The following is a 57671-nucleotide window of genomic DNA, read 5'->3' as shown; positions in this document are numbered from 1 at the left end:
TACACGCCGTAATCAAGGCAGTAGTGTTGTCGCACAAGCAAAGATTAATCTAAAAGATTTGACTTATCATATCACAGAAAACGGTCAAGAAATTACCTTTCTATAAAGCTAAAAGCAAGGGATTATCCTTGCTTTTCTCTGCATCTAGGTTTGAGTAATGCAAACGATTGCGTGAAACAAAAGAAAAAGCTAAAATAGAGACAAAGAATTCTAAAATGAGGTGCGTTATGGAAAAACATTGGTGGCACAAAGCAACGATTTATCAAATTTATCCAAAATCTTTTAAGGACTCAAACGGTGATGGAGTTGGTGATTTAAAAGGAATTATCAGTAAGCTTGATTACCTGCAAAAGCTCGGAATTACAGCGATCTGGCTCTCTCCAGTTTACCAGTCTCCAATGGATGATAATGGCTATGACATTTCAAATTATGAGGCGATTGCTGATATTTTTGGCGATATGTCTGATATGGAAGAATTGCTAGAAGAGGCAAAAGCGCGTGGTATCCGCATCATTATGGACTTAGTGGTTAATCACACGTCGGATGAGCACGCTTGGTTTGTTGAAGCGCATGAAAATCCTGATAGTAAGTATCGTGATTTTTACATTTGGCGTGATAAACCTAATGAGCTCGATTCTATTTTTGGTGGCTCTGCTTGGGAATATGATCGCAAAACTGGGCAATATTATTTGCACTTTTTCAGCAAGAAACAACCTGATTTGAATTGGGAAAATCCGCTGTTACGCCAGTCTGTTTATGATATGATGAATCGCTGGATTGACAAAGGTATTTCTGGTTTTCGTATGGACGTGATTGACATGATTGGGAAGATTCCTGACCGCTTAATCTCAAATAATGGTCCAAAATTGCACGACTACCTTAAAGAAATGCACCAAAAAACTTTAGCCGGAAAAGATTTGTTAACGGTTGGTGAAACTTGGGGAGCAACTCCGGAAATTGCTAAGAAGTATTCATCGCCAGCTGAGAAAGAATTGTCCATGGTCTTTCAATTTGAGCATATCGGTCTTCAACACAAGCCAAACGCTTCAAAATGGGAATACGAAAAAGAGCTAAATGTTCCTGCTCTCAAAGCTATTTTCAACAAATGGCAGACAGAACTGGAACTTGGTCAAGGCTGGAATTCCCTTTTCTGGGACAATCATGATTTGCCGCGCGTGCTTTCTATCTGGGGTGACACTGACGATTATCGTGAAAAATCAGCCAAGGCGCTAGCCATTTCCTTACACTTGATGCGAGGAACGCCTTACATCTACCAAGGAGAAGAAATCGGCATGACTAACTATCCTTTCAAAGATTTGGGAGAAATTGATGATATCGAGTCACTAAATTTTGCCAAAGAAGCCCTTGAAAATGATAAGACACCAGAAGAAGTCATGGATAGCATTCGCATGATTGGACGTGACAATGCTAGAACACCGATGCAATGGGATAATGGCAAGAATGCAGGATTTTCAACAGCTGATAAAACTTGGTTACCAGTTAATCCCAATTACACAGAAATTAATGTACAAGCAGCTCTAGACAATCCAGATTCTATTTTCTACACTTACCAAAAACTCATCAAACTTCGCAAAGAAAACGATTGGTTGATTGATGCGGATTTTGAACTTTTGGATACAGAAGATAAGGTTTTTGCTTATCTTAGAAAAACAGCAGATGAAACTTATTTAGTAGTCGCAAACTTATCAAATCAAGTCCAAGCCTTTGAAACAACTCTTTCTTATCAAGAAACTATCATCAGTAACACCTCAGGGTTAATAGATTTTGAAAATCATGAACTCCAACCATGGGATGCTTTCTGCGTAAAAGTTGGGTAGTAAAAAACAGCTCCTAATTAGGAGCTGTTTTTTAGGTTTATTTTGTGCTATCACGTAAAGTCAAGTTGGTAGCTAGTCTTGTCATTGTTGGGACGGTGTGGCGTTTGATAAGTTGGCGATTTAAGATATCAACAGCTGTGCGTCCCATTTCTTCAGTATAGACTGTGATACTGGATAGAGCAGGAAAGACCTGCTTCGTTAGAGGTGTGTCATTGAAAGAAATGAGGCTGACGCGGTCAGGAACAGCAATATTAGCTTCTTGAAGCGCACGAAGGGCACCTATGGCTAGAGTGTCATTTGCAACAAAGAAAGCTTGTGGAAGGTCGTCGCCCAATTTTTCGATAGCTTCTTTCATCAAAGCGTATCCTGATGGGGCAGAAAAATCTCCTACAAAGACATAGTCAGGGTTATAGAGATTATTTTCGTAAGCATAGTTTTTAAAGGTACGGAAACGTTGGTCGACAATGAGTTCTTTTTGGTCAGTTGTACGTTCTTCCCCAGCAATCATCCCGATTTTAGTAAATCCTTTTTTCATGAAATAATCGAGAACCTTGACAACGGCGTTATCAAAATCCGTAGTGACGCAAGGGTGACCAGCATTTAAAGTATCACTATCAACGAAAACTAGGTTTTTTGAATGATTTTCTAGACTGTGAATTTGTTGGTCCGAAAATTTACCAATAGCGATAATCCCGCTAACACTTTCTGAAATCGTTAGAATGTCATTGTTAAAATAGCGTACAACGTCATAACCCAGTTCTTGAGCACGTTTTTCAAGACCAATACGAATGCTGTAATAGTAAAGGTCGTTTAACTCTTCTTGTTCACTATACCATTGGACAATGGCAATCTTTTGACGTTCTTGTGTGATGTTTGTGTTGCGTTTGTGTTTTTCGTAACCTAATTCTTCAGCAACTGTCAAAATACGGTGACGTGTCTCTTCACCAACTGAGAGGGTTTTATCTTTATTAAGGACACGTGAGACGGTCGCTGATGAAACATTTGCTAGCTTTGCGATATCTTTTAATGTAGCCATAGGTCATCCCTTCTTTCTTGATAGTATTATATCACATCATTAGGAAAAATAAAACTTTTAAGTAAAACTTTAGTAAATATCATTGACATGTTTTAACTAAGACAGTAAAATGAAACCGTAATCATAATAAAGCAATAAAAAAAGGAGACCCTCATGAATACGAAAGAACTTAATCAAGCTTTTATTAATGTTTTTGGAACAGAAGCCGATGCTACATTTTTCTCACCAGGTCGTATTAATCTAATTGGTGAACACACTGACTACAACGGTGGTCACGTATTCCCTGCAGCTATCACTCTTGGAACATACGGGGCAGCTCGTAAACGTGATGATAAAGTTTTACGTTTTTATTCAGCTAACTTTGATGATTTAGGTATTATTGAAGTGTCACTTGATAATCTTACTTTTGATAAGAAAGATAGCTGGACAAATTATCCAAAAGGTGTCATTAAATTCTTGCAAGAAGCTGGTCACAAAATTGATAGTGGTTTTGAACTTTACGTCAACGGTAATATTCCAAATGGTTCTGGCTTGTCATCATCAGCCTCACTAGAACTTTTGGTCGGTATCGTAGCCGAAGAATTATTTGACCTTGAAGTTGAACGTTTAGACTTAGTAAAAATTGGTAAACAAACAGAAAATAAATTTATCGGAGTAAATTCTGGTATCATGGACCAATTTGCCATCGGTATGGGTGCTGACAAACAAGCTATCTACCTTGATACAAATACATTAGAATATGAACTTGTTCCACTTGATCTTGGTGACAATGTCATTGTCATCATGAATACTAATAAACGTCGTGAGCTTGCTGATTCAAAATATAACGAACGTCGTGCAGAATGTGAAAAAGCAGTAGAAGAACTTAACCAAGTGCTTGATATCAAGACATTGGGTGAACTTGATTTGCAAAGTTTTGACGAATATAGCTATCTTATTAAAGATGAAAATCGTCTCAAACGTGCCCGCCATGCTGTCTGGGAAAATCAACGTACCCTTCAAGCCAAAGAAGCTTTGATGGCTGGTGAACTTGAAAAATTTGGTCGTTTGGTGAATGCCTCACATGTCTCACTTGAGCATGATTATGAGGTAACAGGTATCGAACTTGATACCCTTGCTCACACTGCTTGGCAACAAGAAGGAGTTCTCGGAGCTCGTATGACAGGAGCGGGATTCGGTGGCTGCGGTATTGCTATTGTTGCTAAAGATAAAGTTGATGAATTTACTAAAAACGTTGGGCAAGTTTACACTGAAACAGTTGGTTATGCGCCAGCTTTCTACATTGCTGAAATCGCTGGTGGTTCACGTGTCTTATCTAGAAAATAATTAAGATTAGAGAGATAAAATGAAACTTTTAGATACTTTTGTCGCTAAGGTAATTGAAGCAAGCGACTATACAGAAGATGATATGTTTTACTTGCGTAACCGTGTCCTAGCCCTTGTGGGTGAGGATGGAGCAGAGCAAGAAACGCAAGAAACAGATTTAATTGCTCTCAAAGAAGAGTTGGTTGACTTAGCTGTAAAAAATGGCAAAGTCGGCGAATTAATGGCAGAAAAAGATTGCTTGGGTGCTGAATTGATGAACTTCATCACACCAATCCCGAGTCAGGTGAATCGTCGTTTCTGGGACACTTATGCTAAATCTCCTCAACAAGCTGTCGCAGATTTTTATGACCTAAGCAAACGTAATGACTACATTAAAATCGCTGCAATTGCCAAAAATATTGCCTTTACGACGCCGTCACAATACGGTGATATTCAGATTACGATTAATTTATCAAAACCTGAAAAAGACCCTAAAGCAATTGCTGCTGCTAAGTTAACCAAGGCGTCTTCTTATCCAAAATGTCAGTTATGTATGGAAAATGAAGGCTATCAAGGTCGAATTAATCACCCAGCGCGTGCTAATCACCGCATCATTCGCTTGAATCTTGGCGATGAAAAATGGGGCTTCCAATACTCACCATATGCCTATTTTAATGAACATTGCATTATCCTAAATACTGAGCATGTGCCGATGGTTATCAGTAAAAATACTTTTGCGCAGTTACTTGATATTGTCGATATTTTCCCAGGTTACTTTGCTGGGTCAAATTCAGACTTGCCAATCGTCGGTGGGTCAATCTTGACACACAATCACTATCAAGGTGGTCGTCATGTCTTTCCAATGGAAATAGCCGAGCTGGACAATGAATTTCATTTTAAAGGTTATTCTGATGTGACAGCAGGTATTGTCAAATGGCCAATGTCAGTGCTTCGTTTACGTAGTCAAAACAAGGCACGCTTGGTTGAGTTGGCTGAAAAAATTCGTTTGGCATGGTACGATTATTCTGACGAAAGTGTTGATGTATTAGCTTATACAGGCGACACACCACATCACACAGTTACTCCAATTGCACGCAAACGTGATGGTCAATTTGAACTGGATATCGTTCTTCGAGACAATCACACGACAGCTGAATTTCCAGACGGTGTTTATCATCCACATGCTGATGTGCAACACATTAAAAAGGAAAATATTGGACTTATCGAAGTTATGGGGTTAGCTATTTTACCGCCACGTCTGAAAGATGAACTGCTAGAAGTTGAAAAATATCTTTTGAACCAGTATAATGAAATCGCTGACTATCATAAAGATTGGGCAGATGAGATTAAAAAACGTACGGATATTACGGCTGATACAGTGCATAATATTGTACAAGAAGAAGTTGGACACGTTTTTGTTCGTGTTCTAGAAGATGCCGGTGTTTACAAACGTGATGAAAAAGGTCAAAAAGCCTTTATGCGTTTTGTAAATAGCATTGGGTTAGAATAGGAGAAATAAATGTCAATTTTAGTGCTTGGTGGAGCTGGCTACATCGGCTCTCACATGGTTGATCGTTTAATTGAAAAAGGTGAAGAAAAAGTTGTTGTTGTCGATAGTTTGGTGACAGGACACCGTGCAGCGGTTCATCCTGACGCAAAATTCTATCAAGGAGATCTTGCTGATCAAGATTTCATGCGTAAGGTTTTCACAGAAAATCCTGATGTGGATGCTGTCATTCACTTTGCAGCTTATTCATTGGTTGCAGAATCAATGGAAAAACCATTGAAATACTTTGATAACAACACTGCTGGCATGATTAAATTGCTTGAAGTGATGAATGAATTTGGTGTTAAATACATTGTTTTCTCATCAACAGCAGCAACTTATGGTATTCCAGATGAGCTTCCAATCAAAGAAACAACACCACAACGCCCAATCAATCCATACGGTGAAAGTAAACTCATGATGGAAACTATTATGAGATGGGCTGACCAAGCTTATGGCATTAAGTTTGTCCCACTTCGTTATTTCAATGTTGCTGGTGCTAAACCAGATGGTTCTATCGGTGAAGACCATGGACCAGAAACACACTTGTTGCCAATTATTTTGCAAGTAGCACAAGGTGTTCGTGAAAAAATCATGATTTTTGGTAATGATTACAACACACCGGATGGTACAAATGTGCGTGACTACGTTCACCCATTTGACTTGGCAGATGCTCATTTACTTGCTGTAAAATATCTTCGCGAAGGTAACCCATCAACAGCCTTTAACCTAGGTTCTTCAACTGGTTTTTCAAACCTTCAAATCCTTGAAGCAGCTCGTAAAGTAACTGGTAAAGAAATTCCAGCTGAACTTGCAGACCGTCGCCTTGGTGACCCAGATACGCTTATCGCATTATCAGATAAAGCGCGTGAAATCCTTGGTTGGAAACCTCAATTTGACGATATTGAAAAAATCATTGCATCTGCTTGGGCATGGCACTCAAGCCATCCAAATGGCTATAACGACAGATAAAATGTTAAGGCATCAAGTCTAAACTTGGTGCTTTCTTATGACGCTAGAAAAAGGATGAAAAACGCCTTGATTTCGGGCATTTTTACGGTCAATTCTTGCGTTGGGTAGGTAATTTTGGTATAGTAAAATTTGACCTTATAATTTTGGAGGATAGATATGGGAACAATTATTATGTTGGTTGTGATGATTGGGTTGCTTTGGTTTATGCAACGTTCACAACGCAAACAAGCTCAAGAACGTCAAGATCAGCTTAATGCTTTAAATAAAGGCGATGAAATCGTTACAATCGGTGGTCTTTGCGGTATCATTGACGAAGTGGATACAGATAACAAAAAAATGGTCTTGGACGTTGATGGTGTTTATTTGACTTTTGAATTAAGCGCTTTGAAACGTGTTGTAAACAAAGCAGCTCAAGATACCATTGAAACAACTGTTATCGAAGAAGTGGAAACACCAGTTGAAGAAGATCAAGCTATTGAAGCAGATTCTGATTCTGATACAGCGGTTAAAAGCGAAGACTAAAAATCAAGTCAGGTGGAAAAACCATCTGATTTTTTCTTTTGGCCTGAGGATTGTGGGTAAAAACTATGTAAAACTGGGTAATAAGTAGAGAAAAAATACGCGTTTTATGATAAAATATAACGAGCATATACTTGGTAAGGAATTTTTATGTTTAATTTTAGAAGAAAAGAAAAAACGCCTCATCTAGATAAGATTCCCAACCATATCGGGATTATCATGGATGGTAATGGTCGTTGGGCAAAAAAACGCATGCAGCCTCGTGTGATGGGGCACAAAGCGGGAATGGATGCCCTTCAAGAAGTCACAATAAAAGCGTTACAGCTAGGTGTTAAGATTTTAACCGTTTATGCTTTTTCAACTGAAAATTGGTCACGTCCTGAAAGCGAAGTGTCCTTCATCATGAATTTACCTGTGGAATTCTTTGATAAATACGTCCCAGAATTGAATGCCAATAACGTTCGGGTGCAAGTGATTGGGGATACCAAGCGACTTCCAGAAGCTACTTTAGGTGCTTTGAATCGTGCTTGCGAAACAACCAAACACAACTCAGGCTTGATTTTAAATTTTGCCTTGAATTATGGTGGTCGTGCAGAAATCACAGAAGCGGTGAAAATGATTGCGCAAGAAGTATTGGAGGCTAATATCAGTCCTGATGATATCACAGAAGAAGTGATTGCCAATCACCTGATGACCAATCATTTACCATATTTGTATCGTGACCCAGACTTGATTATCAGAACAAGTGGCGAGTTGCGTCTGAGCAATTTCTTGCCTTGGCAATCGGCTTACAGTGAGTTTTACTTCACACCTGTTTTGTGGCCTGATTTTAAAGGGGACGAATTGGTGAAAGCTATTGAATCGTATAACGAGCGTCAGCGTCGTTTTGGTGGAATATAGAAAGGACTAACATGAAACAACGTGTCATTTGGGGGGCAATTGCCTTAGTTATTTTTCTGCCTTTTCTACTGTGGGGCGGCTTATCTTTTCAGGTTTTTGTAGGTCTGTTAGCGATGATTGGTGTCGCTGAGATGTTACGCATGAAGGAACTAGAATTCTTCTCACTTGAAGGGGCTTTAGCCATGCTGGGTGCTTTTGTTTTGACGGTGCCTTTGGACCACTATTTCCCATCATTGCCGATTGATTCGAGTTTCTCAGTTTATGGGATTTTGGTTTTCTTATTGTTAGCAGGAACGGTTATCGACAGCGATGACTATTCGTTTGAGGACGCGGCTTATCCGATTGCCTCAAGCCTTTACGTTGGTATTGGTTTCCAAAATCTTGTTGCTGCTCGAATGAGCGGTCTGGATAAAGTCTTGTTTGCCCTCTTTATTGTGTGGGCGACGGATATTGGCGCTTACATGATTGGTCGCCGTTTTGGTACGCGTAAGCTCTTGCCAAAAGTATCGCCTAATAAAACCATCGAAGGTAGTTTAGGCGGTGTGGTTTGTGCGATGGTGGTATCACTTGTCTTTATGCTGGTTGATAAAGCCGTTTATGCGCCGCATCATTTGTTGGCGATGCTGCTTTACGTTGCTTTATTTAGTGTTTTTGGGCAATTTGGTGACTTGGTGGAAAGTGCTATCAAACGTCATTTTGGGGTGAAAGACTCTGGAAGATTGATTCCTGGGCATGGTGGTATTTTGGACCGCTTTGATTCAATGATTTTTGTTTTCCCAATTATACACCTTTTTGGTCTATTTTAAACACGATTTAATAGGGTATTGATAATCCCTGTTCTGTTAGAAGAATAGGAATTCTATCATTTTTCCTGCCGTATGGAAAGGAGTCAAATGCTCGGAATTTTAACCTTTATTATTGTTTTTGGTATTTTAGTGGTGGTTCACGAATTTGGGCATCTCTATTTTGCCAAAAAATCTGGTATCTTGGTTAGAGAATTTTCAATCGGAATGGGTCCTAGGATTTTCTCGCATATTGACAAAGAAGGTACCGCTTATACCATTCGTATCCTGCCTTTAGGTGGTTATGTGCGAATGGCAGGCTGGGGTGAGGATACAACTGACATTAAAACAGGAACGCCTGCCAGCCTCACGCTAAACGCAGACGGTGTGGTGACGCGTATCAATTTATCGCAAAAACAATTGGACCGCACTGCTCTTCCAATGAATGTGACGTCGTATGATTTGGAAGACAAACTTGAAATCACTGGTTTGGTATTGGACGAAACCAAAACTTACGCCGTTGATCATGATGCGACCATCGTGGAAGAGGACGGCACGGAAATTCGTATCGCTCCCCTTGATGTTCAGTATCAAAATGCGACTGTTTGGGGACGTTTAATCACTAACTTTGCAGGGCCTCTAAACAACTTTATTTTAGGAACAATTGCTTTTATCGTCCTTGTCTTTATGCAAGGTGGGGTTCCAAATACAGCGTCTAACGTGATTCAAGTGACGCCAGATGGTGCCATGCAGGAAGCTGGTGTTAAAAGTGGTGACCGTATTTTAAAAATCGCCAATTACGAGGTTTCAAATTGGGATGACTTGTCTGATGCCGTTTCAAAAGCGACCGACCATTTGTCAGAGGGTGATACCATTGACGTGACGGTCAAGACCACATCAGGTTCGGTTGAAAATGTGGCTGTTCGTCCAAAAAAGAACAATGGCAGTTATTTCATCGGCGTTTCCCCTGGTCTAAAAACAGGTTTTTGGGACAAGGTGACAGGTGGCTTTAAACTCGCTGGCCAAAGTGTGACAATGATTTTAAGTGCCTTGAGAAGCCTGATTTCCCAATTTAGCTTAGACAAGCTAGGTGGCCCAGTTGCTATCTACGAAGCGTCTAGCCAAGCCGCATCAAACGGTTTAATCTCTGTTGTTTATTTGTTAGCGACCTTGTCAATGAATTTAGGTATTGCCAATTTGATCCCTATCCCAGCTTTGGATGGTGGTAAAATTTTGATGAATCTGATTGAAATGGTTCGAGGAAAACCGCTAAAACAAGAAACAGAAACGTATATTACCTTGGCAGGAGTTGCCATCTTGTTTGTTTTGATGATTGCGGTCACATGGAATGATATCATGCGTGTCTTTTTCTAAAGGCAGCTGACTACAATTCGTTACTATAATTATTTTGGAAAGGAATTTAGGCGATTTTGCCATAAGAGGATAAGTAAGCTAAGGTTAGATGAAAAGCTTGCTTATTTTCATGAAAATCGCCATTATCGTGTTATGAAACAATCACAAATGCTTATCCCTACACTTCGCGAAATGCCAAGTGATGCCCAAGTTATTAGCCATGCTTTGATGGTTCGTGCTGGATACGTTCGCCAAGTATCAGCTGGTATCTATGCCTACCTTCCTTTAGCGAACCGTACGATTGAGAAATTCAAAGCCATTATGCGCGAAGAATTTGAAAAAATCGGTGCCGTTGAAATGTTAGCACCAGCGCTTTTAACCGCTGATTTGTGGCGTGAATCAGGTCGTTACGAAACTTACGGTGAAGACCTTTATAAATTGAAAAACCGTGACAAATCTGACTTTATCCTTGGTCCAACACATGAAGAAACCTTCACTAGCTTGGTGCGTGATGCGGTTAAATCTTACAAGCAATTGCCACTAAATCTCTACCAAATCCAATCAAAATACCGTGATGAAAAACGCCCTCGTAATGGCTTGCTTCGTACGCGTGAATTTATCATGAAAGACGGTTATAGTTTCCATGCGGATTACGATGGTTTGGATGTGACTTACGAAGAATACCGCAAAGCTTATGAAGCTATTTTCACGCGCGCGGGTCTTAATTTCAAAGGTATTATCGGTGACGGTGGTGCCATGGGTGGTAAAGATTCTCAAGAATTTATGGCGATTACACCAGACCGTACAGACCTTGACCGTTGGGTAGTTCTTGACAAATCGATTGCCTCAATGGACGAAATTCCTGAAGATGTTTTAGAAGATATCAAGAAAGAATTGGCATCATGGTTGGTATCAGGTGAAGATACGATTGCTTACTCAACAGAGTCAACTTACGCTGCTAACTTGGAAATGGCAAGCAACGAATACAAACCAAAAACAAAAGTGGTTGCTCAAGAAGACGTTCAACGTGTGGAAACACCAAATTGCAAAACCATTGACGAAGTGGCTGCTTTCTTGAACGTGCCAGAAAGCCAAACCATTAAAACCCTTCTATTCATCGCTGATAATGAGCCTGTAGTGGCGCTTTTGGTTGGTAATGACCAAGTCAACGAAGTGAAATTGAAAAACTATCTTGGGGCTGATTTCCTTGACCCAGCTAGCGAAGAGGACGCTGTTAAAGTCTTTGGAGCAAACTTTGGTTCACTTGGACCTGTTCAATTGCCAGAAAATATGCGTATCGTGGCTGACCGCAATGTTCAAGATGTGGCAAATGCAGTTGTTGGGGCAAATGAAGATGGTTACCACTTAACAGGTGTCAACCCAGGTCGTGATTTTGAGGCAGAATACGTTGATATTCGCGAAGTCAAAGAAGGTGAAATCTCACCAGACGGTAAAGGAACGCTTAAATTTGCGCGTGGTATTGAAATTGGTCACATTTTCAAATTGGGAACGCGTTATTCTGAAAGCATGGGTGCAACGATTCTTGACCAAAATGGTCGTGCTGTGCCAATTATTATGGGCTGCTACGGTATCGGAGTTAGCCGTATCTTGTCAGCTGTGATTGAACAACACGCTCGCCTCTTTGTGACGAAAACACCAAAAGGTGCTTACCGCTTTGCGTGGGGTATTAACTTCCCTAAAGAATTGGCACCATTTGATGTGCACGTCATCACTGTCAATGTGAAAGACGAAGCTGCTCAAGCATTGACAGCTAAAGTTGAAGCAGATTTGGTTGCTAAAGGTTACGAAGTCTTAGTTGACGACCGTAATGAACGCGTTGGTTCTAAATTCTCAGATAGCGACCTTATTGGTTTGCCAATCCGTGTCACTGTTGGTAAAAAAGCTGAAGATGGTATCGTCGAAGTGAAAATCAAGGCAACTGGTGACACTATTGAAGTCAATGTAGAAAACCTCATTGAAACCCTTGATATTTTAACCAAAGAACAATAATCCTTAACAATCTGGACCTTGGGTTCAGATTGTTTTGTCTTTACCCAAAAGGGGCAGCTTAATATCGAAAAAAGTCCTATTTTATGGTAAAATGAAAAAAATACGCTTTTGACAAAGGGAAACATGACACGTGTTTCCTCTTTTATTCAGTCCTTGTGGCTAGTTAGTTTTTGGAATTGAGGTCGTTTACGCATGATGTCAGAATTGTTTAAGAAATTGATGGAGCAAATTGAGATGCCGCTTGAAATGCGACAATCGCCTGCTTTTTCATCTGCCGATATTCGTGAGGTCAAGGTGCATTCTGTTTCTCGCCTTTGGGAATTCCATTTTTCATTTGCAGAAATTTTGCCTATTGAAATCTACCGTGAACTGTCTTATCGTTTGGTTCAGACCTTCAAACAAGCCGATATTAAGGCGACCTTTGACATTCAAGCAGAAACGGTTGATTTTTCACAACCCTTATTGCAAGCTTATTATGAGGAGGCTTTTGAACACGCACCTTGTGACAGTGCGAGTTTTAAAGCGTCTTTTAGCAAATTAAAAGTGGCTTATGATGGGCAAAAAGTGGTGATTGAAGCGCCAGCTTTTGTCAACAATGGGCATTTTCGCAAAAATCATCTGCCCAATCTCACGCGTCAATTTGAAGCCTTTGGCTTTGGTCGGGTGGCTTTTGATATTCATTCGGATGAGGTAATGACGCAAGCCTTGACGGAGGATTTTACTTCTAATCGTGAGGCTATAGTGGAAAAAGCGGTGCAGGACAACCGTGAAGCCGTGAAATCATTAGAAGCAACCATACCGCCAGTTGAAGAAGCACCAAAACCAGCCCCTGACTTTAGAGAACGTGCTAAACAGCGTCAAGCAGGATTTGAAAAGGCTGAAATCACGCCAATGGTCGAAGTGACCACGGAAGAAAATCGTATCGTCTTTGAGGGAATGGTGTTTGATGTGGAGAAAAAGACCACACGAACAGGCCGCCACATCATCAATTTCAAAATGACAGACTACACCTCTAGCTTTGCCTTGCAAAAATGGGCTAAAGACGATGATGAATTGAAAAAATACGATATGATTGCCAAAGGTGCTTGGTTGCGTGTGCGTGGAAATGTGGAAAACAACCGATTCACCCATGCCTTGACCATGAATGTGCAAGATGTCAAAGAAATTGTGCACCATGAGCGCAAGGACCTCATGCCAGAAGGTCAAAAACGAGTGGAATTTCACGCTCATACCAATATGTCCACCATGGATGCCTTGCCAACCGTGGAAGAATTGATTGATACTGCTGCGAAATGGGGGCATAAGGCTGTTGCCATTACCGACCACGGCAATGTGCAAAGTTTCCCGCATGGTTATCATAGGGCTAGGAAAAATGGAATTAAGGCGATTTTTGGCTTGGAAGCCAATATCGTTGAGGACAAGGTGCCAATTGCTTACAATCCTGCTGATTTGGACCTAAACGAAGCGACTTATGTCGTGTTTGACGTGGAAACCACAGGACTTTCTGCGGTCAATAACGATTTGATTCAGATTGCGGCGTCTAAGATGTACAAGGGCAATATCGTCGAGCAATTTGATGAATTTATCAATCCAGGGCACCATTTATCTGCCTTTACAACTGAGTTGACAGGGATTACGGATAATCATGTCCGCAATGCTAAACCAATTGAACAAGTCTTGCAGATGTTCCAAGATTTCTGCAAGGATACCATTCTCGTTGCTCACAATGCCACCTTTGACGTTGGTTTTATGAATGCGAACTATGAGCGTCACGGTATGCCAACGATTACCCAGCCTGTCATTGACACGCTGGAATTCGCCCGCAATCTTTATCCAGAGTACAAACGCCATGGTTTGGGACCATTGACCAAGCGTTTCCAAGTATCGCTTGAGCATCACCACATGGCCAATTACGATGCGGAAGCTACGGGTCGCCTGCTCTTTATTTTCTTGAAGGAAGCCCGTGAGAAGCACGGTTTGACCAATATGATGGATTTAAACACCAAGCTGGTTGCTGAGGATTCTTACAAAAAAGCCCGTGTCAAGCACGCCACTATTTACGTGCAAAACCAAACAGGTTTGAAAAATATGTTCAAGCTGGTCAGTTTGTCAAATGTGAAATATTTTAAAGGTGTGGCGCGTATTCCAAGAACAGTTTTAGATGCTCACCGCGAGGGCTTGCTTGTAGGAACGGCTTGTTCGGAAGGAGAAGTCTTTGATGCGGTCTTGTCATCGGGGGTTGATGCAGCGGTCAAGGTGGCACAATACTATGATTTTATCGAAGTGATGCCGCCAGCTATTTATGCTCCTTTGCTGGCTCATGGCACCATTAAGGACGAAGAAGGCATTCATCAGGTCATTCGGGATTTGATCGAGGTAGGCCGCCGTTTGAAAAAGCCCGTTTTAGCGACGGGAAATGTGCACTATATCGAGCCTGAGGATGAGATTTACCGTGAAATTATTGTCCGAAGCTTAGGGCAAGGGGCCATGATTAACCGTCCTATCGGTCGTGGTGAAGATGCCAAGCCTGCTCCACTGCCTAAGGCTCATTTCCGCACCACCAATGAAATGCTGGATGAGTTTGCCTTTTTGGGTGAGGAGTTGGCTTATGATATCGTCATAACCAATACCAATGCTTTTGCAGACCGTTTTGAAGAGATTGAAGTGGTCAAAAAAGATTTGTACACGCCTTTCCTTGATAAAGCCGAAGAGCGCGTGGCGGAGATGACCTACCAAAAAGCCTTTGAAATTTACGGCAACCCATTGCCCGATATCATTGATTTGCGGATTGAAAAAGAACTGACGTCTATTTTGGGGAATGGCTTTGCCGTGATTTACTTGGCGTCACAGATGCTGGTTATCCGTTCCAATGAGCGTGGGTACTTGGTAGGTTCGCGTGGGTCTGTTGGGTCAAGTTTTGTGGCGACCATGATTGGGATTACCGAGGTTAATCCTATGCCTCCGCACTATGTCTGCCCAAATTGCCAACACTCAGAATTCATCACAGATGGTTCCGTGGGGTCTGGCTATGATTTGCCAGATAAAGATTGCCCAGAATGCGGCACTCGTTACAAAAAAGATGGCCACGACATTCCTTTTGAAACCTTCCTTGGTTTTGATGGGGACAAGGTACCCGATATTGATTTGAACTTCTCAGGGGACGACCAGCCATCTGCTCACTTGGATGTGCGTGATATTTTTGGGGAACAATATGCCTTTCGTGCAGGAACCGTTGGTACTGTTGCGGATAGGACGGCTTACGGATTTGTCAAAGGCTATGAGCGTGATTATGGTAAATTCTACCCTGAAGCTGAGGTGGAACGCTTGGCACAAGGCGCAGCTGGTGTCAAACGGACGACAGGACAGCACCCAGGAGGGATAGTCGTTATTCCAAACTACATGGATGTTTACGATTTTACCCCTGTTCAATACCCAGCCGATGATTTGTCAGCGGAATGGCAGACCACGCACTTTAACTTCCATGATATCGATGAAAACGTCTTGAAACTCGATATTCTCGGTCATGATGATCCGACCATGATTCGAAAATTACAGGACTTGTCAGGCATTGATCCCAAAGACATTCCAGCGGATGATCCCGATGTCATGGCCCTCTTTTCTGGTACAGAGGTGCTTGGTGTCACACCAGAACAAATTGGAACGCCGACAGGTATGCTGGGAATTCCAGAGTTTGGGACTAACTTTGTTCGAGGCATGGTCGAAGAAACCCATCCGACCACTTTTGCGGAATTGCTCCAGTTATCAGGGCTTTCACACGGTACTGACGTTTGGTTGGGAAATGCCCAAGATTTGATTAAAGAGGGCATTGCGACTCTAAAAACCGTTATCGGATGTCGTGACGATATCATGGTTTACCTCATGCACGCAGGTTTGGAGCCAAAAATGGCCTTTACCATTATGGAGCGCGTGCGTAAGGGCATGTGGTTGAAAATTTCAGACGAAGAGCGCAATGGCTATATCACTGCCATGCGTGACAATCATGTGCCTGACTGGTACATTGAGTCTTGTGGAAAAATCAAGTACATGTTCCCTAAAGCCCATGCAGCGGCTTATGTGTTGATGGCGCTCCGCGTGGCTTATTTCAAGGTACATTATCCTTTGTATTATTACTGTGCCTACTTTTCAATTCGTGCCAAGGCTTTTGAGCTTAAAACCATGAGTGCAGGTCTTGATGCGGTGAAAGAACGCATGGAGGATATTGCTGCCAAACGCAAGGCCAACGAAGCCTCTAACGTGGAAATCGACCTATACACCACCTTGGAATTGGTCAATGAAATGCTTGAGCGTGGCTACACCTTTGGTCAATTAGACCTTTACCGTAGCGATGCAACTGAGTTTATCATTGACGGCAACACCTTGATACCACCATTTATTGCCATGGATGGATTGGGTGAAAACGTTGCCAAACAAATTGTCAAAGCGCGTGAAGAGGGCGAATTTCTCTCAAAAATGGAACTCAGAAAACGTGGTGGCGTGTCTGCTACATTGGTTGATAAAATGGACGAAATGGGCATTCTTGGCAACATGCCAGAAGATAACCAATTAAGTTTATTTGATGACTTTTTATAGATGTTAAGCGTCCCTAAAAACGAGCAAAGGCATTTTGTTCATTTTTTCGTAAAAGCAAGGAGAAAAGATGTCTGAATTAACAAATCAAGCTGTGAAAGCCATGGTCGTCATGCGTAAGGCTTTTCGGACCATTGATACCACGGTGTCAGAAACCTTTAAAGCCGACGGCCTCACCCCGACCCAATTTAGCGTGCTGGATGTGCTTTATAGCAAGGGGCCTATGAAAATCGGAGAGCTGTTGGAAAGCATTTTAGCGACTTCGGGCAATATGACTGTTGTCATCAGAAATATGGAGAAAAAAGGCTGGGTCACGCGCACCACTTGCCCTAATGACAAACGTGCTTATTTAGTCACGCTGACAGAGGAAGGACGCCAAGTCATTGAGCGTGCCCTGCCGCACCACATCACCAAAATCGAGGAAACCTTTGCCGTTCTCATCCCTCAAGAACAGCTTGAACTCATTCGCTTGCTCAAAAAATTCAAACCGCGTGAGCATAATCATTTACAAAAGCCAAAATAAAGCATACAATAAGCCTATAGAAATTACTATGTAGTGATAAACGAGTTATCGCTTGTATTAAGGAGAAAACGTATGAAAAAAGTATTATTTATTGTTGGTTCATTGCGCAAAGGGTCTTTCAATGAACAATTGGCTGAGAACGCCAAAAAAGCCTTGGCAGGCAAAGCAGAAGTTAGATACCTTGATTGGTCACAAGTTCCAGTCTTTTCACAAGATTTAGAGGCTCATTTGCCAAAAGCAGTCCAAGATGCTCGTCAAGCTGTTTTAGACGCAGATGCGATTTGGATCTTTTCTCCTGTTTATAACTTTGCTATTCCAGGTTCTGTTAAAAATCTTTTGGACTGGCTATCTCGTGCGTTAGACTTATCTGACCCACGTGGACCATCAGCAATCAACGAAAAAGTCACAACCGTTTCTATCGTAGCAAACGGCGGCCACGAACAAGTGGCAGAAAGCTACCGTGCCTTGCTTCCATTTATCCGTACCCAATTTGTTGATAACATCACCATGTCACATATCAACGATTCAGCTTGGGCAGATGGTGTATTTGTTCCAACAGCCGAAGTGTTAGTTGATCTTGACAAGCAAGCAGCGGCTTTATTAGCAGCTTTAGATTAAAATGGCAATGAAAAAACGGCCTTGCCCATGAGGGGCAAAGTCGTTTTTTCGATGCTTATTAGTCAATAATGAGCATGCCTTCTTTAACGGCAAATGGATTTTTAGGGTCAATGTGGTCGTAGAACATGATACCGTTTGTGTGGTCGATTTCGTGTTGCACAACGATTGAATTGTACCCTTTTAATTTAACGCGGTGTTTTTCACCGTTCTTGTCAAAATATTCCACAGTAACGCGTGCATGACGGACAACATAGCCTTCGACAACACGGTCAACAGACAAGCAGCCTTCACCATCAGCAAGCGCAGCATCTTGCACAGAATGTGCTACAACGCGAGGGTTGTACATAACCTCTTGCAAGCTGTAAGCTTCTTCTGGTGGGTTGCCGTCTTTGTCCTCAGGATTTGGCACAAGAACAGCAATAATGCGTTTTGAAATGTCCAATTGTGGAGCGGCTAAACCAACACCACCACGCAAGCCCATTTTTTCAGCCGTTACAGGGTCTTGTGAATTTTTCAAGAATTGTAGCATTTTTTCGCCTAGGATGATTTCCTCGTCAGACAATGGGAAAGTTACGTCTTGCGCAACGGCACGAAGGGTTGGATTTCCCTCACGAATGATATCATCCATATTGATTAAATGACTCGGTTTGACTAATTTTTTAATAGCAGACATAATTCCTCCTCTTTTCATTCTCTAATAACACTATAGCACAAAACAAGGCAAGTAGAAAGCTAAAGGCTTAATTCGTGATTTTGAGGGCGATTAACTGGCTCATATCTTTGATGCGGTAGTAGGGTTTTTCTTTTTCGATAATGCCCAAATCAATCAGCTCATGAATCACGCGCAGCAAATGGCGGTAGCTAACACTAAACGAATCCGCCAGACTCTTTAATTCTAAGGTAAATAAGCCCTTGTCCTCCACCGCTAAAATATGCGTGGCTAAGCGTTCTTTCAAGGTGTAATTTAGGTTGGTCGAAGCACGGATATTTTGGTCGTAAAGCGATTGCGCCAAGCCCTTGCTGAGGTTTAATAGCAAGGTATTATCTGCCAGCAATTCCTCGCGAATGCCCGCCAAGGGAAGTTGGACCACCACCGTGTCCTCAAGTGTAATCACTGATGATACCACAGGCTGATTAGTCAATAACTCAATATCCCCAAGCAAGGTTGGCTTGTCTTTGATGTCTAAAATGTGCTCCTTGCCGTTAAACAAACGACGGACAATTTTGACTTTGCCTTCCACAAAATAAGAAAGAGCCGTCAACTCTTCCCCTTGGTGGCAAATGGCTTCCCCAGCAGGTAGCCTAAAAACGTGTAATTTATCAAAATAGTGTTCTGGAAAAATCGACTTTAACTGGTATTCTTTGGTAAGCGCTTCTAGCGACACGTAACCCTCCTCATGTGACAAAAGTCCTATTTTTATGTGTCAACATTGATTATACTTGTTTTAGCCAAAAAAACAAGTAAGGAGTTGTTATGAAAACCTTTTTAGAGAAATTGAGCTTATTATCTTTATCTCTGATGCTCGTTTCGACCTTCTCAACCTCGACAGCATTACCGCAAATGATTGCGACTTATCAACAACAAGGCTATGCGACAAGCCAAGTTGAGTTTCTTTTTTCGATTACCTCATTTACAATCATGGGCATTTTGATTTTAAATCCTTTTTTAAATCGTGTCTTGTCTGAACGTGTGAGTGTTATCATTGGTTTGCTTTTAATTGCTTTTGGTGGTAGTTTGCCTGTCGTTCGTCAAGATTACAGCCTTGTGGTGGTATCACGTATCTTGTTGGGAATTGGGATTGGCTTGATTAACTCTCGTGCCATTAGTATCATCAGCGAAACCTATGAGGGACACGAACGCGCCCAAATGCTTGGTTTGCGTGGGTCTTTTGAAGTTTTGGGAAGTGCCTTTTTAACAGGAATCGTTGGTTTCTTGGTTCCGATTGATTGGTCTTGGGCTTTTATCATCTACCTATTTGCTTTGCCTATTTTGTTCTTTTACCTTCTTTTTTCTCCCAAAAAACGCACAACGGAAAAAGTGGTTCAAGAACGTTCTTCAGCCAAATTCACCAAAGATGACATTTTCTTTATTGTCGGATTGTCGTTGCTCGCTGGTTTTGTGATTAACATCAATAGTGCCAATAGCCTTCGTATTCCAGTTATTATCGACCAATTGCACCTAGGAAGTCCTAGCCAAGCCAGTATGATTTTAAGTGGTATGATGCTCATGGGGATTTTGTCAGGTTTCCTCTTTAAGAGCTTGTTGTCTTATTTCAACAGACACTTGATTACCGTGTCGCTTATTCCATTTGCCCTTGGTTTGTTTATGCTTGGTTTTGCTCAAAACCTTTGGATCATGCTACTAGGTGCTATGTTATCAGGCTTCTTGTATAGTATCATTGTGACAACCGTCTTTAACGTTGTTTCTAATAAAATGCCTGCTCAGCTCATTGGTGATGCCACAACCTTGATTTTGCTCTTTTGTAACTTTGGAGGAGCCAGTGCGGCCATTACCTTAAACCTCTTTTCAAAAATTAACCCACACCCAGCCTTTGCCTTTATCATTTATGGTGTGATTAGCTTGGTGATTAGTTTGATTTTAGCTTTAAAAGCTTACTTTTCACGCAAAACGGTGTGTGTTAATTCGTAAAAAAAGAGCAGGTATTTTTGAGAGATAGAGAAAAAATCTTTGACAAAATCAGTCATTATCTGCTACAATAATCGGTGTCGTAAGACAAGTAACTTTTTCTTGGTTGTAGGAAACGCCAAACCCTATGACTCGGATGAAGCATTATAAAGGAGAAAAAATATGGCAATCTCAAAAGAGAAAAAAAATGAAATCATCGCTCAATACGCACGTCACGAAGGTGACACAGGTTCAGTTGAAGTTCAAGTAGCTGTTCTTACTTGGGAAATCAACCACCTTAACGAGCACATTAAACAACACAAAAAAGACCACGCTACTTACCGTGGATTGATGAAAAAAATCGGTCACCGTCGTAACCTTTTGGCATACCTTCGCCGTACAGACGTTAACCGTTACCGCGAATTGATCGCATCACTTGGACTTCGTCGCTAATCACAAACGACTGTCCAAAGCCTGTCAAGAGCCTATGCTTTTGGCAGGCTTTTTTCTGTGCTTTTTTAAGAATAAAACATTAAAAGTATATTAGTTTACTTGGGAAAATGTATCCCTTTACAAGACTATAAAAATAAAAATGAAAAAGCTTACAAAAACAGCTTGACATTTTATTTAAAAAACGTTAATATAATTAGTGAAGAATATCACAATAACACAAAGTGTTGGTGATGATTCCTTTTACTTGATGATCGGCTGAACGCCACTTAGACCTCTTGATCAGTTTTAAGTGTTGTCCTGTTTTGACTCTAAGTTACGGAATTATATCGTAAGATTTTTCTTCGATAACAATATTAATTTTTAAGGTATTATAAAGGAGGCTTTTAATGGCTGAAACAAACAATGCAGAAGTAAAGACAAATGAGTTGAGCGCTGAAGAATTGGCACAACAATACACAGGTTCTTTAGTTGAAAAAGCGCTTGAAGCTGAACGTATTTATGCGACTTACTCACAAGAACAAGTTGACAAAATTGTAGCAGCGATGGCACTTGCAGGTTCAGAAGCATCTTTGGAACTTGCAAAAGAAGCACACGAAGAAACTGGTCGTGGTGTTGTTGAAGATAAAGATACCAAAAACCACTTTGCAACTGAGTACGTTTACGAACGTATCAAAAATGAAAAAACAGTTGGTATCATTGGGGAAGACAAGGTTGCAGGCAGCATCCAAATCGCAGCTCCTCTAGGTGTTTTGGCAGGGATTGTTCCAACAACTAACCCAACATCAACAACAATGTTCAAAATTTTGGTGGCTTTGAAAACACGTAACGCTATCGTGTTTGCCTTCCACCCACAAGCTCAAAAATGTTCAGCTCATGCGGCAAAAATTTTATACGATGCAGCCGTTAAAGCAGGGGCTCCTGAAAACATTGTTCAATGGATTGAAACACCATCACTTGCGAACACATCAGCCCTTATCCAAAACAAAAACATTGCGTCAATCTTGGCTACTGGTGGACCTGGTATGGTTAATGCAGCCCTTAAATCAGGAAACCCATCAATGGGTGTAGGTGCAGGTAACGGTGCTGTTTACGTTGATTCAACTGCTGATATTGACCGTGCGGTTGAAGATTTGTTGATGTCTAAACGTTTTGACAATGGTATGATTTGTGCTACTGAAAACTCAGCGGTTGTTGCTGCAGACATCTACGACACATGGATGCAAAAAATGCAAGAAAAAGGGGCATACCTTGTTCCTAAATCAGACTACAAGAAAATTGAAGACTTCGTCTTTAACGCTAACCACGGTGTAAACGGACCAGTTGCCGGAATGCCTGCAACTTGGATTTGTGAAAAAGCAGGTGTGGCTCTTCCAGAAGGCAAAGATGTTCTCTTGTTCGAACTTGACAAAGCTAACATAGGTGAAAAGCTATCATCAGAAAAACTTTCTCCACTTCTTTCAGTTTACAAAGCAGAAACACGCGAAGAAGGTATCGAAATTGTATCAGCTCTTCTTGACTATCAGGGTGCTGGGCACAACGTTGGCATCCAAATCGGTTCTCAAGCAGATCCATTTGTAGCTGTCTATGGAGACGCTGTGAAAGCTTCACGTGTATTGGTTAACCAACCAGACTCAGTTGGTGGTATCGGTGATGTTTACACTGACGCACTTAAAGCTAGCTTGACATTAGGAACAGGATCATGGGGGAAAAATTCATTGTCACACAACCTTTCAACTGGCGATCTCCTCAATATTAAAACGGTTGCTAAACGTCGTAACCGTCCACAATGGATTCGCTTACCAGAAAAAACTTACTATGAAAAGAATGCTATTTCATACTTGCAAGATGAGTATGAGCCAATGAAACGCGCGTTGATCGTTGCTGACCCAGGAATGGTTCAATTTGGTTTCGTTGATACTGTTTATGCCCAATTGGCACTTCGTGATGAAAAAGTAGAAACATCACTTTACGGAACAATCAAACCAGACCCAACACTTGGTCAAACTATTGAAATTGCAAAACAAATGCGCGAATTCAAACCAGATACTGTTATTGCTATCGGTGGTGGATCTGCCATTGACGCTTCTAAAATTGCTCGCTTGATTTACGAAGTATCTCTTGACCGTGGTGCTGAATTCCTTGATAACTACGATGCAGTGAGCGAATTCTTCCTAGAATTGCAACAAAAATTCATCGATATCCGTAAACGTATCGTGAAATTCAAACACCAAACAGCAACACGTCTATTCTGTATCCCAACAACTTCAGGTACAGGTGCTGAAATCACACCATTTGCTGTTATCACAGATGATTACACTCACGTGAAATACCCACTTGCTGACTATGAATTGGTACCACAAGTTGCCATTGTTGACCCAGAATTCGTTATGACTGTGCCAAAACGTACAGCAGCTTGGTCAGGTCTTGATGCGTTGTCACACGCCCTTGAATCTTACGTATCTGTTATGGCTTCTGACTTCACACGTCCATGGTCACTTGAAGCAATCAAATTGATTATGGAAAACCTTGAAGATGCTTATAACTATGATCCTAAGAACCCAACGCTTCGTGGTGAAAAAGCGAAAGAAAACATGCACTACGCAGCAGCGATTGCAGGTATGGCGTTTGGTAATGCCTTCCTAGGTATCAACCACTCACTTGCTCACAAAACAGGTGGTGAGTTCGGCCTTCCACACGGTCTAGCTATCTCTATCGCAATGCAACACGTTATCCGCTACAACGGGGTAACTGGTAATGTGAAACGCTCTGTTTACCCACGTTACGAAGAGTACCGTGCACAACAAGACTACGCAAACATTGCTCGTTACATCGGTCTAGAAGGTAAAGACGATGCTGAATTGGTAGAAGCACTTTGCCAACGTATTGACCAGTTGATGCGTGCTGTTGATGTTGAGCCATCACTTTCTGCAAACGGCGTAACCAAAGAAGCCTTTGACGCTGCAGTAGATCGTTTGGCAAGCTTGGCTTATGATGACCAATGTACACCAGCTAACCCACGTCAACCATACATCTCAGAATTGAAACAACTTTTGATTGACATGTTCTAATGTCGGTTGTTTAAAGCCGTCTATAAATGAAGCCTCCCATGTTTTTTTGGGAGGCTTTTATGATACAATGGGTAAAGATATGTTAGAAACTGTTTTTAAGAAAGGTTGGTCACAAAAAGATGATTGGGTCATTGATAGTTGGTGCCTTGATTGGTATGATTGCTGGTAGCATTACAAATAGAGGGGAATCCATGGGTTGTATCTACCGCATTTTTGCTGGTTTGGTTGGTTCTTATGTTGGTCAAACCTTATTTGGTTACTGGGGACCTTCTCTAGCAGGCATGGCAATCTTACCTTCGGTTTTAGGGGCTATTATTGTTATTGCTGTTGTGGATTTGTTATTTAGATAAACACTATAAGAGGTTGGGGTAGCGCTATCCTAGCCTCTTTTTGAAAAATTGACGATAAGAGTCTGAAATTTCTGTTTAATTATGATAAAATAATAGGGATACGTAGTTTTATGCAAAGACGAGTTTGTAAGATTGTTGGCTTTTACAGGTTGGTTTTTGTAGAAAACGGGCGTATCAAAATAAAGGTTTTATGAGGAATAATCATGTCAAAACAAACTTTTCAAACGACTTTTGCGGGGAAACCCCTTGTAGTTGAAATTGGACAAGTAGCCAAACAAGCCAACGGTGCCGTTGTGGTACGCTATGGTGAATCAACCGTTCTTAGCGCTGCGGTCATGTCTAAGAAGATGTCTATGGGGGATTTCTTCCCACTTCAAGTTAACTACGAAGAAAAAATGTACGCTGCTGGGAAATTTCCAGGTGGTTTCAACAAACGCGAAGGGCGTCCGACAACAGATGCCACTTTAACGGCCCGCTTGATCGACCGTCCTATTCGTCCTATGTTTGCAGAAGGTTTTCGTAACGAAGTCCAAGTGATTAACACCGTTTTGTCTTACGATGAAAATGCTAGCGCTCCAATGGCAGCCATGTTTGGCAGCTCGCTTGCCTTGTCTATCTCAGACATCCCATTTAATGGCCCAATCGCTGGCGTGCAAGTGGCTTATATCGACGGTGACTTTATCATCAATCCAACAGCCGAACAAAAAGAGCTTTCTCTTCTGGAATTGACTGTTGCAGGGACCAAAGATGCCATCAACATGGTAGAATCAGGCGCCAAAGAATTGTCAGAAGATATCATGTTGGAAGCCCTTCTTAAAGGACACGAAGCTGTACGTGAATTGATTGCCTTCCAAGAAGAAATCGTGGCAGCAGTTGGTAAAGAAAAAGCTGAGGTGGAATTGTTGCAAGTGGACGCTGACTTGCAAGTTGAAATTATCGCTGCCTACAATACTGACTTGCAAAAAGCGGTGCAAGTGGAAGAGAAAAAAGCGCGTGAAGCCGCAACAGAAGCTGTCAAAGAAGAAGTCAGAGCCGTTTATGAAGAACGCTACGCTGAGGATGAAAACTTTGAAACCATCATGCGTGACGTGGCTGAAATCCTTGAACAAATGGAACACGCTGAAGTCCGCCGCTTGATTACCGAAGATAAAATTCGTCCTGACGGTCGTCGTGTGGATGAAATTCGTCCTTTGGATGCTGAAATTGATTTCTTGCCAAAAGTGCATGGTTCAGGGCTTTTCACTCGTGGGCAAACCCAAGCTTTGTCTGTCTTGACCCTTGCTCCAATGGGAGAAACTCAAATTGTAGATGGTCTTGACCCAGAATACAAAAAACGCTTCTTGCACCACTACAATTTCCCACAATATTCGGTGGGTGAAACGGGACGTTATGGGGCTCCAGGCCGTCGTGAAATTGGTCACGGTGCACTTGGCGAACGTGCGCTTGCCCAAGTTCTTCCTAGCTTAGAAGAATTCCCATACGCGATTCGCCTTGTTGCCGAAGTCTTGGAATCAAATGGGTCATCATCACAAGCATCAATTTGTGCGGGAACCTTGGCGCTTATGGCAGGTGGTGTGCCAATCAAAGCTCCTGTTGCAGGGATTGCCATGGGTTTGATTTCTGACGGTAGCAACTACACTATTTTGACGGACATTCAAGGTCTTGAGGACCACTTTGGTGACATGGACTTTAAAGTGGCGGGAACTCGCGAAGGGATTACTGCCCTTCAAATGGATATCAAGATTGAAGGCATTACCCCACAAATCTTGCAAGAGGCCCTTGCTCAAGCGAAAAAAGCGCGCTTTGAAATCCTTGACTTGATTGAGGCAACCATTCCAGAACCACGTGCTCAATTAGCACCAACTGCACCAAAAATTGATACCATTAAGATTGATGTGGATAAAATCAAGGTGGTTATCGGTAAAGGTGGCGAAACTATTGATAAAATCATCGAAGAAACGGGTGTTAAGATTGACATTGACGAAGATGGAAATGTATCGATCTTCTCTTCAGACCAAGCAGCTATTGACCGTGCCAAAGAGATTATTGCTGGTTTGGTGCGTGAAGCCAAGGTCGGTGAAGTTTACCGTGGCAAGGTGGTTCGTATTGAAAAATTCGGCGCCTTTGTCAACCTCTTTGACAAGACAGATGCCCTTGTTCACATTTCAGAAATCTCATGGACTCGCACGGCAAATGTGGCAGATGTCCTAGAAGTCGGTGAAGAAGTTGACGTCAAAGTCATCAAAGTTGACGACAAAGGACGTGTGGATGCTTCGATGAAAGCCCTCTTGCCACGCCCAAAACGTGTTGAGCGTACACCAAAAGAAACAGACTAAAAAAGAAGGAATAGTGGCTTTATCCATGCTCTCTGACAAAGAGGTCGTGGATAATCCATTTTGGATAGAAATATGACAAATCAAAATGAACTGGACTTGCGTTTGCGTGCTTTTGTCAACGCACCAGATAACTTTTTAGATAGCGTTGCTTTAGTCAATGCTTTACACAATATTCCAGTATTGGCGAGCAAAGAGCCTTATGCCGTTGAGGTAGAAGGGCAAAAAGTCACTCCAGTCTTTACAGATCAAGAGGATCTAGAAATTTTTAAACAAGACCAAGCCAGTGCTAGAGAACAAGAGTGGGTGGAACGCCTAGCCATTGACATTTTAAGAGAAGTAATTGAAAAAGGCTTGTACGGTATTGTCTTTAACTTGAAAAAATCAGGTGATTTTGGCAATTCAACCATTTTCAAGAGCAGCGAATTCATTCAATTTTTAAATGCTTACACCACGATTTTAAACAAGCTCATGGGGGATGACAATCTCGCTGCGGATGTGCTTGATAAGTTCTATCTGGTGCCAGCTTTTGTGCATCCACGTGATGACGAAAGCTTTGATCGTATGTTCCCAACCATGTCAACACCTGACGGGGAAAGCTACGTGCCTGCCTTTTCAAACCTGCAAAGTTTTGCAAAATGGTATAACCACGATGAGTTTGGTTTGCCTTTCCGTAAAGCACAGGGCAGCATTTTGGTTTGGAATTTAGCGGAAATTTACCAGCCAGGACATGGTGAAAACGATATTGACGAAACGGTTGGTGTGGTGATCAATCCGTTTGACGAACAACAAATTTTAGTGAATTGGTCAGAAATTGATGAGTAAAGGAGAGTGTCTATGGGTTGGTGGAAAGAAACAATTGAAATCGTTAAGAAGAATGATCCAGCAGCTCGTAACTCTCTGGAAATTATCTTAACGTATCCTGGTATAAAAGCTTTAGCGGCCCATCGCTTATCCCATTTTTTGTGGCAACACGGCTTTAAATTGTTGGCGCGGATGCACAGTCAGTTTTGGCGTTTTTGGACGCAAATTGAAATTCATCCTGGTGCTGAAATTGCTGAGGGCGTTTTTATTGACCATGGTTCAGGGCTTGTCGTTGGGGAAACGGCCATTGTTGAAAAAGGTGTTATGCTGTACCATGGTGTTACCCTTGGTGGTACGGGAAAAGACGTTGGTAAACGCCACCCAACCGTGCGTGAGGGAGCCCTAGTGTCCGCCCACGCCCAAGTGATTGGTCCTATAGAAATCGGAAAAAATGCGAAAGTCGGTGCGGCTGCTGTTGTGGTTTCAGATGTGCCAGCAGATGTGACCGTTGTTGGGGTGCCAGCAAAAGTGGTGCGTGTTCACGGGAAAAAAGACGAAACGATTATTCACGATATGGAAGAAAATCGCGAATACTACACGTCTAAGTTGGAAGAAGCCCGTTATCAAAGCTTGCATTCGTCAAAACTTTAGACCAAACGACAAGTGGGAGAAAAAAGATGACAATTAAGATTTATGATACAATGACTCGAAGTTTGCGTGAATTTGTGCCCATAACCGAAAATACGGTTAATATGTACGTCTGCGGACCAACGGTTTACAATTACATTCACATTGGAAATGCACGTAGCGTGGTGGCTTTTGATACTATTCGCCGCTATTTTGAATACCGTGGCTACAAGGTCAACTACATTTCTAATTTCACGGATGTGGATGATAAAATCATCAAAGGTGCGGCTGAAGCTGGTATGGATACCAAGGCTTTTTCAGACAAATTCATCGCTGCTTTCTTGGAAGATGTGAAACAACTAGGCGTCAAGCCTGCTACTAAAAATCCACGTGTTATTGATTACATGGACGAGATTATTGATTTTGTCAGTGTTTTGATAGATAAGGGATTTGCCTATGAGGTTGGTGGCGACGTGTATTTCCGTGTAGCCAAAAGCCATAATTATGCTAAACTGGCCAACAAAACCCTAGCTGATTTGGAAGTGGGGGCCAGTGGTCGTGTGGACGGCGAAGGCGATATTAAGGAAAATCCGTTGGATTTTGCGCTTTGGAAGGCAGCCAAACCTGGCGACGTGTCTTGGCAAAGTCCTTGGGGTGAGGGGCGTCCTGGTTGGCATATTGAATGCTCGGTTATGGCGACAACCCTTCTTGGCGATACCATTGATATTCATGGTGGGGGAGCCGATTTGGAATTTCCGCACCATACCAATGAAATTGCCCAATCAGAAGCCAAGACTGGCAAGACCTTTGCAAACTACTGGATGCACAACGGTTTTGTCAATGTGGACAATGAAAAAATGTCAAAATCGCTGGGTAATTTTGTGACAGTCCACGATATGTTGAAAACAGTGGACGGGCAAGTGTTGCGTTTCTTCCTTGCCACCCAACAATACCGCAAACCTATCAATTTCACAGAAAAAGCCGTGCATGACGCTTCTGTCAATTTGAAATATTTGAAAAATACGTATACCTTGCCTCTAGGTCAAGCAGTTGATTCAGCTGAATTGGCGGCTTTCAAGGCTGATTTTGAAGCGGCTATGGACGATGATTTCAACACCGCAAATGGTATCACTGTTGTCTTTGACATGGCAAAATGGATTAACTCAGGCAATTATGACCAAGCGGTTAAGGATACTTTTGCGGCTATGCTGGCTGTCTTTGGTATTGTCTTTGAAGAAGAAGTCTTGGATGCGGATATCGAAGCCTTGATTGAAAAACGCCAAGAAGCGCGTGCCAACAGAGATTTTGCGACTGCCGATGCCATTCGTGACCAATTGGCCGCACAAGGTATCAAACTGCTAGATACCAAAGATGGGGTGAGGTGGACACGTGACTAAGGTAGATGTCAATCTCATCAACGGTATTGCCCTAGCTTTTGAAGGCGATGCGGTTTATTCCATGTACATTCGCAAGCACTTGATTTTTCAAGGCTTAACCAAACCCAATCAATTGCACCGCAAGGCAACTAAGTACGTGTCTGCCAAAGCCCAAGCTTACCTTATCAATCTGATGCTAGAAGCGCAGCTATTGACCGAAAAAGAAGAAGATATCTACAAACGTGGTCGCAACACCAACAGTCACACCAAGGCAAAAAATGCAGACGTTGTGACTTATCGGATGTCAACAGGTTTTGAAGCCGTGATGGGCTATCTGCACATGACAGACCAAATTGAGCGTCTGGAAGAGCTCATTGATTGGTGCATTCAAACAATTGAAAACGAGAATTGAGATAAAAGATTAGTCTTGGTCAGTCAAAGCGAGGCTAATCTTTCTTTGTGTCTTTTGACTAATGAGGTGACGATGAAAAATCGGGTGTTATCAGAATTTACAGACCAAAAAATCAAGACCGTTATGCTGGACTTGTTGCTAGAAAAGCCCTACTCCAAAATCAGAATAACGGATATCACAACTCTGGCCAATATCAATCGAACAACTTTTTGTTTGTTTTACCAGTCAAAAGAGGAGTTGGTTCAGTGCATTTGCGAGGACTACCTCACTCAGTATGGGCAGGAACTGAAAGAATCCTTGGAAACGGGAAATTTAGATTTGACACTTGTGGTGCGTTATTTTGACAATTTACCCAAGCAAAAAGACTTGCTCAAAGTGATTTTTCGCTGGATTTGCCCAAATACCATCCTGACAGGGAAATGCAAGCCACGATTGAAAAGGTTATTTTGGATATTTTTTCGCACAAGTACCCTCATGTGCCACAGTATCGGCTTCATTACTTTGCGACCTTATTTGCGGCAAACACCTTAGCCACGATTAAATGGCAATTGACCAAGCCTGATGAATGTTCGGTTGAAGAAGTAGCTGCTATGATTCAGCTTGCCATGACCAGCGGTTTGGAAAGTATTTTACTCGACAAATAATGATTTTTGTCTTTGACTTTGTAAATTGATGCGATAGACTGCTAAAAAACGAAGGAAAAGGAGTCACATTATGGTTAAACTTGTCTTTATCGTTGGATCACTACGTAAAGGATCGTTTAATGAACAATTAGCGAAAAAAGTAGAAAGTCTATTGCCAAAACACGTGGACGTTTCATATCTTAGTGTTGATTTACCTTTAATGAACCAAGATTTAGAAACCCCAGTCTTACCAGAAATCCAAGCTATTCGCGATCAAGTGATGGCAGCAGATGCCCTTTGGATTTTCACGCCAGCTTATAACCATGCTATTCCAGGAAGCTTGAAAAATGCTTTGGATTGGTTGAGCCGTTCTTTGGATTTGTCTGACTTGCGTGGACCATCGGCCTTGCAAGATAAATTTGTCACAGCTTCTTGTGTGGCTAACGGACAATCTCCAGAAGATGTCTTTGAACAACTCATCCCTTTGTTGAATTGGCTTAGAACACGCGTGGTGGAACCTTTCACAGGTGTTCCAATTAACCCAGAAGCTTGGGGAGATAACAAACTCGTTGTTTCTGATGATGTTGTAAACCAATTAGAAACCCAAATCAAAAACCTTCTTGCTGCGATATCAGCAGATGACAAGTAAGCTACTAAATAAACTGAGCCAGTTCTCGTATGAGGACTGGCTTTCGTGTTATAATAGTCCTATGAAGAAAAAAGAACTTAATGACATGACTGATATTGTTTATGGTGTGCACGCTGTTACAGAAAGCTTGGCCGCCAATACTGGAAATAAACTCTACATTCAAGATGACTTGCACGGCAAAAACGTAGAAAGCATGAAACAATTGGCTGCCGACAAGAAAGTGTCTATTTCATGGGTGCCTAAAAAAACTTTGAATGACATGACTAACCACGCCGTTCACCAAGGCTTTGTCTTGCGAGTATCCGCTTTTTCTTATGCTGATTTGGATGCCATTTTAGATAAAGCCAATCAAGAGGATAATCCTCTTATCTTGATTTTGGACGGTTTAAATGATCCTCATAATTTTGGGTCTATTTTGCGAACGGCTGACGCAACCAATGTGGCAGGGGTGATTATCCCCAAACACCGTGCGGTCGGAGTGACGCCTGTTGTGGCTAAAACGTCAACAGGTGCTGTGGAACATGTTCCTGTTGCCCGCGTGACCAACCTCAGCCAAACCCTAGACAAACTAAAAGAGCAAGGTTTTTGGGTGTTTGGAACGGACATGAACGGCACCCCTAGCCATAAGTGGAATACCGCAGGGAAATTAGCCTTGATTATTGGTAACGAAGGAAAAGGCATTTCACCAAATATCAAAAAGCAAGTCGATGAAATGATAACCATTCCTATGAACGGACACGTTCAGAGCCTAAACGCCAGCGTAGCAGCTGCGATTTTGATGTACGAGGTTTTCCGTCATAAATTAGGCTAAACCCTCAAAAACCTCTAGGAAGGAAACAAAGTGAAGCAAAAAATCCTTTTGGTTGATGGTTACAATATGATTGCTTTTTGGCAAGAAACACGTCAATTATTCAAAAAGAATCAGCTTGATGCTGCCAGAACGCTCTTGTTACGCAGGCTTAACAACTATGCCCATTTTGAGCATATTGATATTATTTGCGTGTTTGATGCCCAATACGTCCCTGGTGTTCGCCAACGCTATGACCAGTACAAAATCCAAGTGATTTTTACAGAAGAAGATGAAACGGCTGACGCTTATATTGAACGCACCGCAGCAGAATTAAACACACCACGTCATTTGGTGGAAGTAGCAACCAGCGACTTAAATGAGCAGTGGACGATTTTCTCACAAGGTGCCTTGCGCGTGTCGGCGCGTGAGTTGGAGCAGCGGGTTGCCGAGATCGGCTCTAATTTGAGGAAAATGTCACGGCAGATTGATTTGTCAACGCCTAAACTTCGCCCTTGGAATGATAGCCAATTAGACCAGCTCAAGCAATTTTTGAATGATTTGTCCTAAGTTTTTGCTGCCCTTTCAAAAGTTATAGCTAGCCATAAGTATTTTGTATAACTGCTAGGTCCCTTTTGGTTTGACAAACGTGATATAATGTAGGGCATTAAGGGAGTGAGTTTTATGCAGTTAACTTATGCCGTATTAGGAAGTGGCTCTATGGGTTTGCGTTTTGGGTTGTTGCTTAAAGAGCATCTTGGAGCGCAGGTGGATTTTATTGACACTTGGGAAGAGCATATAAAGACCGTGACAGAGCAAGGTGGGGTCTACCAATCTCGCGATGGCAAAGAAAGGCACTTGGTGCCGATACCCCTTCAGCGACCTGAAGAGTATAAAGGTAAACCTGATGTTTTGCTGGTTTTTGATAAGCAAATGCACTTAGCAACCTTGCTCGAGCGTAGCCAACATATTTTCCGTGAAGAACAGCACGTTTTCACAGGAATGAATGGTGTGGGACACATTGAAGCCTTGAATCGTTATTTTGTACCAGAAAAAGTCTTGGCAGGAACTTGTTTGATTGGAACAGTCTTAAAAGGGGCGGGTGATGTTGACTTCATCGGAAAAGCAGGATCGGGTTCGGTGAATCTAGCTGCCCAATCAGGCAATCTTGATGCTGTCCAAAAACAGATTGTTGCTGATTTTGGAACTTCCAATTTGACCCCTCATCCCACGGATAACTTTTTAGGGACACTTTACACCAAAGTAGTCTTTAATTCAGTCATCAATACGATTTGTACGCTATTTGAAATTCGGATGGGGCAGTTTATTGATTACGAAGGGGCTGAAAAGCTAGGTCGTCAGCTGATTGACGAAGCTTACGATGTTGCTGATTTAGCGGGCATAAAACCCTTGGGCAGTCGTGACGAAGAATGGCAAACCATCCATTATGTAAGCAAGGTGACAAGCCCACTGCATTACCCATCCATGTATCAAGACATGAGTAAAGGGCGCCAAACAGAAGTGGATTATATCAATGGCTACATTTATGATTTAGGGCAAAAATACGGCTATCAAGCTAAAACACATGATTTTCTAAGACACTTGGTTCATTTAGCGGAAAATACCCGAAAATACCGTTAAATCAAGCTATCAAGAAATACAAAACATAAAAAAAGATAGTAGGTAATGCTTGACTAACTACTATCTTTTCTGTTATTATAATAGATGGTATTGTTTACCCCATTTGTAAGGCCCCGGAACCTTTCAAATAACTCGTGGATTCGGAACACCCACACTTTGTAAACAAAAACGAATTCGTATAGGAGAACTCATGAACAAAACAACATTCATGGCTAAACCAGGCCAAGTTGAACGTAAATGGTACGTTGTTGACGCAACAGATGTACCTCTTGGACGTCTTTCTGCAGTAGTTGCTAGCGTACTTCGCGGAAAAAACAAACCAACATTTACACCACACACTGATACAGGTGACTTTGTGATTGTTATCAATGCTGAAAAAGTTAAATTAACTGGAAAAAAAGCAACTGATAAAATCTACTACACTCACTCAATGTACCCAGGTGGATTGAAACAAATCTCAGCAGGTGAACTTCGCTCTAAAAACGCTGTTCGCTTGATTGAAAAATCAGTTAAAGGCATGCTTCCACACAACACTCTTGGACGTGCACAAGGTATGAAATTGAAAGTCTTCGTTGGTAACGAGCATACACATGCTGCACAAAAACCAGAAGTACTTGATATCAAAGGACTTATCTAAGAGAGAAAGGAGCATCTATTAAATGGCACAAGCACAATACACAGGTACTGGTCGTCGTAAAAACGCTGTTGCACGCGTACGTTTAGTTCCAGGTACTGGTAAAATCACAGTTAACAAAAAAGATGTAGAAGAATACATCCCACATGCTGACCTTCGTCTTGTTATCAACCAACCATTTGCAGTAACATCAACTGAAGGTTCATACGACGTTTTCGTTAACGTTGTAGGTGGTGGTTACGCAGGTCAATCAGGCGCTATCCGTCATGGTATTGCACGCGCTCTTCTTCAAGTTGACCCAGATTTCCGTTCTTCACTTAAACGTGCAGGTCTTCTTACACGTGACGCACGTATGGTTGAACGTAAAAAACCAGGTCTTAAGAAAGCTCGTAAAGCTTCACAATTCTCAAAACGTTAATCAAAACCTTATTATATCAACGTTTACAGGCACTTTTTGGTGTCAGTTGGTGTTAATTATAGTGATAAGTCGTTTAAGAGACTTAAAGCATCGGCATCCTGCTGGTGCTTTTTTTCTGGCATTAATTCAAGATAATATTGCTGAGTTGTCAAAATTGAATTGTGTCCCAAACGTCTTGAAATATAATCCAGACTAATATCTTTTGAAAATAGAAAAGAAGCGTGGGTATCACGTAAGCCGTGAAATGTTGTCTTAGTTAGGTCAAGTTGTTTCAGTAAGCGTTGAAGTTGCCCAGCTTGTCTAAATCCATTCCAATCAAAAACATAATCTGTTTTAGTATTAGCTAGATTTACTAGTATTTGATAAATGTCTTTATTGATAGAAATATCACGCTTAGAGTGTTTGGTTTTTAGTTGTGTATCGTCATTAGTTGGGCTGATAGAGCGCCTAACTTTAATACCGTACTCAAAAATATCTTCTTTTTTGAGACCAAGTAGTTCGCCACGTCTAGCACCAGTTTCAAGGGCTAGAGCTACTAATACATTAAATTCATCTTCTTCTGCATGATTTAAGCAATACTGCCTTAATTTTTTAAATTCTGTAACAGATAGGGGAATATTCCGTTTTGGTAGCTCTTTCCCTTTTGATTTTAAGAGATGGCCAAAGTCATTTGTAATTAAACCACGAGCATAAGCATATTTTAATGAACCTCGTATCTTTAAAACTAGCTCTTTTACAGTCTTCTTTGAGTGAGATTCAGAATATTTATCAATCTTTTTCTGCATAATAATATCATCAAGATGTTTGAGCTGAATCCCATCAAAAAGACTATCCACAACTACAAGAGTTCTCTTGTAATTGATGAAGGTTGCTTCACGGACATCATTTTTCTTTACCGTTTCTACCCAGTTACGGTAAAAATCTGTAAATAGTGTAGAACGTTCAGCAATGTTTTTCCCACGTCCTTTTTCAAGCTCCATTTCTAAAGTCCAAAGTTCAGCATCTTTTTTGTTGCTGAACGTTTTAGTTTCTCGCTTGTATTCCCCTTTTTTGTAAAGTGAAATAGTTGCACGGAAAGAATTTCCACGTTTAGTAATTGTTGCCATTTTATCAGCCTTTCTATATGAAAAATGATTGATAAAATAGACTAGTCACATATAGGATATATGAAAAATCTTATTTTATCAATCGTTATCCGTTAATCACAGTGATTTTCGATAAATTTTACAAGCTTAGATTTTAGGTATCGCTCCTGCTTCCCAACCATAAAACATTGAAAGTCTGGGTGATTTCTGATGTATTTGTCGAATGATTTAGGGTCGATTCCAAGTAGTTCAGAAGCTTGTTGCCTAGTTAGTAGAAGTGGTCGAGTGTTTTGAATCATCAGTTTGACTTCCTTTCTTTGTTTGATTTCGTTGTGGATTGCAACGCCGTGAGTCAAGATACTTTGCAAAGAAGTAAGTACGTTCAATGATGAGTCCAAGAAGTGGTGTGTGATTAGCACGAGCATACCAAACCAATTCTTCAAACTCAGTGAAGTCATTCTGCTCAATAATGTCCACGACTTCGTGCATGAACTCATCTGAGTTCATTTCTACAAGAAATTTATCAAGGTTGAAGCCACAACCCACCTCAATGTCATTCACATCGTACTGGGTTTTGTCTTTATTTTCAGCGTGAGTGAAATAATCGAAGAGACCCTTAGGAGATTGGACAACCTCCACATGGGCAGGACCATTCAATTTATTCTTGATTAACTCAGAGACTTGCTTGTAGCTCTTGAGTGAATCAAAGAAGAATGCTCCGTGTTTGTGAGCTTTTTTCAGTTCTCCTGTTTGTCGATTGATGTCTTTGTCGTGCCAAGGGCTCAGAATGAAGGGGATGTGCAATTCTTCTAATACCTCAAGATAGTCAGTAGGGCAACTCTCTTTGTAGAACAGGAATGTCCACTTGCTTGAGCGTTGTTCTTTTACCATATATTTACATGCCTTTCTAATTTTGATTACTGATTATTGGATAATTGGGGGGTCATAGTAACCCCCAATTATCTTGTTCAATGGAAAAGAGGGAGCTATTTGGCTACTGCTTAACGCAAGCCATAGCCCCCTCTTTTACCGTCTTTTCCCAACTAACCAAAGGCTATTGCGAACCCGATTAGGTGCAGAGAAATAGTAGTCAAGATGCTGGCTAGAGACTTCTTCTTTCAACTGGGAAGTCATATCGCCCAAGACTTTTTGCCCTTGCTGGTCTCTAGGGACTTTGATAAAGACGGTAACTTCATCTTTTCGGATGTCTACCACGCTCTTATGAGCACAGCGATTGAAACTACTATTGATTGGATTGTAGGTAGTAATGGTCTGGTTGTCTATGGTGGTGACCTTCTCTGACTTTTCTCGTTGAGTCAGGAAGTTACGGAGCTTGAAGGTGTGGTAGATAGATTTGAAATAGTTGAAAAGATTATCAAATCGGATACGATTCAAGACTTCAAGCGTAACGGATGCAAACAAAGTACCGAGTAAGTAACTCATAGCCATATAAGCGTAATGGCTACCCATTGCTAGATAGCTATTGACTTGAGAAAGGTCAAGTGCGATAGGAAGTGTTAAGTCAAGAGTGCTTGCTAGAAAGCTTAATGACCATCCAAGGAAACCTGTTAGGAGTGAAAACAGCATCAAGTAGATATTGAAGTTGTAAGTCCTCATAAAGAATGATTTTTTCATCATTAGTGAATGCCCTCCGTTGTGTAGTATGTTGGACAAAGTAAAGGAAGCACTTGATAGGGATGTTCGTTATCAATCACCTGAATCAACCCAGTGCCGTGTCCAGTAGGAATGACAATGCCTTCGGGGTCGAGGTCAGGGAATAAGAATTGGGTTGTTTTCTTATTGATATTGCCAATCTGGATGAGAACATTGAGTTGCTCACGAACAGAAATTGGGATAGTTGTGTGGTCGAAACGCTGGCTAACAAGGAGTAAGTGAATCTTGGTAGCCCGTCCCAGTAGAGCAATTTGCGATAAGAGGGAGAAGAAAGACTCTTTGATGGTCTTATTGACACCCTCTGAGAGAGCCAGCACCTCGTCCATGACGATAGTGAGATGGGTGAACTTATGGCGGGGGTTGTCATATAGAATTGCCTGACGTTGTTGAATCAGATTTAGGCATTGACTCAAACGCTCATTGACTTCTGAAACGAAGTCAGATTTAGAGCGATTTTCCACGGGATGGATGACGGCAATTTTATGTTCACGAGCCCAACGGCTTGGACTATCGAATTTTGGGTCTACTATAATTAAATCAGACTGATTTTTTAGCACAGACAGCAGATAGGTGAGTGCGTAAGACTTACCTGAGCCCGAGTTTCCACAAATAGCCATGTGGTTCACCTTATCAAGATTGAGAGAAAAGTTTTCCATAATTGGAATGTGATTCTTAGGAAGACTTGCTGTGTATTTGTCGAGGTCAGGGATGACCAAGCGTTTTGAGATGCCTACCTTCCACGGAAAGAAGAGCCCACGCTGAACATGAATATCATCTGTCTTGAGTGGAACAAAGTAAGTTGCGTTCTGCTTCAAAAGCGTATAGTGGGGGTACAAGGATGCGTTGGCAATCAAGAAGATTTTGTTATAGAGTTCATCATCTAGGATATAGGCACAAGGAAGCCTAGGGATGAAGATGAAGCCATCCTCTTGAATGACGATATTGAAGCTATTAGTATAGCTCGTCTCCCCCTGCATCAGAGCCCCAAGAGCCATATTTAGGCTCTGGAGCAAGTAAGATTGCAGGACGGTGTCTGCTTTCGTTGCCATTATTTGACCTCCTTGATGCCATCAGCTTTGAAGTAGACGTTGTAGCGAACCTCAACAGCTTGCAGGTTGTCAAATTCAACCAATCTAAGAAATTCAGGGAGTTTGACCTTATCTTCAAACTTGACTTGGAAGGGTTCGAGCCCTTCTTGGACAAAGGTTGCTTTGTAGGCGATAATCTCACCAGTTGGCTTTCCATCTTCAAAGAGTTGTTGGGGTTCTAGTTCAATGCTAAGGCTGTGAATTGGTTTTGTGGGATTCACATATTCGATTGCGGTTGTGGCAGAATAGCCACCTTTCTTGTGTTTTGTTTTAATTGCCATGGGTTTTATCCTCCTTTATGGCTTGCATATTTTGTTAGGACGACATGCTCGGTTTGAGTCGTGAGCTGGACTGTCTTAGCTAAGTACACTTCTATGGTAAAGCATTTTAAGAATCTTTGATTTCAAAAATCTTGAAAGTGTTTCTCTTAAAGTTGTGCTACAAGAACAACAAATTCAATTAACCATTCAGTTAAGTTTTCAGCGATTTGATAGGATGTTTCTTCCTCAGGAAAATCAGGGAAGTAATCATATAGAGCAGTTGTCAAGGTTGAGAGATTCTGTTGAATGTCATTCTCTTTTGCTTGAAAGAGTTGCTTTGTATAGCTAGAACCATTAGTAAGAATTAACTCTGTCAATTGGCTAATGAGTAACTCACAGAAGTCAAGATTAGGGAAGAAGACACTTTTTACATTGGTTAGTCCTAGTGTTTCTTGTAGGGCATCCACAGTATCTATGGTTATGTTGCGTTTCCCTTTTAGGATTTGGCTAATTGCAGGAGCAGAAATCAATCGGATGTCATCATCAAAATAGTAAGAGACTTCGTTTTGAGGGATTTCTTGTTCAATCAATTGTTGCTTGATAGATTCCCCGAGCAATTCACAATAGAGGGTTTTAACTTTAGTTTTTAGCATAAGTTGTCCTTTCCAGCCCTCAGACGGAAAGAAACATATGAGCTATTACAGTTACCGAGTGAGTGGAAAAAAGCACACCAAAGAAACGGTGAAACAGTAATATGCAGAATTAGTCTTTTTGACTAATTTTCATATTGTTTCAGTCCGTCCTTTGGTGGCCACCATTTGGACTATTTATATTTATAAGCTAATCTTAACTCTTTGCAGGATATAAATATATAACTTGTCAAGTCACTATCATTAAGCTTGATATAACGGAATTTCTTGCTGTTTTTCTCTGAAATATTGAACTAAAATACCCCGAAAAAGGACTTGCTAGGTCATTTTTTCTTTTAGCAGTATTAAATTTTTTCTCAAGTCCTTCGTGGTATAATAGAACAGTAAAGAAATCAGTTGACAAGGAGATTTAGAACTTGATACCATTAGCAACAAGCAACAAGCAACAAGCAACAAGCAACAAGCAACAAGCAACAAGCAACAAGCAACAAGCAACAAGCAACAAGCAACAAGCAACAAGGTAGTTTTCTACCTCTTTTCTGCGTGTACGAAAACACCCTCTTTTTTGAGAAAGGGGGTGTTTTGTAATGTCTAAAGATTTTATCGAACGCCCTCGCAAGAACGAGAAAGATGGAGCAATCGCCTATGTGCAGGAGCTCCTAAAACAGGCACGGGAGGATAGACGAAATGAGGATGTTGATAAGCTGGAAAATCTTATCCGCTTGCTCAATACTAAGAAATATGGTTTGGTCTGGGAGGAACATGCCGAATTGGTCGAGGAGGAAATGAAAACAAAGATTCCTGTCTTCATTGAGGACGAGACCAAGAAAATTGTGGGGAATCCTGAATCGGAGGACTATAACTTCTTGCTTGAAGGGGATAACCTGCATAGTTTGCACCTCTTGAAGAAGACACATGCAGGAAAAATTGATGTCATCTATATTGACCCACCATATAATACGGGGAATAAAGATTTTATTTATAATGATAAAATTGTAGATAAAAATGATGGCTATTCTCATTCAAAATGGCTAAGTTTTATGAGTAAGCGACTTGAGCTTGCTAGGGAACTCATGAGTAATTCAGGTTTAATCTTTATTTCAATTGATAACAATGAACAAGCTCAACTGAAGTTGTTATGTGACTCTGTTTTTGGAGAGTATAATTTTGTAGCTAATCTTATTTGGAGTAATAAAGAAGGTGGTGGAAGCTCGGATAGTAAGTTATTTAGGTTGAAACATGAATATATCCTTGTATATGCTAAGGGTATAGATGATGTAACTATCAAAGGTGTACCAATTTCTAACGAAGATAGATATAAGCAATCTGATGAATATGAATCAACTAGAGGAAAGTATTATTTGCAAAAACTAGGCATGGGTTCAATTCAGTACTCAGAATCATTGGACTATCCAATTGAGACGCCTGATGGAGGTTACGTAATGCCAACTGACAATAATAATGGGAAAAAAGCATGTTGGAGATGGTCGAGAAAGAAATTTGATTGGGGAGTTGAAAATGGTTTTGTAGAGATTAAGAAAAATCTCAAAAATGAATGGATTGTATATACAAAGCAATATTTAAATGCTGATAATGATGGAAATATTATTTCTCGTAGTCAACGACCTATGGGAGTGATTGAGACATTCTCGAGTACACAAGGTGCAAAGCAGTTAAAAAATATTGTTGCGAATGCACCGTTTTCATATCCTAAAGATACTAATTTAATTTCTTGGATTCTTGATAGAAATGAAGATAAAAATTGTAAAGTTTTAGACTTCTTCGCTGGCTCAGGTACAACAGGTCATGCTGTCGCTCAGCTCAACAAAGAAGATGGTGGCAATCGTAAATATATTCTTTGTACTAATAATGAAAATAAGATTGCTGAGGAGGTAACTTATAAGCGTTTGGCGAATATCCAAGAAGAACTTCCTCATAATCTCAAATACTTCAAAACTGACTTTGTGGTCAAGGAAGAATTTCCTGATGTCACCCTTGAATATGAGTTGCTCAACTATGTAACACCTCTTGTGGAATTGGAGTTTGGAGTGGATATTTCAAATCCTAAAGTGCAGGTTATCTTATCAGAAGACCAACTGGATGAGATGGATGAGTCAGACTTTGTCGAAAATTCTACCTTATTCTTCCATCCCGAGATTTTCTTTGATGCCAAACAGGAAAGCATCCTTCGTGAGAAAAACATTACGAAACAGGAGATTCCACACTATTACTTCGGAAAGGATATCTGGTCATGATTGAATTAAAACAATTCCAACAAAAATTGGTTGATAAACTTTTGAAATTTACTGCACCTGAATATGGTGTTGATGAAATGGTCATTAAGTCGCCAACGGGTTCAGGGAAGACGATTACCCTTCTTGACTGGGTCGATACCTACATCTCAAGTACCCATGACAATGTAGCTTTCGTCTGGTTTACACCTGGAGCAGGAGAGCTTGAAGAACAGAGTCAAGATAAAGCCAGACACTTTTTATCTATCAAGGCACAGTCGGTAGATGATGCCCTACTTCATGGATTTAACAAAGGAAGTGTTACTTTTATCAACTATGAGCGTGTTATCGGCAAGAAGTCAAAAGCCATGCTTTCAGATAGCGAACGTGATAACCTTGAAGACAAGATTGAAAAGGCTGTCGAAGCAGGTCGTCATTTTATTCTTGTTATTGATGAAGCACATCGTAATGATACCAAGAAGGCGAGAGATATTATTGCACGCTTTAATGCATCAAAAACTGTCAAGGTTTCTGCTACCATTGAAGACCCCAACATGCCTAAAAAGGTAGAGTTCTATGAGGTGACGGAAGAAGAGGTCATTGCATCAGGACTGATTACAAAATCGGTGGTAGTAAATGAAGGAATTGAAGACTATCTTGATGAAAGTCAGGATATTAGTGAGGAATTTGAACTTCTCTTTGAAAGTGCCGAGCAAAAGCGAAAAGAGATTGTTCAGGGGTACGCTGATAATGGTGTAACAGGCATCAATCCCTTGGTATTGGTTCAATTACCTGATAAGTCGGATTCTGAGCCTGAGTTGGTTGGTCGGATTGAAAAATATATTCAAGAAAAACTACATAAAACTTATGAGGACGGAAAACTTGGAATTTGGCTAGCTGACCAAAAGCGAAACCATCTCAATGTACAAGAGCTTGATAACAAAGTAGAATACCTCATTATCAAACAGGCGATTGCCACAGGCTGGGATGCCCCACGGGCTAAAATTCTGATTAAGATTCGTGAAAACATGGGAGAAGTCTTTACTATTCAGACTATTGGCCGCATCCGTCGGATGCCCGAACCTTTCAAAGGGCATTATGATGTTGATGTATTGGATAATGCTTATCTTTATACTTTTGATGTGGACTTCTTGAATGGTGCATTTACTCAAAAAGGAGTAGGAACACCTACGCCACTCCTGAATCGAAAAGATATAGCTAAAGATTTCCGTTTAATCAGCGAGCGAGTACTTGATTTGCATGAAGGACAAAATGAAAAAGCTATACGTGAAAATCTCTATCAAGGTATGGTTCGTGAATGGAATCTGACAGAAGATGTTGAATCAAATAAGCAAAAGTTAGAAAATCAAGGACTTCAATTTGGAAATTCCATTGTTAACACCTATAAACAAGGTCGTTTTGATACGTTGGAACATTCTGACCACCTTCGAGATAGAGAAAGACGAGTAGAAGCAGACTATCATGCTAATCGTCTTGACTTGCTTCATGCTTACCATGAACTTGACCGAGTTACTCACTTGAAAGTAAGTCAGGTTGAAGCTCTTCTGAAACGCTTCTTTATGGATAATAAGCGACCAAACAAGCAAAAACTTTTGACGTTGGAAGCTAGCGAATGGACAGCCTTTATCTTGAATAATTGGCGTGCTCTGCGTGAAGTTTTTAGACAAGCTGATATTCAGCCAACCATCAGTATGGGACTTGTAGTACCTCAGGAGAATGATTTCTATATTCCGATGACAGAACGTTATTCCTATAATCCAAAATTGGAACATATTGATATGATAACCAATGTCTATGAAGGTTATACAAATAGCGTTCTCAAAGGAAGTGAAGTTGAACGTCTTTTTGAAGAGTACATTGAATCACACGAAGATGCTGTTGCGTTTGTCTATAAGAACGGTGATAAAGGAAGTCAATATTTTTCAATTGTCTATAATACAGCCAGCTCTTCCCATCATTTCTATCCTGACTATATTGTCAAAATGAAGAATGGTGATGTCTATATTGTAGAAACCAAGGGTGGGGAAAGTGCTAAAGGTGAAGATAAGAATATTGACGAGTATGCACCATTGAAATACGAAGCCTTGAAAGCTTATCTTGAAAAATATAATTTAAAAGGGGCATTTATCCGTGATATTGCAGGCACTCTTCGCTATTTGAACGAAGGGGAATGGAGAGACGATATGGCAGATTGGCATCCGATTGATGAACTGTTTGGATTTTAGGAGGGGACTTGATTTCTTTTACCAAATATATTGAAAAAACATTCTATGATGAAATCTATGATGCAAGTGAGAAATATTTCCTAGGAAATATTGAAGAGCTAGGTATTACCTATGATTATGACGATGAAGTAGAAGTTACAGATGTAGAATTCAAGTATGTTTATGCTGGACATCGTGGAGATGGCGAAATTGATATAGATATTTTGACGGATGTCTATGCAGTAGTAACTGAACGTACGAATCATTATGAGAATACCATCGAAAAGAATTGCTGGCTTCGTGTATCTGCTATTGGAAAGCCTGATGCAGGAATCAAAAATTTTAAAATTGTAAAAGTTGACACCTATGAGAGGGGGACATATAGTACTTTTAAATATCCTCTCTCTGATAAACTTGTTCCATTTATTTGGAAGGATGATTTGGATAAGGTGGCAGAAGCAATTTTGAATAAATATGACCGAAATGCCTTGCTGACACCGACAAGGGTTGAACCTGATTATATTATTCAACAAATGGGGCTTCAGTTAAAGTATGCTTCCATTACGGAGGATACTTCAATTTTTGGTCAAATCTATTTTCAAGATAATCCTGAAAAGGGTATCTCTGCGGGAACAGTAGTTATTGATGAAAAGCTTCCTCAGATACGAAATCTTGGAGTTGTGAGAAATACGATTCTTCATGAATGTGTTCACTGGGAATTACATCGTTATGCTTTAGAATTAGCAAGAGCTGAGGAAGAGGAACTTTCTGTTCTATCTACAACAAATGACATTAAGGATGAAAAAGCTTCTGATATGATTAGTTGGATGGAATGGCACGCTGAATCAATTGCACCTAAAATCTTGATGCCTAAAGAGATGTTTATTCAAGAAGCAAGGAGTAGACAGCAACGGTTACTAGAGTTGAGTCAAACCCAAGATATTCTTGATATTCTTGAAAAATGGATTGATGAATTAGCTCAGTTTTTCGGAGTTTCTCGTTTATCTGCTAAAGTTCGCTTGGCAGAATGTGGTTTTGAAGAGGTGAAAGGTGCATTTATTTATATAGATGATACCTATGTTCCAACTCACACATGGAAGCGGGGATATTTAGAGGATAATCAAACTTTTTCAGTAAATCTGATTCAGCTTGGTCTTCAATTATTATCTCAGCCAGTCTTGAAAAAGCGTGTTGAGAAAGGTGAATTACTCTATGTAGAATCCCACCTCTGTATCAATGATGCCAAGTATCTTTCATATGATATTGCAGGAACTCCATTTCTAACGCCTTATGCAAGACATCATATGGATGAATGTTGTATTGTCTTTGAAATTTCGTCAAGCACTCGAATAGGTCGCTCTACTTCTTTAACCTTGTTACTCAATCGTGATGCAGATTCTGATATTCAATTTACGATTAGTTATCCGAAGGATAAGAATAATTGGCTCGAACAAGTTGATGTTCACATTGATGATACACTGGAAATTATGTCAAAGCTTAGTGGGATGAATAGTTTTGCTCCTGCATTAGTAGAAGTGATGAAATGGCGAGATGTTCGAAATCAGGAACTGGCTGATGAAACCAATCTCGGATTGAAGGCTATTTCCAACTTGAGGAATGGAAAGACTGAACCCAAACTTGAAACGGTGATTGCCATTTGTATTGGTATGAAATTACCACCAAGTATCAGTAAAATGTTAGTTGAACTATCAGGAAGAACACTTCGTGTAGGAAATCAGCAAGAAATGTTGTATGAGTTCATTCTTAATTGCACAGCAAGCTGGGATGTGAATATGTGTAATACACTATTGGTCAACAAAGGCTTCAAAGAGCTTGTTCCTGATAGAAGTGGCTTATAAAATAAATTAGAGAGGCTTTACATTATGGTAGCACAAAGTAAATATTTGCAGACTCTTATCAAAGATGTTATGGATAACTCTGATTCCAATGACTGGGACTCAGCAGTCTCAGAGTGGGAGATTTCAGATGTAGAAGAGGATGAACTATTAGAAGAATCATGTATATGTGGTAAAGAACATCTTCGTTACCTTTTTACAATTGAAAATCAATTGAATGGTAATGTACTTTATCCTATTGGTAGTTCTTGCATTAAGAAGTTTGAGCGTGATGATTTGAAATATGAAGTGGATGTCAAAGAACAATTATTTAAGTTGTTACACGCAGTAGAAGATAATGAATTTCTTCAATTATCATCAGAATTTTTCAGTCGTAAATTATTGCGTTATTTATTTGAAGTTGGAGCATTTAAAGCAACGAAATGGAATAACTTTGAACCAGAAAAAGATTATGAATTCATGATTGATATGTTTAATAAACGTAATCGAACTGAGAATCAAAATAAAAAAGCCGTGGCTATTATTCTGACATCAATAAAACCATTTCTACAAGAAGAATTAGCTCATAAGGTAAAAAAATAGATAAAGGCAGGTGCGAACCTGCCTTTTGGATTTCTCTGATTAATCGGAAAAAAAAACTACGCTTTTCCGACAGTTTAGAGGAATGAAATTTGATGAAGTGACTAGTCTATTTTATGGTGTTAATTGGTGTTAATGCTATCCATTTTTATGGATTTTAAAGGGTTTGGGAGAAGCATTTTTTCTATTAAATGTTGATATAAAGGGATTTGTTTGGTGCTGCTCTCCGTAAAAAATTAAAGTTTTGTTCTCAAAACGTTAATCAACTCGATTACATCAACGTTTATGGACATTCAAGAAATATTTCTTGAATGTCTTTTTTGTTGTGAGTGATTTTTGAGAAATGGTGCGAAGTTAAAATTTTTTCATTTATGAGTCATAGAAAACAGAATTCTCTCACAAATCAAATACATCTATTATTTGATTTTAAAAAAGTTTGTTTTTTATGAAAAAAAGTCATTTTATTTTCGAAAGTGATAAATATTTTTCTGAAAATGTGTTGACTTTTTTTTGGAAAAGTCCTATAATGTACCCGTAAATAAAACAATAGACTTAACAGAAAGTGAGGAAACGGATATGTTAACATGTTTTAGTATCAGTGCTAGTCAAGACGATACTGTAAGTGTAATGCCATATTTCTACTTTATTTCTGTACATAATATAAGCCACAAGTATAGTCACTCTTGACCTCTTCATATTTGTGTCTTATTTTGTGTTTAAGTCAAGAAAGGAAAAGAAATGAACTACGGTGATACGACCTTTATGATGTTGGCAACTTCCATGGTCTGTTTGATGACGCCTGGTTTGGCTTTCTTTTATGGTGGCTTAGCTAGGAAACGAAGCGTCCTTTATATCATGATGCAGTCTTTCATTTCTATGGGGATTGTAACGCTGATTTGGATTTATGGTGGTTTTGGTTTGGCTTTTGGGCGTGATATGGGAGGTGTCATTGGTAATATCTCAGATTACTTTGGCCTTGCTCATGTTGGTCTTGTTCCAAGTAATGTCCATGCGGCCTCTATTCCATTTATTTTATTCTTTGCCTTCCAATTAATGTTCTGTGTTATTACAGTACCTTTGATGAGTGGTGCTTTTGCAGAACGTTTGAATATGAAGGGTTACATTTGGTTGCTTATCGTTTGGACAATCCTCATTTACATTCCAGTTTGTCACTGGATTTGGGGTGGCGGTTTCTTAGACAAACTTGGTTTTGTTGATTTCGCTGGTGGTACGGTTATCCATACGACCGCGGGTTTTGCAGCCTTGTCAGCCATCTTTGTTTTGGGTCGACGAAATCAAGACAATATTGCGATGCAACCAAGTAACTTGATGGCAGCTGCCGTTGGTACTGGTTTGCTTTGGTTTGGATGGTTTGGATTTAATTCAGGAGGTGCTTTGAAAGCTGGTCAACTAGCTGCAACAGCCTTCTCAAATACCTTTATTGGTCTTGCCAGTGGTATGGTGACTTGGATGATTTACGCTCGAATCGTTCGTGGTAAAGTAAACTTTGTTGATGTCTTGACTGGTTCTGTTGCTGGTTTGGCAACTATTACACCAGTTGCTGGTTATATTGAACCACAAAAAGCTATTATTGTTGGGATTGTTGCTGGTATTATTTGTAATCTTGCCCTTTCTTTCCAAGAAAAACGCGGTTGGGACGATGCCCTAGGCGTTTGGGGAGTTCACGGTGTTGGTGGTTTCACAGGAACAATCTTAATCGGTTTGTTGGCTGATAAAGAAGTCAACCAAGTTTCAGCTAGTGCACATCAATTGCTCGTTCAAGTTGGTGGTGTGGCGCTAGTCGCTATTTATAGTTTTGTGGTTACCTTTATTATTTTGAAAGTTCTAGGTCACTTGACTTCTATTAAACCTAGTGATGAACAAGTTCAAAAAGGTTTGGATAAAACATTGCTAGAACAAACGACTTATGACATAAATTAATCGTTGTAGCTGATTGTATAATCGGTTCGTAAAATCTTTTTTTACGTGCCAATGCGGTGAACTATGGCATTGAAAGGAGGCGAAATATATGCTAGGTGTTGTGCTACTTTACGTTGGTATTGTACTAATTAGTAATGGGCTTTATCGGCTTGAAGGCATTCAAGATAAATCAAACGCCGTCATGAACATCTTTACTGGTGGACTTGGTCTGATATTAAATATCATCGCGATTGCTTATGGTAATGCGACTGGTCAAGATGCTCTTTGGTTCTATGGCAGTGCGACAGGTCTTTTGTTCGCATTTACATATCTTTACACAGCGATAAATACTATCTTTGATTTAGACCAACGTCTTTATGGTTGGTTTAATCTATTCGTAGCGATTAACTCTATTCCGGCGGGACTGCTCTGTATGACCTCAGGTTATGGTGGAAATGCTATTTACGGTATTATCTGGTGGCTATGGGGTTTGTTATGGTTAACAGCCTTTATCGAAATTAACTTGAAGAAAAATCTCGGAAAATTTGTTCCTTTCCTTGCCATTTTTGAAGGTATTGTAACAGCTTGGATTCCAGGATTCTTGATGCTTGTTAATATGTGGCCAAAATAGGTTGACGCATTACTGAAAGGAAGTAAAAAATGCAACTTACTGAACGTGAACGTGAGAAAATGATGATTTCTTTGGCAGGTATGATTGCTAAAGAACGTAAAGAAAAAGGATTGAAATTAAATCACCCCGAAAGTGTTGCTTTGATTACAAGCTATATTTTAGAAGGAGCTCGTGCAGGTAAAACTGTTGCTGAATTGATGGATGAAGGTGGTCGTGTTTTGACACGCGATGACGTCATGGAAGGTGTTCCTGAAATGATTCCAATGATTCAAGTTGAAGCAACCTTTGTGGATGGTACTAAACTGGTTACAGTTCATGACCCTATCCGCTAAGGAAAACGAAAGGAGGTGTAGATATGATTCCAGGAGAATACAAATTATCTAGTGACCCCGTTGCTTACAACGAAGGTTATGAAGCTATTTCATTGGAAGTTAAAAATGCTGGTGACCGACCTGTTCAAGTAGGTTCTCATTATCATTTTTACGAAGCCAATGAAGAAGGTCTAGTGTTTGACCGTGAAAAAGCTTGGGGTAAACGCCTTGATATTGCAGCTGGTACAGCTGTTCGTTTTGAACCGGGTGAAACACACACCGTTAATTTGATTGATTTCGGTGGTAAACGTCGCGTCTTTGGTTTCAACAACCGCGTCAATGGTTATTTGGATAAAGCCAAAAACGAAAAACGTGACAAGAAATAGGAAAGAAGGCATAAATTATGAGTTTTGAAATGGATCGAAAACAATTTGCCTCACTTTATGGACCTACTGTTGGAGATAGCGTTCGCTTAGGTGACACTAATCTTTTTGCAGCGATTGAAAAAGATTACACAGTCCATGGTCAAGAAAGCAAGTTTGGTGGAGGTAAAGTGCTTCGTGATGGTATGGGTGTTAACCCAAATGAAACACGAAAATCTAATCCTTTTGTAGTAGATACCATTATTTCAGGCATTACTATCATTGACTATACAGGTATTGTCAAAGCCGATGTCGGCATCCGTGATGGTAAAATCGTTGCTATCGGTAAAGGTGGTAACCCTGATATTATGGATAATATTGACTTTGTTGTCGGAGCAAGTACTGAAGCAATTTCTGGGGAAGGCCTTATTTTAACAGCAGGTGGTATTGACCTCCACGTGCACTACATTTCTCCAGGTCTTACTCATGCCGCTCTTGACAATGGTATCACAACATTGTTTGGTGGCGGTACTGGACCAGCCGATGGTACTAACTCAGCAACAACAAGCCCAGGTAAATATCATATCCATCGTATGTTGGAAGCAATGGATAACGAACCAATCAACTTTGGTCTTTTAGCAAAAGGTGCTGGTGCTAACCCTGAAACTATCGCAGAACAAATTGAAGCTGGTGCCGCTGGTGTTAAAACCCACGAAGACTGGGGTGCAACCGCAGCTGGTATTGACAATTCATTGAAAGCCTGTGATAAATACGACGTTCAATTTGCCGTCCACACTGACTCTTTGAACGAAGGTGGATTCGTTGAAAATACCTTGAATGCCTTTGCCGGAAGAACCGTCCACACATTCCACACCGAAGGTGCCGGTGGGGGACATGCTCCAGACATCATGGTCGTTGCTGGTCAAGATAATATCTTGCCATCATCAACTAACCCAACAAACCCTTATACTAAGAACGTTATCGATGAATTGTTCGATATGACTATGGTTTGTCACAACCTTGACCCTAAAGTCCCAGAAGACGTTTCATTTGCTGAATCTCGTGTTCGTAAACAAACCGTTGCGGCCGAAGACGTGCTTCATGATATGGGTGCTCTTTCAGTCATGACATCTGATGCGATGGCTATGGGTCGTGTTGGTGAAGTGGCTATGCGTTGTTGGCAATTAGCTGATAAAATGAAAGCTCAATTTGGACCACTTGAAGGTGATAGTGAATTTAACGACAATAACCGTATCAAACGTTATGTGGCTAAATATACTATCAACCCTGCTATCGTCAATGGTATGTCTGATTACATTGGTTCAGTTGAAGTTGGTAAATACGCTGATCTTGTTATTTGGGAACCTTCTAAATTTGGTACAAAACCCAAAATGGTTCTTAAAGCAGGTATGATTACTTACGGTGTTATGGGTGATGCCAGCTCAAGTCTTCCAACACCTCAACCACGTATGATGCGTGATTTGTATGGTGCTAAAGGTAAAGCTATCGGAAGCACAAACATTACTTTTGTTTCACAATACGCTTATGACCATGGTATTAAAGAAGAACTTGGCCTAGACCATATTGTTCTTCCTGTTCATAATACACGTAACTTAACAAAACGTGACATGAAACTTAACAACTACACACCAAAAACAATCAAGATTGACCCTCAATCATTTGAAGTAACAATCGATGATAAATTGATTTCTTGTGATCCTGTTGAAACAATTTCATTGGCACAACGTTATTACTTGTTCTAGGATAATGAGTAACAAGGGAATTCGGTATAATCACATAGTTTTATTGAATTCCCGTTTTTGTTTTTAAGGAGAAAACGATGATTTTAACAGAAGTGTACAAAAATGTTGATGATATCAGTAATTTGCAAGATTTTCACGTTGAAACAGCGATGGTAAAAAGCGATGATTTGCTTAAAAAAGTTTTGCGCGTGACAAGTGACCACGGTCACGATTATGGTATCCGTTTGGACGATGATGTTTTGGAAAATGGCTCAGCCTTTAAACTATCGGATAAAGAATTATTGGTTCTTAGTGTCATTCCTGATGAAATGATGGTAGTGACACCAACAGATATTGACAATATGGGTGAATTGGCTCACATGCTTGGTAATCTTCACAAACCAATTCAAGTTTCTGAAGGAAAAATCTCACTTTTATTTGATAAAGTTGTGGCACAAACTTTGGATAAAAAACACATTCCTTATGAAATCAAAGAAGTTCAATTGACTGAACCACTCCGTTATGTAGATTTGGCGAAATGATGAAATGATATGGATACTAATTTTTTAAACTATCTAGAAGTTTTTCAAGTTTGCGATTCGACCTTTCCAATTGGGACCTTCAACCATTCATTTGGTATGGAGAATTACCTGTTTGACCGTCGCATCAAAAAAGGACCTGAGTTTAAAACATGGCTAAAAAACTATTACAAAACACAGTTCAAATATGGTGAAGGTTTGCTGGTGAAATTGAGTTATGAGGCTTTAGAAGAGGGTGACTTCTCGCGTCTTTTAGAACTTGATCATTCAATGGATACCGCAACCATCGCAAAAGAAACAAGGGTTGGGACACGCTTAATTGCCCAACAGATGCTGACCTTGTTAATGAAACTAAATGGTGAAAACATCCCATTTTTGAAGGACTACCAAGCTACGATTAAGCAAAAAGAAGCTTATGGCAATCCTGCTATTGTGTTTAGTTTGTTTGCACATGAAAAAAAGATGCCTCTTCACGAAGCTTTCTTAATGTATGGTTATAGCGTGGCGTCAACGCTTGTTCAAAATGCCGTGCGTGCCATTCCTCTTGGTCAAAAAGAAGGGCAAGTGATTTTGCGAGATATTGTAGAAGAGATTGCAACCCTCTACCAACCTGTCTCACATTTGACTCAAAACTTCTTGGGAGCAAATTCCCCGGGCTTAGAGTTGGCTCAAATTAATCACGAAACACAAGAAGCACGACTTTTCATGTCATAATTAAATTTTGGAGGATACAACAATGAAACGTACAATTAGAATTGGTGTCGGTGGACCTGTTGGTTCTGGTAAAACAATGATTATCGAACGTCTAACCCGTCATATGGCAGATGATTACAACATCGCGGTTATTACAAACGATATCTACACAAAAGAAGATGCTGAATTTATGGTGAAAAATTCAGTCTTATCTGAAGATCGTATCATTGGTGTTGAAACGGGAGGTTGTCCTCACACTGCTATTCGTGAAGATGCGTCAATGAACCTAGCAGCTATTGAAGAATTGGAAGATCGTTTTGATCATGATTTAGACATCATCTTCTTGGAAAGTGGTGGTGATAATTTGGCTGCAACCTTTAGCCCAGAATTGGTTGACTTCACCATTTACATTATTGACGTGGCTGAAGGTGAAAAAATTCCTCGTAAAGCTGGTCAAGGAATGATTAAATCTGATTTGTTTGTCATCAATAAAATTGACCTTGCTCCATATGTTGGTGCTGACCTTGAACGCATGAAAAAAGACTCTGAAAAATTCCGTGCTGACGGTACTTTCTTGTTTACCAACTTGAAAAAAGACGAAGGTCTTCAAGGTGTTATTGACTGGATCAAACGCGACTGCTTATTAGAGGGGTTATAAAGTGAAAGATCTTGACGGTTATATTGACTTACGTTTTGTCCACCGCAATAATCGAACAGTAGCAGAAAGAACTTACCGAGAAGGCAATTCTCGGATTTCTGCTTCGATTACTGATACAGGGACAACGCCTGTTTATTTCTTGATTTCAACAGGTGGTGGCTTTATTGAAGGCGAAAGTTATCATCAACATATCAGTTTGGAAGAAAATGCCCATGCTGTGGTCACAAGCCAAGCGCCAAGCTACATTTACAAGTGTGAAAATGGCTTAACGACCAAACAAAGCGCCGCGATTACAGTCGGTAAAAATGCGACCCTAGAATTTTATCTTGACGAAGTGGTGCCTTACAAAAACGCTAACTATCTCCAAGAAACGACAGTCGATTTAGACGAAGGAGCATCAATCATCTTAACAGATGGCTTGACAGCTGGTTGGTCACCAGATGGCTCACCTTTTCAATACCGTTTTGCAGGTTTGAAAATGACCATCAAACAAAACGACCGCTTGTTGTTGAATGACTTTCTTGTCTGTGACCCGCTAGAAGATGATATGGGTGAGATTGGCTTTTTCGAAGGATACAAAAATTACAATTCCGTGACCATTATTGACCCGCTTTTGACGCAAAAACACGTGGACCAATTCAGAGAAGTCCTAGCTAGTATTGATACGGATTGTCGATATGGTGTTACTCAAATTGATTCAGGTGTGGTCTTGCGTGTGCTTGGACCAAATTACCACGAAAATCGTCGCCTCATGTGGTTATTTACCAATTTTTACCGCGAAGAAATCAAAATCTTCTCTCCAATCAATCTTAGAAAGCCGGATGTTCACATTCGATAGGTGAAAATTATGTTTTTAGATGTTATTTTAGGAGGCTTAGGGGCTATCCTTGGTGCCTTTTTGCGTTCAATCTTAAGTGATAATCTCAATGTCAAAGGCAATAAAATCCCTTGGGGAACGCTTTGGGCCAATGTGATTGGCTCTGTGCTTGCTGGTGTCTTGGTTGGTATGGCTGCCAATCATGCCTTGTCCCATATGGCAAATGTCTTTCTCATCGGCGGTTTCTGTGGTGGTTTGACGACCTTTTCAACTTACTCGCTGGAACACTACAAGATGGTCTTGGCAAATACTAAAGGCATCGCTTGGCTCTACTGGTTAGCCTCTGTTCTGATTTGTATCTTCTGTGTTTATGTAGGCCGATGGCTTTATGGAATCATTTAGGAGGGGAACATGAAAAATAGTGAAAAATACAGTGCAATTGCAAGTGGTGCCTTTTTTGGTGGTGGTCTTCGTGTTTTAGTTGAAAATCTCACACCTGCTAGCTGGGGGTCTTCCTTTGCTGTTCTTTGTGTCAATATACTAGCCTGCCTGATTATCGGCTGCTTTACAGGATTATTTATCAAACACGTGACCAATCCTTTTACCAACAAAGCTATCGTGACAGGTTTTTGTGGTAGTTTATCGACTTTTTCATCGTTTTCAGTCGGCATTGTGCAACTCTTGGCGTCCAATCGTGTGATAGAAGCTGCTTGTTATATTGTCTTAAATCTCGTCATAGGCTATGCTGCGGTAGTCGTAGGACTTCGATTGACTTTGGGCAATAAAGTTAAAGAATATTTAGTAAAATAATTTAATGAATTGATTTAGTGAATTAAAAGAAAGAGAGTATATCGTATGCATATACCAGATAATTACTTAAGTCCAGAAACGTGTGCGGTTTTGGCTGCAGGAGCGCTCGCTGTTGTTGGCTATTCTGTGCGAAAAGTCAAGGTTGAATTAAGCGAAAAATCAGAACTCGCACCCATGTTAGGGATTGCCTCGTCCCTTTCTTTTTTGATTATGATGTTTAATGTGCCTGTTCCTGGTGGTACAACGGCACACGCTGTTGGAGGAACTTTGCTGGCCATTTTGATTGGACCGTACGCTGCCTGTCTGTCCATAACGGTCGCCTTGATTTTGCAGAGTTTCTTATTTGCAGATGGCGGAATTATCGCTCTTGGCGCCAATGTGTTTAACATGGCCTGCGTGATGCCTTTTGTTGGCTATGCTATTTACCGTTTCTTTGCCAAACGCCATCACAGTGACCTTGGGGTTATCCTTGGTTCTTATATTGGTATCAATGTATCTGCCTTGCTAGTTGGGGTAGAACTAGGCTTGCAACCTGTTCTTTTCCATACGGCTAGTGGCCAAGCCCTTTACAATCCTTACCCACTATCAATCACAGTTCCTGCCATGACCTTGACGCACCTCTTGTTTGCAGGACCAATCGAAGCCTTCTTTACTTACGTCATTTACCGCTTTGTTAAACGCGTTACTCCAAATGAACTCTACGAAAATGCCGCTATTCAGTCAGAAAATGCCAAAACATCCTTTAAACCCTTGTATTACCTTTTAGGAGCTCTAGTGGTTTTGAGCCCGATTGGATTATTAGCTCAAGGAACAGCCTTTGGGGAATGGTCAAAATCTGAAATGCTAGATAAATTAAAATCAGAAGGTGTAGCAAGCCAATTACCACAAGGGATGGCTAAAGGATTGGACTATCAAGGTTTGTTTAGTGACTACACAGTTCCAGGCACCAATCTCCCACTAGGATATATTTTGAGTGCTATTACTGCCATTATTATCTTTGTTTTAATCGGGAAAGTATTAGGAAGTCTGAATGGAAAAGAGAGAGACTAATCTAACTTTACCTACTTGGTTAACCGCAGAAAATCACGATAACATCAAGACGGACCCCCATCGCAATTACATTCAGATCAACATCAGGGGTGTTATTCGCCTGCTTAATTTTTTAACAAATACCAACGTTTCTTACTCCTCCAAAAAATCCCCTTGGATACGCCTACTATCTTTAATTACCTACACTATCATGATTTTAAAAGGAACCAGCTTAACCTATCTTTGGATAGTAGGACTGTTGTTGTTTATCAAATTGAGCGTTTTGCCAGGCTCAGTTATCATTAACATTATCAAAAAATTATTTCGTTTGCTTATCATATCTGCCATTGTTTTACTCCCAAGTATTGTGATTAGCCAAAACGACATGACCCTATTTTTGATACGCGTTGGATTGATTTTAGTGAATATTTCCATCTTCCTCGCCATTACCTCGTGGCAGCAGTTTATTTTAGCGCTTCGTCAATGGCATCTGCCTACGATTATCATCCTAGTCATTGACATCACGATAAAATACATTTATATGCTAGGAATGTTTTTAGAGGAATTATTATACAGTATTCGTTTGCGGACCTTGGGGCAACACGTGAGCCGCCAAGTTTTAGGGGCTTTATTAGGACAATTGTATTTGTCCTCAAAAGAACGCACAACCGAAACCTACCAAGCTATGGTGCTAAGAGGTTATAGCCGTGATTCAAAGGGGTATTCTTTGGATAGACGACTCCCTTTTAACCGCTGTGATTTCGGTGTTTTAGTCGAATTAGTTGCCTTGATTGTCTTATATTTTATCTAAAGTAGGAGTCGCTGATGATTAAAATAGAAAACGGAAGTTATCATTATACAAATAGTATTGGGATTCATGATATTAACCTCGACATTTCTAAGGGAGAAACGGTCTGTATCATGGGATCCAACGGTTCAGGGAAATCCACTTTATTGAAGTTGATAGTCGGATTGTACCCTTTTGAGGACGGAGAATATTTCTTTGAAGGCGATAAGATTGATGCTGATTTCTTAAATGATAATCAAAAAGTCGGCAATTTTTATCGCCATTTTGGCTTTGTTTTCCAAAATCCCGACATTCAACTGTTTAACATGACCGTCTATGACGAGGTAGCTTTTGGCTTGCGTAACCTAGATTTATCAGAAGACGAAGTCAAGCAACGTGTCATGGATAGCCTAGAATTGCTGGGTATTACCCACCTCAAGGAGCGCGTGCCCTATCACCTCTCAGGTGGTGAAAAGAAACTAGTCGCTATCGCGAGTGTCCTAGTCATGAACCCAGACGTGATTATTTTTGACGAACCATTTAACGGCTTGTCCCCTAAATATCGCAAACTCATTACAGAGCTGATTCAACGACTTCAAACGATTGGCAAGACCTTTATCATCTCAAGTCACCATTTTACGCAAATTCGATACCTCGTTGATAAGGCTTATATTTTTACAGAAGACCATACACTTGACAAAGAAGTCCTCCTCAAAGATTTGGAAGACCTACCAGACTTTATCGAGTATTTGGACAATATATAGACATACCAAAAAGTAGCAGAAATCCCCATGAACTGCACCCCAAAAGTGGCTCATTGTCAACTGTAGTGGGTTGATGCCAGCTAACATCTAGAGAGAACAAATTGGTTTTCTCTTTTTTGACGTTCAAAGCGATGAGAATGCGTTTTTTAAAGTTTTCAAAGTTCCTAAAG

At 40.6% G+C, this 57671-nt stretch carries 57 protein-coding genes (1 of these 57 running past the window's edge); 47 read left to right on the top strand and 10 right to left on the bottom strand.

Annotated features, from left to right (window positions below; translation table 11 throughout):
* Both gtfA and dexB read left to right on the top strand, forming a co-directional pair.
* Window positions 1–106: the 3' end of a sucrose phosphorylase gene (gene gtfA, locus ACFORE_RS07505; protein WP_154454111.1), read on the top strand. 1340 nt of this gene lie to the left of the window's left edge; the window shows 106 of its 1446 coding nt (coding positions 1341–1446); the start codon falls outside the window, past its left edge; it ends in the stop codon at window positions 104–106.
* Window positions 107–227: 121 nt separating this feature from the next.
* Entirely contained in the window at window positions 228–1838 is a 1611-nt protein-coding gene (gene dexB / locus ACFORE_RS07500) for a glucan 1,6-alpha-glucosidase DexB (protein WP_154454110.1), read from the top strand.
* 37 nt (window positions 1839–1875) lie between these two features.
* On the opposite strand, the gene ACFORE_RS07495 is transcribed toward dexB, so the two are convergent.
* A complete protein-coding gene (locus ACFORE_RS07495; RefSeq protein ID WP_058813611.1) occupies window positions 1876–2874 on the bottom strand; it encodes a LacI family DNA-binding transcriptional regulator in 999 nt (332 codons plus the stop codon).
* A 153-nt stretch (window positions 2875–3027) separates the two neighbouring features.
* On the opposite strand from ACFORE_RS07495, the gene ACFORE_RS07490 reads away from it, so the two are divergent.
* The 11 genes from ACFORE_RS07490 to ACFORE_RS07440 all read left to right on the top strand — a co-directional run bounded on the left by ACFORE_RS07490 (window position 3028) and on the right by ACFORE_RS07440 (window position 17989).
* Window positions 3028–4200 (top strand): galactokinase, encoded by a 1173-nt coding sequence (locus ACFORE_RS07490; RefSeq protein ID WP_058813612.1) that lies wholly within the window; start codon window positions 3028–3030, stop codon window positions 4198–4200.
* A 19-nt stretch (window positions 4201–4219) separates the two neighbouring features.
* Window positions 4220–5689 carry a UDP-glucose--hexose-1-phosphate uridylyltransferase gene (gene galT / locus ACFORE_RS07485; protein ID WP_264879641.1) on the top strand — a complete coding sequence of 490 codons (1470 nt, stop codon included), beginning with the start codon at window positions 4220–4222 and terminating at the stop codon, window positions 5687–5689.
* 9 nt (window positions 5690–5698) lie between these two features.
* Window positions 5699–6697: a UDP-glucose 4-epimerase GalE gene (gene galE, locus ACFORE_RS07480; protein ID WP_154454108.1), complete on the top strand. Its 999-nt coding sequence runs from the start codon at window positions 5699–5701 to the stop codon at window positions 6695–6697.
* A gap of 156 nt (window positions 6698–6853) precedes the next feature.
* Window positions 6854–7219, top strand: a complete 366-nt coding sequence (gene yajC, locus ACFORE_RS07475; RefSeq protein WP_235280686.1) for a preprotein translocase subunit YajC — start codon at window positions 6854–6856, stop codon at window positions 7217–7219.
* A 147-nt stretch (window positions 7220–7366) separates the two neighbouring features.
* Window positions 7367–8116 (top strand): isoprenyl transferase, encoded by a 750-nt coding sequence (locus tag ACFORE_RS07470; RefSeq protein ID WP_235280685.1) that lies wholly within the window; start codon window positions 7367–7369, stop codon window positions 8114–8116.
* Window positions 8117–8127: 11 nt separating this feature from the next.
* Window positions 8128–8922, top strand: a complete 795-nt coding sequence (locus ACFORE_RS07465) for a phosphatidate cytidylyltransferase (protein WP_235280683.1) — start codon at window positions 8128–8130, stop codon at window positions 8920–8922.
* An 87-nt stretch (window positions 8923–9009) separates the two neighbouring features.
* Complete coding sequence (gene rseP, locus ACFORE_RS07460) at window positions 9010–10272, top strand: RIP metalloprotease RseP (RefSeq protein ID WP_154454104.1); 1263 nt, start codon at window positions 9010–9012, stop codon at window positions 10270–10272.
* 132 nt (window positions 10273–10404) lie between these two features.
* Window positions 10405–12261 (top strand): proline--tRNA ligase, encoded by a 1857-nt coding sequence (locus ACFORE_RS07455; RefSeq protein WP_264879653.1) that lies wholly within the window; start codon window positions 10405–10407, stop codon window positions 12259–12261.
* Window positions 12262–12456: 195 nt separating this feature from the next.
* The gene (locus ACFORE_RS07450) at window positions 12457–16851 is read left to right on the top strand and encodes a PolC-type DNA polymerase III (protein ID WP_154454158.1); all 4395 of its coding nucleotides are present in this window, start codon (window positions 12457–12459) and stop codon (window positions 16849–16851) included.
* A 67-nt stretch (window positions 16852–16918) separates the two neighbouring features.
* Window positions 16919–17371, top strand: a complete 453-nt coding sequence (locus ACFORE_RS07445) for a MarR family winged helix-turn-helix transcriptional regulator (RefSeq protein ID WP_154454103.1) — start codon at window positions 16919–16921, stop codon at window positions 17369–17371.
* A 72-nt stretch (window positions 17372–17443) separates the two neighbouring features.
* On the top strand, window positions 17444–17989 hold the full coding sequence (locus ACFORE_RS07440; protein ID WP_154454102.1) for an NADPH-dependent FMN reductase: 546 nt from the start codon (window positions 17444–17446) through the stop codon (window positions 17987–17989).
* Between the two features lie 58 nt (window positions 17990–18047).
* On the opposite strand, the gene def is transcribed toward ACFORE_RS07440, so the two are convergent.
* Both def and ACFORE_RS07430 read right to left on the bottom strand, forming a co-directional pair.
* Complete coding sequence (def, locus tag ACFORE_RS07435; protein WP_154454101.1) at window positions 18048–18662, bottom strand: peptide deformylase; 615 nt, start codon at window positions 18660–18662, stop codon at window positions 18048–18050.
* A 67-nt stretch (window positions 18663–18729) separates the two neighbouring features.
* Entirely contained in the window at window positions 18730–19374 is a 645-nt protein-coding gene (locus tag ACFORE_RS07430) for a cyclic nucleotide-binding domain-containing protein (protein ID WP_167829242.1), read from the bottom strand.
* 89 nt (window positions 19375–19463) lie between these two features.
* Between ACFORE_RS07430 and ACFORE_RS07425 the strand changes: the two genes are divergently transcribed.
* The 16 genes from ACFORE_RS07425 (at window position 19464) to rpsI (ending at window position 34790) form a co-directional block, all read left to right on the top strand.
* Window positions 19464–20639 carry an MFS transporter gene (locus ACFORE_RS07425; protein WP_154454099.1) on the top strand — a complete coding sequence of 392 codons (1176 nt, stop codon included), beginning with the start codon at window positions 19464–19466 and terminating at the stop codon, window positions 20637–20639.
* Between the two features lie 159 nt (window positions 20640–20798).
* On the top strand, window positions 20799–21068 hold the full coding sequence (rpsO, locus tag ACFORE_RS07420) for a 30S ribosomal protein S15 (RefSeq protein WP_003063161.1): 270 nt from the start codon (window positions 20799–20801) through the stop codon (window positions 21066–21068).
* Between the two features lie 386 nt (window positions 21069–21454).
* Window positions 21455–24136: a bifunctional acetaldehyde-CoA/alcohol dehydrogenase gene (adhE, locus tag ACFORE_RS07415; RefSeq protein WP_294608002.1), complete on the top strand. Its 2682-nt coding sequence runs from the start codon at window positions 21455–21457 to the stop codon at window positions 24134–24136.
* Window positions 24137–24255: 119 nt separating this feature from the next.
* Complete coding sequence (locus ACFORE_RS07410; protein WP_154454098.1) at window positions 24256–24486, top strand: GlsB/YeaQ/YmgE family stress response membrane protein; 231 nt, start codon at window positions 24256–24258, stop codon at window positions 24484–24486.
* A gap of 203 nt (window positions 24487–24689) precedes the next feature.
* Window positions 24690–26822 (top strand): polyribonucleotide nucleotidyltransferase, encoded by a 2133-nt coding sequence (pnp, locus tag ACFORE_RS07405; protein WP_168261107.1) that lies wholly within the window; start codon window positions 24690–24692, stop codon window positions 26820–26822.
* A 72-nt stretch (window positions 26823–26894) separates the two neighbouring features.
* On the top strand, window positions 26895–27644 hold the full coding sequence (locus ACFORE_RS07400; RefSeq protein ID WP_154454096.1) for an SseB family protein: 750 nt from the start codon (window positions 26895–26897) through the stop codon (window positions 27642–27644).
* A gap of 12 nt (window positions 27645–27656) precedes the next feature.
* Window positions 27657–28274, top strand: a complete 618-nt coding sequence (gene cysE, locus ACFORE_RS07395; RefSeq protein WP_154454095.1) for a serine O-acetyltransferase — start codon at window positions 27657–27659, stop codon at window positions 28272–28274.
* A gap of 26 nt (window positions 28275–28300) precedes the next feature.
* Window positions 28301–29647, top strand: coding sequence for a cysteine--tRNA ligase (cysS, locus tag ACFORE_RS07390; protein ID WP_154454094.1), 1347 nt, complete (start codon window positions 28301–28303; stop codon window positions 29645–29647).
* Window positions 29640–30038, top strand: a complete 399-nt coding sequence (locus ACFORE_RS07385) for a Mini-ribonuclease 3 (protein WP_167829241.1) — start codon at window positions 29640–29642, stop codon at window positions 30036–30038. The genes cysS and ACFORE_RS07385 overlap by 8 nt, the downstream gene beginning before the upstream one ends.
* Window positions 30039–30457: 419 nt before the next feature.
* A complete protein-coding gene (locus ACFORE_RS07380; RefSeq protein WP_154454093.1) occupies window positions 30458–30682 on the top strand; it encodes a hypothetical protein in 225 nt (74 codons plus the stop codon).
* 70 nt (window positions 30683–30752) lie between these two features.
* Complete coding sequence (locus ACFORE_RS07375; RefSeq protein ID WP_154454092.1) at window positions 30753–31310, top strand: NADPH-dependent FMN reductase; 558 nt, start codon at window positions 30753–30755, stop codon at window positions 31308–31310.
* 61 nt (window positions 31311–31371) lie between these two features.
* On the top strand, window positions 31372–32121 hold the full coding sequence (rlmB, locus tag ACFORE_RS07370) for a 23S rRNA (guanosine(2251)-2'-O)-methyltransferase RlmB (protein WP_154454091.1): 750 nt from the start codon (window positions 31372–31374) through the stop codon (window positions 32119–32121).
* Window positions 32122–32151: 30 nt separating this feature from the next.
* Window positions 32152–32667 carry an NYN domain-containing protein gene (locus tag ACFORE_RS07365; protein ID WP_167829240.1) on the top strand — a complete coding sequence of 172 codons (516 nt, stop codon included), beginning with the start codon at window positions 32152–32154 and terminating at the stop codon, window positions 32665–32667.
* Between the two features lie 114 nt (window positions 32668–32781).
* Complete coding sequence (locus ACFORE_RS07360) at window positions 32782–33738, top strand: ketopantoate reductase family protein (protein WP_380435086.1); 957 nt, start codon at window positions 32782–32784, stop codon at window positions 33736–33738.
* Window positions 33739–33928: 190 nt separating this feature from the next.
* Entirely contained in the window at window positions 33929–34375 is a 447-nt protein-coding gene (gene rplM / locus ACFORE_RS07355; RefSeq protein ID WP_154455317.1) for a 50S ribosomal protein L13, read from the top strand.
* A 22-nt stretch (window positions 34376–34397) separates the two neighbouring features.
* On the top strand, window positions 34398–34790 hold the full coding sequence (gene rpsI / locus ACFORE_RS07350; RefSeq protein WP_154455316.1) for a 30S ribosomal protein S9: 393 nt from the start codon (window positions 34398–34400) through the stop codon (window positions 34788–34790).
* Between the two features lie 56 nt (window positions 34791–34846).
* Here the strand turns inward: rpsI and ACFORE_RS07345 are convergent, their stop codons facing one another.
* The 7 genes from ACFORE_RS07345 to ACFORE_RS07315 form a co-directional block, all read right to left on the bottom strand.
* Entirely contained in the window at window positions 34847–35896 is a 1050-nt protein-coding gene (locus tag ACFORE_RS07345) for a tyrosine-type recombinase/integrase (protein ID WP_020916115.1), read from the bottom strand.
* A gap of 92 nt (window positions 35897–35988) precedes the next feature.
* Window positions 35989–36174, bottom strand: coding sequence for a helix-turn-helix domain-containing protein (locus ACFORE_RS07340; protein WP_000615732.1), 186 nt, complete (start codon window positions 36172–36174; stop codon window positions 35989–35991).
* A complete protein-coding gene (locus tag ACFORE_RS07335) occupies window positions 36140–36766 on the bottom strand; it encodes a replication protein (RefSeq protein ID WP_264338710.1) in 627 nt (208 codons plus the stop codon). Before ACFORE_RS07335 ends, ACFORE_RS07340 begins: the two co-directional genes overlap by 35 nt.
* A gap of 135 nt (window positions 36767–36901) precedes the next feature.
* Complete coding sequence (locus ACFORE_RS07330; protein ID WP_380435085.1) at window positions 36902–37513, bottom strand: hypothetical protein; 612 nt, start codon at window positions 37511–37513, stop codon at window positions 36902–36904.
* Window positions 37513–38598: a helicase HerA domain-containing protein gene (locus ACFORE_RS07325; RefSeq protein ID WP_369908704.1), complete on the bottom strand. Its 1086-nt coding sequence runs from the start codon at window positions 38596–38598 to the stop codon at window positions 37513–37515. The genes ACFORE_RS07330 and ACFORE_RS07325 overlap by 1 nt, the downstream gene beginning before the upstream one ends.
* A complete protein-coding gene (locus ACFORE_RS07320; protein ID WP_253041742.1) occupies window positions 38598–38918 on the bottom strand; it encodes a hypothetical protein in 321 nt (106 codons plus the stop codon). The genes ACFORE_RS07325 and ACFORE_RS07320 overlap by 1 nt, the downstream gene beginning before the upstream one ends.
* 146 nt (window positions 38919–39064) lie before the next feature.
* A complete protein-coding gene (locus ACFORE_RS07315) occupies window positions 39065–39550 on the bottom strand; it encodes an XRE family transcriptional regulator (RefSeq protein ID WP_380435084.1) in 486 nt (161 codons plus the stop codon).
* Between the two features lie 584 nt (window positions 39551–40134).
* Here ACFORE_RS07315 and ACFORE_RS07310 point away from each other — a divergent pair.
* The 18 genes from ACFORE_RS07310 (at window position 40135) to ACFORE_RS07225 (ending at window position 57501) form a co-directional block, all read left to right on the top strand.
* Window positions 40135–41802 (top strand): site-specific DNA-methyltransferase, encoded by a 1668-nt coding sequence (locus ACFORE_RS07310; RefSeq protein WP_380435083.1) that lies wholly within the window; start codon window positions 40135–40137, stop codon window positions 41800–41802.
* A complete protein-coding gene (locus ACFORE_RS07305; RefSeq protein ID WP_380435082.1) occupies window positions 41799–44024 on the top strand; it encodes a DEAD/DEAH box helicase in 2226 nt (741 codons plus the stop codon). The genes ACFORE_RS07310 and ACFORE_RS07305 overlap by 4 nt, the downstream gene beginning before the upstream one ends.
* Before the next feature lie 8 nt (window positions 44025–44032).
* On the top strand, window positions 44033–45862 hold the full coding sequence (locus ACFORE_RS07300; protein ID WP_380435081.1) for an ImmA/IrrE family metallo-endopeptidase: 1830 nt from the start codon (window positions 44033–44035) through the stop codon (window positions 45860–45862).
* Window positions 45863–45886: 24 nt separating this feature from the next.
* Window positions 45887–46441, top strand: a complete 555-nt coding sequence (locus ACFORE_RS07295; protein WP_380435080.1) for a hypothetical protein — start codon at window positions 45887–45889, stop codon at window positions 46439–46441.
* 735 nt (window positions 46442–47176) lie between these two features.
* Window positions 47177–48379: an ammonium transporter gene (locus ACFORE_RS07290; protein WP_235281016.1), complete on the top strand. Its 1203-nt coding sequence runs from the start codon at window positions 47177–47179 to the stop codon at window positions 48377–48379.
* An 88-nt stretch (window positions 48380–48467) separates the two neighbouring features.
* Window positions 48468–48989 (top strand): AmiS/UreI family transporter, encoded by a 522-nt coding sequence (locus tag ACFORE_RS07285; RefSeq protein ID WP_264879771.1) that lies wholly within the window; start codon window positions 48468–48470, stop codon window positions 48987–48989.
* Window positions 48990–49018: 29 nt separating this feature from the next.
* Window positions 49019–49321: an urease subunit gamma gene (locus ACFORE_RS07280; RefSeq protein ID WP_154455309.1), complete on the top strand. Its 303-nt coding sequence runs from the start codon at window positions 49019–49021 to the stop codon at window positions 49319–49321.
* A 23-nt stretch (window positions 49322–49344) separates the two neighbouring features.
* Window positions 49345–49686, top strand: coding sequence for an urease subunit beta (locus tag ACFORE_RS07275; protein ID WP_154455308.1), 342 nt, complete (start codon window positions 49345–49347; stop codon window positions 49684–49686).
* 17 nt (window positions 49687–49703) lie between these two features.
* Entirely contained in the window at window positions 49704–51425 is a 1722-nt protein-coding gene (gene ureC, locus ACFORE_RS07270; protein WP_154455307.1) for an urease subunit alpha, read from the top strand.
* 77 nt (window positions 51426–51502) lie between these two features.
* On the top strand, window positions 51503–51946 hold the full coding sequence (locus ACFORE_RS07265) for an urease accessory protein UreE (RefSeq protein ID WP_154455306.1): 444 nt from the start codon (window positions 51503–51505) through the stop codon (window positions 51944–51946).
* Window positions 51947–51955: 9 nt separating this feature from the next.
* Window positions 51956–52657 carry an urease accessory protein UreF gene (locus tag ACFORE_RS07260; protein WP_154455305.1) on the top strand — a complete coding sequence of 234 codons (702 nt, stop codon included), beginning with the start codon at window positions 51956–51958 and terminating at the stop codon, window positions 52655–52657.
* A gap of 22 nt (window positions 52658–52679) precedes the next feature.
* A complete protein-coding gene (gene ureG / locus ACFORE_RS07255) occupies window positions 52680–53294 on the top strand; it encodes an urease accessory protein UreG (RefSeq protein ID WP_154455304.1) in 615 nt (204 codons plus the stop codon).
* Between the two features lies 1 nt (window position 53295).
* A complete protein-coding gene (locus ACFORE_RS07250; RefSeq protein WP_167829314.1) occupies window positions 53296–54132 on the top strand; it encodes an urease accessory protein UreD in 837 nt (278 codons plus the stop codon).
* A gap of 9 nt (window positions 54133–54141) precedes the next feature.
* Complete coding sequence (crcB, locus tag ACFORE_RS07245; protein ID WP_154455303.1) at window positions 54142–54513, top strand: fluoride efflux transporter CrcB; 372 nt, start codon at window positions 54142–54144, stop codon at window positions 54511–54513.
* A 9-nt stretch (window positions 54514–54522) separates the two neighbouring features.
* Entirely contained in the window at window positions 54523–54921 is a 399-nt protein-coding gene (locus ACFORE_RS07240) for a fluoride efflux transporter FluC (protein WP_154455302.1), read from the top strand.
* Between the two features lie 45 nt (window positions 54922–54966).
* A complete protein-coding gene (gene cbiM / locus ACFORE_RS07235) occupies window positions 54967–55971 on the top strand; it encodes a cobalt transporter CbiM (RefSeq protein WP_380435079.1) in 1005 nt (334 codons plus the stop codon).
* The gene (locus tag ACFORE_RS07230) at window positions 55952–56761 is read left to right on the top strand and encodes a CbiQ family ECF transporter T component (RefSeq protein ID WP_294592869.1); all 810 of its coding nucleotides are present in this window, start codon (window positions 55952–55954) and stop codon (window positions 56759–56761) included. Before cbiM ends, ACFORE_RS07230 begins: the two co-directional genes overlap by 20 nt.
* A 14-nt stretch (window positions 56762–56775) precedes the next feature.
* Window positions 56776–57501, top strand: coding sequence for an energy-coupling factor ABC transporter ATP-binding protein (locus tag ACFORE_RS07225; RefSeq protein ID WP_380435078.1), 726 nt, complete (start codon window positions 56776–56778; stop codon window positions 57499–57501).
* Window positions 57502–57671 lie beyond the last annotated feature (170 nt).

This window comes from Streptococcus alactolyticus, from assembly GCF_042649785.1.
GTDB classification, from domain to species: Bacteria; Bacillota; Bacilli; order Lactobacillales; family Streptococcaceae; genus Streptococcus; species Streptococcus alactolyticus.
This window is presented reverse-complemented; position numbering and strand designations above follow the sequence as displayed.

Excerpts from the sequence above, each read along its gene's own strand:
- dexB (WP_154454110.1), top strand. The coding sequence starts at position 228 with ATGGAAAAACATTGGTGGCACAAAGCAACGATTTATCAAATTTATCCA.
- ACFORE_RS07495 (WP_058813611.1), bottom strand. The coding sequence starts at position 2,874 with ATGGCTACATTAAAAGATATCGCAAAGCTAGCAAATGTTTCATCAGCG.
- ACFORE_RS07490 (WP_058813612.1), top strand. The coding sequence starts at position 3,028 with ATGAATACGAAAGAACTTAATCAAGCTTTTATTAATGTTTTTGGAACA.
- galT (WP_264879641.1), top strand. The coding sequence starts at position 4,220 with ATGAAACTTTTAGATACTTTTGTCGCTAAGGTAATTGAAGCAAGCGAC.
- galE (WP_154454108.1), top strand. The coding sequence starts at position 5,699 with ATGTCAATTTTAGTGCTTGGTGGAGCTGGCTACATCGGCTCTCACATG.
- yajC (WP_235280686.1), top strand. The coding sequence starts at position 6,854 with ATGGGAACAATTATTATGTTGGTTGTGATGATTGGGTTGCTTTGGTTT.
- ACFORE_RS07470 (WP_235280685.1), top strand. The coding sequence starts at position 7,367 with ATGTTTAATTTTAGAAGAAAAGAAAAAACGCCTCATCTAGATAAGATT.
- ACFORE_RS07465 (WP_235280683.1), top strand. The coding sequence starts at position 8,128 with ATGAAACAACGTGTCATTTGGGGGGCAATTGCCTTAGTTATTTTTCTG.
- rseP (WP_154454104.1), top strand. The coding sequence starts at position 9,010 with ATGCTCGGAATTTTAACCTTTATTATTGTTTTTGGTATTTTAGTGGTG.
- ACFORE_RS07455 (WP_264879653.1), top strand. The coding sequence starts at position 10,405 with ATGAAACAATCACAAATGCTTATCCCTACACTTCGCGAAATGCCAAGT.
- ACFORE_RS07450 (WP_154454158.1), top strand. The coding sequence starts at position 12,457 with ATGTCAGAATTGTTTAAGAAATTGATGGAGCAAATTGAGATGCCGCTT.
- ACFORE_RS07445 (WP_154454103.1), top strand. The coding sequence starts at position 16,919 with ATGTCTGAATTAACAAATCAAGCTGTGAAAGCCATGGTCGTCATGCGT.
- ACFORE_RS07440 (WP_154454102.1), top strand. The coding sequence starts at position 17,444 with ATGAAAAAAGTATTATTTATTGTTGGTTCATTGCGCAAAGGGTCTTTC.
- def (WP_154454101.1), bottom strand. The coding sequence starts at position 18,662 with ATGTCTGCTATTAAAAAATTAGTCAAACCGAGTCATTTAATCAATATG.
- ACFORE_RS07425 (WP_154454099.1), top strand. The coding sequence starts at position 19,464 with ATGAAAACCTTTTTAGAGAAATTGAGCTTATTATCTTTATCTCTGATG.
- rpsO (WP_003063161.1), top strand. The coding sequence starts at position 20,799 with ATGGCAATCTCAAAAGAGAAAAAAAATGAAATCATCGCTCAATACGCA.
- adhE (WP_294608002.1), top strand. The coding sequence starts at position 21,455 with ATGGCTGAAACAAACAATGCAGAAGTAAAGACAAATGAGTTGAGCGCT.
- ACFORE_RS07410 (WP_154454098.1), top strand. The coding sequence starts at position 24,256 with ATGATTGGGTCATTGATAGTTGGTGCCTTGATTGGTATGATTGCTGGT.
- pnp (WP_168261107.1), top strand. The coding sequence starts at position 24,690 with ATGTCAAAACAAACTTTTCAAACGACTTTTGCGGGGAAACCCCTTGTA.
- ACFORE_RS07400 (WP_154454096.1), top strand. The coding sequence starts at position 26,895 with ATGACAAATCAAAATGAACTGGACTTGCGTTTGCGTGCTTTTGTCAAC.
- cysE (WP_154454095.1), top strand. The coding sequence starts at position 27,657 with ATGGGTTGGTGGAAAGAAACAATTGAAATCGTTAAGAAGAATGATCCA.
- cysS (WP_154454094.1), top strand. The coding sequence starts at position 28,301 with ATGACAATTAAGATTTATGATACAATGACTCGAAGTTTGCGTGAATTT.
- ACFORE_RS07380 (WP_154454093.1), top strand. The coding sequence starts at position 30,458 with ATGCAAGCCACGATTGAAAAGGTTATTTTGGATATTTTTTCGCACAAG.
- ACFORE_RS07375 (WP_154454092.1), top strand. The coding sequence starts at position 30,753 with ATGGTTAAACTTGTCTTTATCGTTGGATCACTACGTAAAGGATCGTTT.
- rlmB (WP_154454091.1), top strand. The coding sequence starts at position 31,372 with ATGAAGAAAAAAGAACTTAATGACATGACTGATATTGTTTATGGTGTG.
- ACFORE_RS07360 (WP_380435086.1), top strand. The coding sequence starts at position 32,782 with ATGCAGTTAACTTATGCCGTATTAGGAAGTGGCTCTATGGGTTTGCGT.
- rplM (WP_154455317.1), top strand. The coding sequence starts at position 33,929 with ATGAACAAAACAACATTCATGGCTAAACCAGGCCAAGTTGAACGTAAA.
- rpsI (WP_154455316.1), top strand. The coding sequence starts at position 34,398 with ATGGCACAAGCACAATACACAGGTACTGGTCGTCGTAAAAACGCTGTT.
- ACFORE_RS07345 (WP_020916115.1), bottom strand. The coding sequence starts at position 35,896 with ATGGCAACAATTACTAAACGTGGAAATTCTTTCCGTGCAACTATTTCA.
- ACFORE_RS07340 (WP_000615732.1), bottom strand. The coding sequence starts at position 36,174 with ATGATTCAAAACACTCGACCACTTCTACTAACTAGGCAACAAGCTTCT.
- ACFORE_RS07335 (WP_264338710.1), bottom strand. The coding sequence starts at position 36,766 with ATGGTAAAAGAACAACGCTCAAGCAAGTGGACATTCCTGTTCTACAAA.
- ACFORE_RS07330 (WP_380435085.1), bottom strand. The coding sequence starts at position 37,513 with ATGATGAAAAAATCATTCTTTATGAGGACTTACAACTTCAATATCTAC.
- ACFORE_RS07325 (WP_369908704.1), bottom strand. The coding sequence starts at position 38,598 with ATGGCAACGAAAGCAGACACCGTCCTGCAATCTTACTTGCTCCAGAGC.
- ACFORE_RS07320 (WP_253041742.1), bottom strand. The coding sequence starts at position 38,918 with ATGGCAATTAAAACAAAACACAAGAAAGGTGGCTATTCTGCCACAACC.
- ACFORE_RS07315 (WP_380435084.1), bottom strand. The coding sequence starts at position 39,550 with ATGCTAAAAACTAAAGTTAAAACCCTCTATTGTGAATTGCTCGGGGAA.
- ACFORE_RS07310 (WP_380435083.1), top strand. The coding sequence starts at position 40,135 with ATGTCTAAAGATTTTATCGAACGCCCTCGCAAGAACGAGAAAGATGGA.
- ACFORE_RS07305 (WP_380435082.1), top strand. The coding sequence starts at position 41,799 with ATGATTGAATTAAAACAATTCCAACAAAAATTGGTTGATAAACTTTTG.
- ACFORE_RS07295 (WP_380435080.1), top strand. The coding sequence starts at position 45,887 with ATGGTAGCACAAAGTAAATATTTGCAGACTCTTATCAAAGATGTTATG.
- ACFORE_RS07290 (WP_235281016.1), top strand. The coding sequence starts at position 47,177 with ATGAACTACGGTGATACGACCTTTATGATGTTGGCAACTTCCATGGTC.
- ACFORE_RS07285 (WP_264879771.1), top strand. The coding sequence starts at position 48,468 with ATGCTAGGTGTTGTGCTACTTTACGTTGGTATTGTACTAATTAGTAAT.
- ACFORE_RS07280 (WP_154455309.1), top strand. The coding sequence starts at position 49,019 with ATGCAACTTACTGAACGTGAACGTGAGAAAATGATGATTTCTTTGGCA.
- ACFORE_RS07275 (WP_154455308.1), top strand. The coding sequence starts at position 49,345 with ATGATTCCAGGAGAATACAAATTATCTAGTGACCCCGTTGCTTACAAC.
- ureC (WP_154455307.1), top strand. The coding sequence starts at position 49,704 with ATGAGTTTTGAAATGGATCGAAAACAATTTGCCTCACTTTATGGACCT.
- ACFORE_RS07265 (WP_154455306.1), top strand. The coding sequence starts at position 51,503 with ATGATTTTAACAGAAGTGTACAAAAATGTTGATGATATCAGTAATTTG.
- ACFORE_RS07260 (WP_154455305.1), top strand. The coding sequence starts at position 51,956 with ATGGATACTAATTTTTTAAACTATCTAGAAGTTTTTCAAGTTTGCGAT.
- ureG (WP_154455304.1), top strand. The coding sequence starts at position 52,680 with ATGAAACGTACAATTAGAATTGGTGTCGGTGGACCTGTTGGTTCTGGT.
- crcB (WP_154455303.1), top strand. The coding sequence starts at position 54,142 with ATGTTTTTAGATGTTATTTTAGGAGGCTTAGGGGCTATCCTTGGTGCC.
- ACFORE_RS07240 (WP_154455302.1), top strand. The coding sequence starts at position 54,523 with ATGAAAAATAGTGAAAAATACAGTGCAATTGCAAGTGGTGCCTTTTTT.
- cbiM (WP_380435079.1), top strand. The coding sequence starts at position 54,967 with ATGCATATACCAGATAATTACTTAAGTCCAGAAACGTGTGCGGTTTTG.
- ACFORE_RS07230 (WP_294592869.1), top strand. The coding sequence starts at position 55,952 with ATGGAAAAGAGAGAGACTAATCTAACTTTACCTACTTGGTTAACCGCA.
- ACFORE_RS07225 (WP_380435078.1), top strand. The coding sequence starts at position 56,776 with ATGATTAAAATAGAAAACGGAAGTTATCATTATACAAATAGTATTGGG.